The following is a 57,671-nucleotide window of genomic DNA, read 5'->3' on the forward strand; positions in this document are numbered from 1 at the left end:
TCTCCGCCTCCCTGAGAAGTCATGGAACTGTGAGCCAGACACTGAGTTGAAATAGATTCTTTAGACTACGTTTAATCTAAACATTCTACTCAATCCATTCATCAATGGTTAATCAACTCATCATTTGGCTGTTGAATGCATCCACCAGCATTTCGGTTCTGGTCATCACTTCCCTAGGCATTGCCATCACCTTTGGGCTGATGGGCATCATCAACTTTGCCCACGGAGAATTGGTCATGATTGGTGCCTATACGGTACTAGTGTTGACGCAGGCAAAGGTTCCGCTCGTTTGGGCAATTCTGATGGCACCAATCGCTTCCGGTGTGGTCGGACTGCTGATTGAGAGACTAGTGATTCGTCACCTCTATGGGCGGACGATCGAGATTCTGCTAGCGACGGCTGGCATTGGTATGGTTCTAAGCCAACTGGTCACGATTCTGTTTGGGGCACAAAGTTATAGCATCCCCATTCCCACGGCTACTGTGACTTTAGGCGATCAAGCGATCTCTATTTACCGATTATGGATGGTTCTATCTGCCGTTTGCCTGGTTGGACTGACTTATCTAATGTTCGCTCGAACTCGATTTGGCTTAGAAGCCAGAGCTACAGCACTAAATCCTGAAATGGCTTCAGCTAGGGGCATCAATATTGTTCAAGTACACCGACGGTCATTTGTGTTGAGTGCAGCCCTGGCTGGTGTCGCTGGGGCAATTTTAGCCCCCTTCACAAGTGTTAGCCCTAGCATTTATACGCTGCTAGTGACGAGAGCCTTTATAACGGTACTGGTGGGAGGACCCGCCGTAGTTTCAGGTACAGCAGTTTCGGCGGTAACGCTGGGTTCAGTTGAAAGCGCGATCGCCATCTCTACCACGCCCGCCTTTGGTCAAATTGCCATGCTGGTGTGTGCGATTGTCTTGTTGCGTCTATTTCCCAGAGGGATTTCTGGTGCTTGGGGCAAATACTTATGAGCGTGAAGGGTCATAAGTATCAGATTTGGCAAGATGTTGTGCAAACATTGCCGGGACTCGTTCTGCTCGTGATATTACTGTGTCTACCGATCGTTCTGAATGATTTTGCGCTGTTAGAGGTCACCCAATGGCTAATTGATGGACTGCTAGCACTCAGCCTGACGCTCGTTTGGGGCGTGGGTGGTGTTTTTAGCTTTGGTCAAACCGTTTTTTTCGGATTGGCTGGCTACAGCTACGGAATTGTTAGTCTGAATCTATCTGGATGGTTGGGTACTCTACTGGGATTGCTATGCGGTATTGTGGTTGCCCTTCTAGTTGCCAGTTTTCTGGGATACTTCATGTTCTATGGTCGGATTAGCAACCTGGCTGTTGGCATCATTACACTGGCAACCACCTTGATTTTCTATGACCTGTTTAACAGCATGGCAGGCGACCAGTATCGTATTGGTGCAGCCGCGATCGGTGGATTCAATGGCATGCAGCGCGTACCCACCCTACTCAATTTGGAGATCATTCCCCACTACCTGTTGGTTGTAATTGTTTCTGCTCTGGTACTGGCTGGGCTAATTGGCTTCAGGCATTGCAGGCTTGGTCGCGTTCTGAACGCAATTCGGCTCAATGAAGTTCGCACTGAATTACTCGGTTATGATACACGGGCAGTGAAGCTGATTGGCTTTGGAATAGGGGGCGCGATCGCAGGACTTGCAGGTGTTTTGCATACATCCTGGGGCAATACAATCAACCCAACCGTTTTTGGTTCAGGACAAGCCATTCTGGTGATCATCCTGGTGTTGGTGGGTGGAAAAAATCACCTTTGGGGAGCTTTTCTAGGGGCAACCCTGCTTCAATCTCTTTCAGGTTTTCTTGGGACATTTGCCCAGCAAGCAACGCCGATAATCCTGGGAACTACGTTAGTTACGATCGTGTTGCTGTTGCCAGGTGGAATTGCTCCTACTCTCCAGCAGTTCTGGCTTCGGCTCTCACGATGGCAGTATTACCCTGAACTGCCCACACTTAAAGCAAAGGTAGGAGGGATTGAGAACAAGCAAGATAGGAAAGTTGGATCAGGAACTGCCCCCAATCTCCTGGAAGTTTGGCAACTAAAGCGTCGATTTGGTTCTCTGTTAGCGGTAAACAATGTCAACTTAACCTTTCAACCAGGACAGGCTTACTCAATCATTGGTCCCAATGGAGCTGGTAAATCCACCTTTTTCAACTTATTAATCGGACATCTCACCACGACAACGGGAGCCATCCTATATAAAGGGACTGACATTACTCACTTGATACCCCACGAGCGAACTAAACGTGGCATCAGTGCTAAACTTCAGCACCCGAATGTGTTTCTGGAGTTGAGTGTTTATGAGAATCTTTGGTTAGCGGTTGCCGTCCATTACCAGGATGCAGCGACTCAATCAATTCTCATCGTTGAAATGCTGCATGAAATTGCGCTCTATGATCGCCTGACTCAGCAAGCAGACACACTATCTCATGGAGAAAAACAATGGTTAGAAATCGGTATGGCAGCGATCGCCCAGCCAACCTTACTGTTGTTGGATGAGCCAACGGCTGGAATGAGCCGTGGCGAGATGTTGCAAACAGTGGCACTGGTCAAACGGCTCGCTCAAAGATCAACTGTCATCGTTGTTGAACATGACATGGAGTTTGTCCGCCAGTTAGGCGCAACGGTAATTGTATTCTCGCAAGGTGAAGTGTTGACAACCGGATCGGTAGAAACCGTTCAGCAAGATGCCCGCGTGCTCGAAATTTATCTAGGACAGTATGCTAAGCCTGACTAAACTCTACTCTGGATATGCGTCAACACCTGTACTACGAAACATTACCCTTTCCCTTGCAGCAGGCGAGATAATTGCGATTGTGGGGCGTAACGGTGCAGGGAAGACAACCCTTCTCAAAACAATCATGGGGTTATTGCCCGTCCAAGCAGGCAAAATCATGCTTGATGGTAAAGATATTACGCTCCTACCAGCCCACCAACGAGTAAATTGTGGCTTCGGCTATGTCCCTCAGGGACATCAGGTCTTTCCGACCCTCTCCGTTCGGGAACATCTACTGATTGGTCAACATTCTAAAGTGGCTCGCACCAGGCAAATTGAATGGCTATTTGACCTTTTTCCCATGTTGTATGAGAAGCAAAACGATCGCGCAGATCAACTCTCAGGGGGACAACAGCAGCAGCTTGCGATCGCCTGTGCCTTGATTTCTAATCCTCGTATCCTTCTGTTGGATGAGCCTTTAAACGGAATTCAGCTATCTCTACTGCCCAAATTGGTTGAAACACTTAAGCAAGTGAATCAAAACTTTTGCACAGCAATAATTTTGGTAGAACAAGATTTAGACCTGGTTCTAGCCCTAACTCAGCAAACTTACATCCTGGTCAAAGGAGAATTAGTTGACCGTTTCGATACCAAATCAATTCAATTGAATAATACTTTATTGCATAAATATCTCAGCCTCTAGGGTTATTGTCGCAAAAATAGTAAGGGGAGATCCTTGGTTCTAACACTAGCCTGAGCACTCCTCTTCTCAGCCACTTCACCGATCTCCCGAAGATACGCCTCTGCTGCCACCTGTTTAAACACCCCCTCGGTGTAGAGCTGAAACACCCGGTCACTCTTGATCCCCATCAACTCCCTGAACAGTGGATCAACCCCTCTCCGGGTCACCTCCGTACCAAACGTATGCCGAAATCGGTGAGGATGAATCCCTTCCACCCCCGCAATCGCGCCTAGTTTCTTCACCATCCGGTGTAAGACCTTGATACCCCAACTGTTTCCCTGCACTTTTGGGGTCCTGTGCCAGAAACATTGGGCTGTCCATCCCCGGCTCAAACACCCCACCCTGCTGCCGTCGCCACTCCAGATAAGCCTCCAAATGCTGTTGTGCCTTCCGGCTCAATGGCACCTCAGACACCGTCTGTCCCTTCGAGCGCTGCACTTTAAGCATCTTGCCATTCCAGTGCTCCACATTGAGCGCAGACACCTCTGATGCCCGGAGACCATAACTGAGTACTGCAACGATTGCCCGATCGCGCATCGCTGTCTGCTCGTCTAATTCCAGCACCTGCCAGATCTGAGCCAGATCCTCCCCATCAATATGGTTCGTCTCCGGTTCCGGTTGCCGCTCCAAGTCGATCGCGTCAGTCGGCAACGGCTTGTTCATGGGATAACCACTACTTCGTCACAGCCATCCATAAAACCCCTTGAGTGTATTGAGCGCATGATTAACAGAAGTCGCCTTCAACCCCTTGAGCTTCAGCTCGCGTCGATACTTGCTGATATCACTGGGTGCCACCTCCAGCCAGGACTTGCCACACCAGGCAGCAAATCGCACCAACTGACTTCGATAAACCCGCTGAGTATTATCTGACTATCCGGCCACTCTACAGGAATGGCTCAAATACTACCGCGAAGGAGTCCTCGATGAGTTGCTCAAGAGCCGACTGCGTTCAGGTCGTCCCCAGACGGTGCCTCCGTAGGCAGTAACTGCTTTACAAAAACGCTTGCAAGAACCGCAAGGATTTGATGAGTATCAAGCGATCTGTGATTGGTTGGAGAGCCAGTTAGGGGTGAAGGCAAACTACAAAACCGTGCATCAATTGGTGCATTACTGGCTGCAAGCAGCACCCCAAGTGCCGCGCCCTGTCAGTATTGAGCAACCAGCAGAGCAAATGGAGACATATAAAAAAACTTCGCTCAGAACCTAGCCATGCTGGTGTGGGTAGCGCTCACCGTTCTGGGTTGGAGTGGCAAGATTCGCTTTGCCTATGCCTTTAGTCCCGCTTGTAAGCAATATCCTCTTGTCAGATAACTTACTGGCCTTAGTTCGGGTCGTTGCCATTAGCCTAAGATGCTCATTTAGATAACAGATTATGAAGTGTCTGCGTTTGATGTTTGCTTACAACTTTGAAAACAGTAGATTTAACCCTTCGGTCATCGTGGGATGCGTCAGAACTCCATCGCGTAGAACGGTATAGGGCATCTGAGCTTGCATTACTATCTGTACGGTTGAAATCATCTCACCTGCTTCATTACACAAGAGTGAACAACCGAGAATTCTACCTGTCTCAGTGTCTACGATCGCCTTCAGCAGTCCATCAGTTTGCCCCAATGTTCGTGCTCTAGGAATTGCTGAAGCATCCAGTTTTGCCACGCGAGGGGCATAGCCTTGTTGCCTTGCTTCAGTTTCAGTCAAGCCCACATGAGCTAATTCTGGATCGATAAAAAGACAGGATGGAATCAAGCGATCGCGTGTACTGCGGTTGCCACCATCAATCAGATTTGCTTTGATGATGCGGTAATCGTCGAGTGATACATGAGTATATTGTGGTCCTCCATTGATATCGCCTAAAGCCCAGATTCCGGGTATGTTGGTTTCCAGATGGTCGTTGACTGGAATAAACCCACGAGCATCAGTTGCTACACCAGTCGCCGCTAGATTGAGCGTATCAGTGGTAGGCACACGCCCAACGGCAACGAGCAGATGTGAACCCTGAAGAGTTATTGTCTGATCAGCGACTTGAATTTGTAGCTTAGTCACATTACCAGCGCGATCAACTCTTAACACCTTTGCCTTCAGTAAGAATTCAATCCCGTCTTGTTCTAAAAGTGCTTGAACGGCGATCGCAATATCGGGGTCTTGCTGTGAGAGGATTTGCTCACTTTGTCCAATGACGGTGACGCGAGAGCCAAAGCGCCGGAACATTTGAGCAAATTCCAGCCCAATATAGCCGCTACCCAGCACAATCAAATGTTCGGGTAAGTGTTCTAGCTCCATGATTGACTCACTCGTCAAAAAACCAGCTTCTTTGAGTCCAGGCACTGATGGAATTGATGGTCTTGTGCCTGTATTGATAAAGAAACGTTCTGCGGTGAGGTGCCGAGTAGTGTCTTTAGCCGTTGTCACTTCGATGGTTTTGGGTGCAACAAATCGTGCCGTTCCAATAATCAGTTCATGCCCCAAAGCAGTTTCTAGATTGTGCAAATTTATGTCACGCATGGATTGCACAACTGTTCGTTTGCGTTGAATCACTGCTGCTAAATCAACAGTAAGCGCATTAGCGTTAACTCCATAAGCCACACTATTTCGCACTGTATTCGCAACGTAAGCGCTCGCAACCATTGTTTTGGTGGGAATGCAGGCGAGATTGATGCACCCACCACCAATCATGGTTAAGCTACGTTCAACCAGAGCTGTTTTTCGTCCATCAGCAACTAGCGCTGGTGCAAGTGTTTTACCTGCTTTGCCGCCCCCGATGATAATGTCGTCGTAGTATTCAGTGTTCATGACCTCTTCCCTGTGTTGGGTATTACGCCATTGCTGCTATAACGTCGTCTGTAGACAAAACGGCATTGGCAATGTACCCAAAGTTGATCAGTGCCGCTTTGTAGCCGTCGCCCAGCTCTGGATGCCGAGGTGCAGCCGTGGCATCTTTGACGACGAGCACCTCGAAGCCTTGCTCGATTAAGTCGCGCAGGTGAGCTTCAACACAGATGTTGGCTAGCATTCCAAGCAAAATAACTTTACTGATATTGCGCTTACGCAGTTGCAAAACGAGGTCGTTGCTTTGTGGTCCATAGGCTTTATGGGGGCTGACCACGATCGTCTTACCGTCTTCAATGAAGGGCTTATAGCGATCGAGCCAGTCAGCACCAGACCCTAAGAAACCATCAAGGCTCAATGCACCCCTGCGATCGAACTCTTTAGACTCCAGCATCATCCGCTCCACCGTTCCGGCAAAGTTCCAGCCATAGTCGGTAGGGTAGTAATAGTGGGGGGAGATAAAAACCTCAAAGCCAGTCTGCTTCGCGGTTTTGAAGACTCGCTCGATATTCTCAACGGTCTTGTTTTCCTTAACGCTGTCGCTCACCAAAGCCCAGGAAACGCCTGTTTCATTCAGGACATCATTTTGCGGATCGATAACGACTACAGCGGTGTCATTCTTGTTGATGTTCATTGTTTTTCTTGCCTATTTGTTATGTTCACGCTTCTGCTTGTTAAAACGACCTAACACGTGCAGCATTTCTTCAGTGATCCAGTCTGAATTGAAGGACGCAAAGAAACTAGCCGCTCTCCAATGGGATGCAAAACAGTTGCGAAAAGACGAGTTCCATACATCTGCGCTGCGTTTATGCTTTTCTAATTAGGAGCGGCGGCATGTTCAATGACCTTAACAACGGCATCTGGATGGGAAATCATCACTACATGGGACGCGCCATTTACGACGATCGTCTCCTTTGAGTTAGCACGCTTCGCCATGAAAGATTGCACCGCTGCTGGAATGTTTAAGTCGCGACTGCCATAGATAAACCAGGACGGGGTAGACTTCCATGCAGGCGCACCGGAGGCTTCATTTAGCGCAGCTTCTGTGATCGGTCGCTGAGTGCTAGCCATCAGCTTTGTGTCTGCAACGGGCACATCCGCCGCAAACTGCGCGTGGAACTTGTCCTGCTGAATGTAGAGATCTTTGCCGCCATCAGTCAAGGCGACCGGCGGTGCGAGTGTCGGACCAAGCGTGCTACCCGGATAACGCCCTGAGAGTTCAGCGGCAGTTTCGCCCGTATCAGGAGCAAAACCAGCAACGTAAACCAATGCCTTCACGTTCTTATTGTCATTGACCGCATTGGTAATCACTGCACCGCCATAGGAGTGCCCAACTAGCACGATGGAACCCTTGATACCATTAAGTACGCTGGAAACATAGTTCGCGTCGCTCTCGACTCCGCGCAGGGGATTGGCTACAGCAGTTGTTGGATAACCTTTGGCGATCAGCTTTGTCAAGACACTGTTCCAACTGGAAGACTCGGCGAATGCGCCGTGGACAAGGACAATAGTGGGCTTGCTATCTTGTGCGTTTGCAGTGTTCAGGGTAACCCCCAAAGAAGTGATGATAGTGGTTCCTAAAAAGAGTGCGACGATCAAAAGCAGGCGAATACCCTTTCTGAAGGTGAGCATGTTCATGTTGTGGTCTCCTTATATGTTTGTTTATCTCGTTGAACAGGGAAAGGGCAGTTTCCACACCGATTCAATTGGATACAATACTCTTCGCCCAGCCGTCGCTCCATTAAGCAGAAACCTTTCCCTACCTGAGGTGCAACTGGAAGAAGTCGGCGGTTCGACTATTGGACAGGGCGGCTGCATCCTTGTCGTAGTGGATGCCACGATGTCGAGCAAAAGCGTGTTTGCAACCTGGGTAGGTAAACACCTGAGCAATTGCATTGTCCTTTAGCGCTTCGATGATATCTTTTTGCGCTTCTTTGGAGATGTACTCATCTTCCTCGCCCAGATGAACCAGCAGCGGATTTTTGATGTTGTTTGCTTCGTCCAGATGCTCCTCCATACTGCCGCCGTAGTAAACGACAGAGGCATCAGCACCCTTGCGCGCCGTTGTGATAAAGCTCAGCAGTCCGCCCAGACAGTAGCCCATCAAACCAACTTTTCCATTTGCACCGGGCAGCGATCGCGCCATCTCCATCGTGGCAGCGATGTCTGCGATACCAGCGTTATAATCAAAGGCTGTGTAGAAGGCAAAGCCCTTTTTCCATTCAGCCTCGGATTGATCTGACATATCAACACCTGGCTCCATCCGCCAGAACAAGTCTGGACTCACTGCGATATATCCCTGCAAAGCGAGTTCGTCACAAGTGTCTCGGATGTCAGCATTGACCCCAAAAATTTCCTGAATGACGACGATCGCTGGTGCTGGTAGGACATCCGGACGCGCCACATAAGACTGAAAAATTCCGTCATGGGTATCCACGGTGATGTATTTGCTCATGCGTTTCCCCTTGTGATGATCCTTTTCGCGCCGACCGAATTGTCTCAAAAGCGGTTTGATCCAAATCAACGCAGACCACCTGTGATGTACAGCGTTTCGCCAGTGATCCAGGCTGAGTCGGAAGACGCGAAGAAGACAGCCGCAGGTGCAATGTCCTGCGGCTGTCCGATGCGACCCAGCGGAGTTTGCGCTTCAACCTGTCCGCGAAAATTACCAAGAGAGATTCCCGCTGTGTGCGTACCTTCCGTTTCCACCACGCCGGGATTGATGGAGTTGACACGGATGTTACGTGAACCGAGCTCTTTGGCTAATGACTTCGTTACGGCATCGACAGCCGCTTTGGTTGCACTATAGACCGAGCTGGTAGCAGGCGCGAGGGTACTAACGAGCGAACTAATATTGATAATGCTGCCACCCTCCGAACCGAAGTACTTTACACCTTGTTGGGAAGTGAGGATTAATCCCAGCACATTGAGATCAAAGTGCTTGTGGAAGTGCTCTTCCGTGATGTCTTCAAGTGGGACATTTTCATACATTCCGGCATTGTTAACTAGGATATCGAGACTGCCGAATACCTGTTGCGTCTTGGCAAAAAGCTGTTCGACCTCTGCTCTTTTGGAAACATCTGCCTGGACGGCGATTGCCTTCCCACCTGCGCTGTTAATTTCATCAACCACGCGATCGGCTCCTTCTGTACTCGATGCATAGTTAACGACTACGGCTGCGCCTTCGGCTGCCAGATGTAGGGCGATCGCAGCACCGATTCCTTTGGATGCACCTGTCACAACTGCAATTTTTCCGTCTAGTTTATTCATGGTTGCGAATTCTATGGTGGTTGGGGTTAAAGCAGTCAACCGTAACGGGTGTGATTAGATTTGCGTACCATCTTTGGTCGTGATGTGTTTATGGGACTCCTAAGTTGAATGGGTTGATCATTTTCTAGTCCGTATCCGGTTTGGACAATACAGCAACCACATCCTCAGTCGGCGATTGATAATCATTAAATACTAGTGATTAATCAATCACCTTCTTTGAGGATCTGCCTTGTTTACAACGATGGATCGCCCTATCTAGCAACAGCCATCTGGAGCGTTCTCAACCGCTTTCAGAGCGCTTCAAACCTGAGCCATACCGCCATCGACAAACAGCTCAATACCGTTGACAAAGCTGCTGTCATCTGAGGCAAGAAAGACAACGGCTTTGGCAATTTCATCGGTCGTGCCGACTCGTCCCAGAGGGATAGTGGCGGCTTGGCCGTCCACGAATTCCTGCACCTGCTCATCGCTCAGTCCTATGAGATTGTAGCCAGGAGTCGGAACCACGCCAGGACTAATGGCGTTAACCCGGATCTTGCGATCCTTGAGGTCGAGTATCCAATTCCGGGCAAACGATCGCACAGCGGCTTTGGTAGCACTGTAAACGCTAAAGGCTGGGGTACCCATAGTAGTAGTAGTCGAGGCGTTTAGAATAATGGAAGCGCCCTCTGGTAAAAGCGGCAGTGCCTTTTGGACGGTGAACAGTAGACCTTTGACATTCGTGTTGAACGTTTTATCAAAGTGTTCTTCAGTGATTGAGCCGAGTGGGGCGAGTTCTCCACCGCCAGCATTGGCGAAGATGACATCGAGGTGTCCTTGCTCTTGCTTAATCGTGGCGAATAGGCGATCGAGGTCTTCCATCTTGGAGGCATCACTCTGCACACCCGTAACGTTTTTACTGATCTCTTTTACAGCAACATCCAGTTCAGGTTGGCGACGACCCGTGATGAAGACATAGGCACCTTCAGCAACAAAGTGCTTAGCAGTGGCAAGACCGATGCCGCTAGTTCCGCCGGTGACAAGAGCGACTTTTCCTTCTAGTTTGTTCATGATAAGTCCTGTAGTTGTTTGTGATGGTTGCTAATTCACAGCCCCGTTTAAGCATGGCTGTGGTCATGATGAGGATGAGCTATTGGATGTTCGGGATAGCTTATCCTTCCATTGATCAGGCAGGAACAGGTTGCAGTCGTGATGTGAGAAATTGACGAATGTGGTTGGCGATCGTCTCTCCTTCCTCTTCCAAAGCAAAATGTCCGGTGTCAAGTAGATGAAACTCAACGTCATTCAGGTCACGCTGATAGGGATAAGCACCGTCGGCGGGGAAGATGTAGTCGTTCTTGCCCCAAACAATTAAAGCCGGTGGCTGATATTTGCGGAAATACTCTTGCCACTGTGGATATAACGGTGGGTTCGTACCATAGCTATAAAGCAACGCCAATTGAATCTCATCATTTCCGGGGCGATCGAGAAAGTGTTGATCCATGTTCCAAGTATCCGGGCTAATCGTTTCAAGATTGCGAACGCCGTTGGTATACTGCCACTTTGTTGCTTCCAGGGTGACAAGGTATTTGAGCTTGTCTGCATTCTCAGGCGATCGCTCTTGCCAGTACGCCTTAATCGGTTCCCAAAATTCGCGTAGACCTTCCTCATAAGCATTTCCATTTTGGACAATCAAGGCTTGCACCCTCTCTGGATACTTAGCAGCAAGGCGATAGCCAATCGGAGCACCATAATCCATCACATAAAGGCTGTATTTTTTAAGATCGATCGCAGCAATAAACTTCTCCATGATCTCAGCCAGGTGATCAAAGGTGTAATCAAACGTATCCGCACTTGGCATCGAACTGTTGCCGTAGCCAGGATAATCAGGGGCAACCAGATGGAATTTATCGGCAATTGCAGGAATCAGGTTACGGAACATGTGAGAGGAGGTTGGAAAACCGTGCAGCAGCAGAATTGTTGGATTACTGCGAGAACCAGCTTCCCGATAAAAAATATCTAAACCATCGATCGAAACGGTGCGAAACGTAGTCATACTGCTACTCCTTGCGACTGTATAAGTGGTGAAATTGTGGTGTAAAAGCGAAACACCTACCGCTGAAAGTAATCGCGCCAACTTTTAGGTAAAGCTTCCAGTTGAGCAGCGCGGTGAAGTAACTCTTGATTGCCTTCTGCATTAATATAAAGTTGAGTGATATCGGCAACAGTGATATTGTTTTCATCCCGGTTCACTAACTCTAAAGTGTCCCCCGCCCCGACTTCGCCCTCTTGTAACACACGGAAGTAAAAGCCAGTGCGGCGACTGGCGAGAAAGCGTTTCACCATATCCGGTCGTCCAAACCGAATACCAAGTTTGTAACAGGGCATACGCGGCTGGCTCACCATTAATTCCACATCACCGATCTGGAAACGATCGCCAATGTTCAGGTCTTCTTCTCGTAGCCCAGTGGTTGTGAAATTTTCACCAAAGATGCCCGGTGTTAACTCTGTATGGGGTAACTCATCCTGCCAGTAATCGTAATGCTCGAACGGATAAACATAGACTGCTTTGTCTGCTCCGCCATGAACAGTAAGATCAGCCTGTCCATCGCCGTCTAAATTAAGCGAGCGCACCATCACGCGATCGCTAACTGGCGCTTTGAAAATTCCGGTGCTAACGGTTTTCCCTTTCCAGGTCACTTCATGCGGTAGCCCGACATTAACAGAGACAATTTTCATCTCTAGCTCCAAAGTCTTAGATGACATTTCTTGTCATCGATTTGTTGTTTTCTGCAGAAGGATGGCAGATCATAACTCCTTCTTTCTAAACGTTGGCATTGGGATCACTGCCCATTGCTCAAACCATGACCGTGGAGGGTAGATCTCCGGGCGCACCCAAAATTTCATCGCCAATCTCAGCAGAAAGACGCTCAAACAGCGCCATGTCCGCTGGTTCTGCTTCATCCAGCGTCCCCACTGCTGCAATCAATCGAGCAAAGGCACTGGGCGCAGCGACGACTAATCCGCGGGCTGGTTTATCGCCGAGCGCAGCAACAACGTGAGGAATACAGGGAGCAATCAGAAAACTTTCACCTGCATTCAGCACAACCTTGTTCTCACCCGCCCAAACCGTGAACTCCCCATCCAATACATAAAGTTGTTCAGAATAGCGTGTGTGGCGGTGAGGAGGCGTTTGTGAGCCAGGTGGAAAGTAGCCTTCGATCAGATCATACTGCCCTCCAGTTGTGGTGTGATCGGCAACAATGTTAAGGCGAGAGCCAAAGAGCCAGAGAGTTTGTGTCACGAGATTACTCCTGTTGATAAACAATTTGTGGAATCAAGAGTTAGTTTGTAATTGCTGAAGCTATTTGCTGTGAAACGCGACCTGTAGCTTTAACTAAATCCGCTGCTTTTTCACCGATCATGATGGTTGGTGCATTGGTATTTCCTGTCGTGATTGTTGGCATGATGGAGGCATCCACAACCCGCAATCCCTCAATTCCATGTACTCGCAGTTCAGGATCGACCACTGCCATTGGGTCAGTGCCCATTTTGCAGGTACCGACGGGATGATACACCGTATCGCAAACTTCCCGAACGTAAGCTTCGAGTGCTGCATCGCTCTGCTTGTCGGCACCGGGAGCGACTTCCTCACCGCGAAACTCATCAAAATTGCTTGCATGAAACAAATCACGGAGTAATTTAATCCCGGTAACGAGCTTTTGTACATCGGCTTCGCTTTTAAGGTAGTTCAGCCGAATTATTGGTGCACATTGGGGATCGGGAGAGCGCAAACTGACACTGCCAATGTTTTGCGGATGGGTCAAACAGACTAAACTCGTGAATCCTGCACCAGCGTAAGCATAAGCAGGTGGTGCTAACACCACGGGACCGAAGAGAAACTGTAAATCTGGCGTAGCATTCACGTTGCCTTGAGTATGCAACAACAAACCAGCTTCAGCGATACTACTGGTGCTTGCCGCGTGTAAAGCTTGAGTTGCCTGATATACCACATGCACAATCGGGTGATCTTGCAGGTTTTGACCCACACCTGGCAAATCAACCACGACCGGAATTCCCATTGCTTGCAGGTGTTCTGCATTCCCAATACCAGAGAGCATAAGCAGTTTAGGCGAATCGAACGCGCCAGTACTTAAAATCACTTCGGAGTTGACCCTGACCTGTTGCAATGCGCCCTCGTGCAGATATTCCACTCCAACAGCGCGGTTACCCTCAAACAACAAGCGAGTGACCAGCGCTCCTGTTGTTACAGTCAAATTGCGACGCTCGAGAATGGGCAGCAGGAAGGCAGCAGCAGCACTGTGTCGTTTTCCCTCCTTGATGGTTAACTGATAAAGTCCCACCCCTTCCTGTTGCTTGCCATTAACATCAGGGTTGTGGTCATAGCCCAACGCGATCGCTGCATCTACAAAGCGTTGGGATACTACAGCAGGCGCAATGTGATCGGTGACGCTTAACTCTCCATTAACCCCGTGAAATTCGGACGCGCCTCGCTGTTGATGCTCCGATTTCTTGAAGTATGGCAAAACATCCTGGTAACTCCAACCAAGATTCCCCAACGCCTGCCAATGGTCATAATCATGAGGGTTACCCCGCATATAAATCATGAAATTAATCGCACTGCTACCCCCCAGAACTTTGCCACGGGGACAAAAGATTTTGCGGTTATTCAAGTAGGGTTCTGGTTCTGAGAAATAAGCCCAGTCCACTTCAGAACCTAATAAACTAAGACATTCTGCCGGGATGTGGATTTCTGGTTTCGTATCTGGGTTGCCCGCTTCGAGTAACAACACAGTTGTTTCACTATCCTCGGTCAAACGGTTAGCGATCACGCAACCTGCTGAACCTGCACCAATGACAACGTAGTCGTATTGAGTCATGACAAGGTTATATCCTCTGTTTTGATCAGCTAGATCGGACTACCCAGTTCAATTAAAATGCCGTCTAAATCACGTATATAGCCAACTGTTTGCCCCCACGGCTTGACTTGAGGAGCGGCAACCTCTACAGCACCTGCTGCTACAGCCTGTTCAAAGGCGGCGGCTACATCCTCTGTGACAAAACCAATCTCAATGCCAGCAGGCAACTTCGACAAGCTATTTTCTTGAAATCCCTGTGGTAGGTTAGCGTTCGCAAATTCATTAGTAGCAAAAGCAAGGGCGGTTCCACCGGTATCCATTTCAGCGTATTGCTTGCTTTCATCAATGAACCGTTGCTTTAGACCAAAGGCACGTTCATAAAACGCGATCGCTTGGGTAACGTCTTTGACATAGAGAATTGTGTAGGAAAATTTCAATGTTTTTTGCTCCTTTTCAGAGAACCAAACTTTATAGAGAAATCAATGACTTGCAGCAATAATGGCTGCTATCAATTGCTCCTTGCTCCAGGACTTGCGATAGCGAATGCCATTAATAAACAGTGCTGGCGCTGATGTAACTCCACTGTTTAATCCACTTTCGGTGTCTTGATTAATGCGATCAACGTGTACTCGATGAGATAAATCTTGGAGAAATTGAGAAATATCGAGACCTAAAATATCGGCATACTCAACGAGATAGCCGTCTCCCAATGCTTGTGAATGGGTAAATAGCATGTCGTGCATCTGCCAAAACCGACCTTGTGCTGCTGCTGCTGCTGCTGCTTGTGCTGCCTTTTGTGCTTGAGGATAAGTTGAATTCTGGACAAAGTGACGGAACACGACACAGATCCAATTTTTCTTAGGAAAGCCGACATCGAAATGTTGCTGAATTGCCTGAATCAACTGATGCACTTTCTTACATTGGGGACATGAGTAATTCCCATATTCCACAAGCATGACTGGGGCATTGAGCATCCCCTGATAGTGATCGCGTTGAGAAGGCGGAGCAAAGAGTTGCTTAGGATGGTTCTCTTGATTCATCGGACACTCTGGCAAAAAGGGATTTCTCATAGCATCAAGGGATTGCCATGACTCCTATCCGTAATTCCTCCCGATTCCGCTATTTGTATGACTTCAGCCTATGAAATTAACGCGGTTTTGTCGTCAACCTGGAGTTCAGTGGTTAGAGGGCTAAAACGACAGTTTTTAACTATCTTTTGAATGCACCTTCAACCAAACTTAAGTTCAGTTCTCATCATTTGTCACAACTTGGCGATTCCTCGCTTCAACGCGGTAATCACCGCCTGAGTGCGATCGCTCACGCCTAATTTACTTAGAATGCGGTTGATGTGAAATTTGACCGTACTTTCAGTAATATTGAGGGTCGCGCCAATATCGTGATTGCTTAAGCCGCGTGCCATCTGCCGCACAACCTCTTGTTCTCGATCGCTCAACTCTGGAATGTTCATCCGTTGCACTAATTTCGCAGCCACTTCAGAAGGGATATATTGTTGCCCGCTGTGGACAATCTGAAGGGCATTAAGAAGCGCCTCTGGTTCGGCATCTTTGAGCAAATAACCTTTGGCTCCGGCACGTAGGGCGCGATAAATATCCTCATCCCCGTCATACGTGGTCAGTATAATGATGCGGGCACGGGTGAACTCAGCACAGATGGCGACTGTCGCATCAGCGCCGCTCATCTGCGGCATTTGTAAATCCATTAAGGTGACATCAGGCTGAAGTTGTCGATATTGGGCGATCGCTTCCAGCCCATCTCCTGCTTGCCCCACCACCGTCATATCCGGCTCGTTCTCAATCAGCGCCGCTAGTCCCTGCCGAACAATCGCGTGATCATCAACAATCAAAACGCGGATTGCTGCGAACTGACTCATGCTGATGCCTCCTGATGTATAGCTACAATTACTTCTGTTCCCTGCCCCAGCCGGCTCTTAATTGAGAGTTGTGCCCCAATGCGTTCGGCTCGTTCGGTAATACCCAGTAAGCCAAACCCTCGGCTTAGAGTTGTGTTGTTGACTTCAAACCCTCGCCCATTATCTTTCACGCGTAATGAGCATGATGTTAGCTCATAGACTAATTCAATCCGAATTTCACTTGCTTGAGCGTACTTAACTGAATTCGTAAATGCTTCCTGGGCAATTCTCAAAAGATTATTCTCAGTTTCAGGAAGTAATGCATAGGGCGTGCCGACAATCTCACAGATTAAGCTGGTTTCGGTTGAAGACTGCAAAGTGGCTACAAATCGCTCTAGCGCTGTCCAGAGATTGCCATCTTCTAGCAATTGGGGACGTAGTGCCGCAACCGATCGCCGAGCTTCTGTCAGCCCACTGCGAGCCAGATCTCGTACAGTATTAATATGGGTTTGAATGGCTTCTGGGCTGGTTGTCGTTAATCGGGAAGCGGCTCCCATGTGAACTAGTATTCCTGTAAAGGCTTGCGCTAGGGTGTCATGAATTTCGCGTGCCATGCGGTTACGTTCCTCCAAAATCGAGGCTTCTTCGGCACGCTTACGATCGCTGATGTCTGTGTTGAGAGCATAGAATCCAATGACTTGAGCGTTCGCATCAACGTTAGGGATTAAGGTTGTACTGATATATTTGAGACCTGATGGTAAAAGCATTTCGGCTTCAAAGGTAGTCGTTTGTCCTGCCAATACCTGATTCATATAGGGTTCAACCTCTGAATACATTGCATCGCCTATAAACTCACGAATAGACTTGCCCAAAATTTCGTTTCGGCTACAGCAACACCAAATCTCGTAGGTATAGTTGACAAGACGATAACGCTGTTTAGCATCGATATAAGCAATACAAACAGGCAGAGCATCTGTAACGAGCCGCAATTCCTGTTCACGAGCGCGCAGTTCTGCTTCGCTTTGCTGTAAAGCCGTTGTTCGTTCCTCAACCTGCTGTTCTAAAGTGCGGTTGTAATTAGCTAATAGTTGCTCTGCTTGTTTTTGCTGGGTGATATCCTGAAAGGCTGCGATCGCATATACCACTTTACCCTGTTCGTCAAAAATAGGAGTTCCCCATACTTCAACTGGAATAGTTGCGTTGTTCTGGTGGATGTCTATATCATTAACAGAAGTACGCTCACCGCTCAACGCTCGGATAATTGGCATTTTCTCAGTTGGATATTTTTGATCCGTTCCCGCCAGATAAGTTTGATAAACTTCTGCTAGTTGATTGGGTGCCAGAGAAGGATCAATCCCTTTACCCAGTAGCTGAGTTGCTCGTTGGTTGAAATAGTAAGGGCAACCCGCCGCATCCACTATGCTAATCCCCACCGGGATTGCTTCAAGGAATTGAGCCATCCGACTTTCGCTAGCTTGTAGCTTTGAGTAGAGCTTTGCATTTTCAATCGCGATCGCAGCTTGAGTAGAGAGTAAATTCAAAACTTGCAATCGCTCTGGTGTAAATACTCCAGTTGCCAATTGATTTTCTAGATACAACACACCGACAAGCTTACTTTGATTCAACAGCGGCAAACAAAGAAGTGATTGAGTTTGGTTGTGTTGAATATACGGCTCATTGGTAAAATTACCTTCACGAATTGCATTATTTAAAAGGACAGTTTCATGAGTCCGGATCACATACTGGATAATTGATTCGGGTAAGCAATTTGTTGTCGGAATTGATTGCAGCACTCGTGTAGCACAACCATTCTTACCCTCTTCGAGTTCACAAGCAGCCTCAATTACCCATCCTCCAGCGTTCTCTAAAAGCAAACATCCGGTTTGTGCGCCAGCATTCTCGATTAAGATTTGCATCAAGGAATGCAGCAACTGATCCAGTTCAATTTCGCTCGAAATCGCCTGTGATGCTTTCATCACTGCCGTTAAATCGAAAGCAATATGTGAGGTGTCAGAGGTAGTGGTTCCAGCAGTAGTTCGGATTGGCGTGTAAGCCACATCTAACGATTGAGGAAAGAATTGCGGATAGCGAGTTTCTAAATCTTTGACCTTTGCCGTTGCTCCCCAACGTTCGTAGCAGTAGCGAGCTTCTTTCATGTATGTTTGAGCAAACTTTTCTCTGCCACGAGACAAGTAAAATTTGGCAGCTAATTCGTAGGCCAAGGCTTCTTCTTGCAAATACTCATTGTCTCTAGCGCCGTGAATAGCTTGTTCATAAAACTCTTCCGCCTCAAACAACTGACCCAAAACTCGCGCTTTCTCTGCCTCAGCTAGATAATATTTATGCAAATAATTCATAGGCGCATAATGTGCCCAGTGTTTCATTGTCTCCTGATTAACCGCAACTTTTTTCAGGATTTCTGACTGCACTTGATCGCTGCTTTCAGGGTATGTTGCTAGCCTTGCTAAAGAATCGTAAAAATAGTACAAAGCTTTAGCAAATGTGGCTGTCATCTGGATCAAATAATTTTCTGCTAAATCTGAGTTTTCAACTGCCTGAGCATACTCGTAAAATAGATAGCAGAGAGACAGCTTGTTGAAATAGAGATTAAAGATTGCGAATCCATCATTTGCTATTTGATGTTGTGGCAGTCCAATCTCCTCATTGTAAGCTTCTCCAATTAGATGGGATGGATTGACTGAACGTCCCAGCAAATTTAAGACAGCCTGCTGATAGATTTGATTCCAGGTGAGTGCTATTTCCTGTTTGATTTGACGGATTGCTTCACCATGTGTTGTCATTTTGCGTTCAAGTTCTGCAAGTTCTTTGCCAACAGCATAGGATTGAAAGCAATAACAATGAGCGCAATAGCCAGCAAACTCCAAATCCCCAGTTTCTAGCCCACTTTGATAGCCTTCTAGAAATGACTGCAATAGTTTCCTGGCATGTTCTTTCCAGTGGATGATAAAGTTATTTACAATGGTTACAGTTCGAGCTTTAAGCGCATGGGTATGTGGCTGTGACAATAGTCTTAGGGCAAGCTGTCCAAACTCGTAGCCAGACTCGATGTTGTCAACCATTCCACACAAAACTAGTCCAAAGTTGGCATAAGCAACGGGAGATGAAAACGCATTACCATACTGAATTGACAAGCTGACCTGCTTAGATGCAAATAGAGGCATCAAATTAGGAGCTGCAATTTGGGCAACAGTTGTTATCCTTGATAGGATTCTCACTGCCTCCAATTTGTCTGGCTCAATCATTTCCGGCAAATTGCTTAAGTCCCTAATCGGTTTCTCGCCCAAGCGTGATGCGATCGCGTCTAGTTCAAGCTCAACATCTGACTGACTGGGTGTTTCAGGAAAATTAATCCCTAGCTGGCGCAAAATTTGCAATGCTGTATTAATTGCTTCTAATAGCTGGCTCTGCGCGATACTAGTTTGAATTTTAACTTCATAAACTTTTACGGTATCTAGAACTGTCAGGGCTGCTCGTAAAACAGCTTCTGCCCACTGTTCTACATCTTCAAACTCTCCACACAAATAAGCAATTTCCGCTGTTTCTGAGTATAAGTTTAATGTTAATTCATAGTTTGTTTGCCAGCTAGACGCTGCCAGCCATGCTTTCCCTGCGGTCAAATAGTTTTTTGCCACCTTATAAGCGATCGCTGCCTTCGCTTTCTGACCTGCTAATAGATTTAGTTTGGCAATTTCATCTCGCTTTGCTTGATCGGTGACCAACTCGATTCCATAATTTAGGTGATCAACAATCTCAAATAACCTTTCTGATAGTTGCTCTGACAAGGTCTTTTCGAGTAAATTGCGACCGATTTGTAAATGAACAACTTGTTTCTGTGCCTCATCGATTAAGGCATAAGCGGCTTGTTGCACACGATCGTGCAAGAACTTATACTCCTGAACTAACAAATCTTTGTCTAGTTCAGACAGAGGCTGAATTAATTCAGCTTGGATCACTGCCAGTAAATCCTGAAACACTGTTTTGGGGGATTGCTGACATACGATCGCTAACGTTTCCAAATTAAATTCAGCCCCAATGCAGGCGGCTAATTGAAGCATTTGCTGTGTTACTTTCGGCAGTTTCCTCAACCTGCTCAGCAGTAACTCCACCACATTATCGGTAATATTTAGAGCTTGAATTTGATTAATGTTCCACTGCCAGCTTAAGCATTCTGTATTAAAACTTAAAAGGTTCTCACCGTACAGCAATCGCAAGAATTCACCAATAAAAAAGGGATTGCCCTCAGTTTTACGCAACACTAATTCAGCCAAGGGGCGAGCACTATCAGCATCTTGATGTAGTGTCTCAGCGACCAGATGAGCTAACGGCTCCAGGGTTAAGGGTGCTAGAACAAGCTCTTGAAGCACTGCCCCTTGTTGTCGCAACCTCTCTAGAGTTAGCACGAGTGGATGAGTTGAAGTTACTTCATGCTTTCGATACGCTCCTATCAGAAATAGAAAATGAGTTTGCTTATCAAGCAGCATGAGTTCGATTAACCTCAGCGTGGCTGAATCAATCCACTGCAAATCATCTAAGAAGATCACTAACGGATGTTCTTTAGAACAAAACACTCGAATGAACTGCTGGAAAACTCGATTAAAGCGGTTTTGAGCTTCTATTGCTCCAACTTCCGGTACAGGTGGTTGCTTGCCAATAATCAGTTCTACTTCGGGAATCACATCAACAATCAGCTGACCGTTGATTCCCAATGTAGCGAGAAGAGACGATCGCCACTGTTGCAGTTGCTCCTCTGGTTCACCTAGCAGTTGCTGCACCAATTTTTGCAGGGCATGGGTGATCGCGCTATAGGGGATATTGCGCTGAAGCTGGTCAAACTTACCAGAGACAAAATAACCATGTTTAACAGTAATCGGTTTGTGAAGCTCTTGTACGAGTGCTGATTTGCCAACACCCGAATAGCCAGAAACCAACATCATCGTGCTAGATGAGGGATTAGGGAGTTCTTCCCCATTCCCCGCTACCTTCTCAAAGGTTGCTAATAACGCTGCAATTTCTGCTTCGCGTCCATACAGTTTTTGGGGAATATGGAGCTGTTCCGATACATCTTGCAGCCCTAGTTGAATATTGTCAATTTTTCCTGTTTCTGTAACCTGGCGAAGACAGATTTCTAAATCCGCTTTAATACCCCAAGCATTCTGATAGCGATCCTCGGCATTCTTCGCTATCAGTTTTAGAATAATGTCTGAGATAGCTTTAGGAATTGCTGCGTTCAACTCACATGGAGGAACAGGTGGTTTGGCAATATGACAATGAACTAGTTCTAGAATGTCTGTTGTTGTAAACGGTAATTGACCAGTGAGAAGCTCGTAGAATGTCACACCGAGTGAGTAAAAATCGGTGCGGTAATCGAGCAAACGGTTCATCCGTCCAGTTTGCTCAGGAGAGAGGTAAGCAAGAGTGCCCTCTAATGCATGGAGACTTTTGAACGTTGGATTCGTGCGATTAAATCGGGTAGCAATGCCGAAGTCAATGATTTTAACAACGCCAGTATCCGGATTGAGAACAATGTTGCCAGGATTGATGTCTTTATGAATGATCCCAGCCGCGTGAATTCCACCCAAAATATTTGTGATATCGATTGCCAGCCGTAAAAAAGTGGCTAAGTGCATGGGGCGAAAATCTGACCGTCGCTGCATCCATTGCTCTAAGGACTCGCCCCCAAAGTCTTCTAAGAGAATCACCAGCGTGCGTTGATACTCCTGCTGGCTGTATGCCTTAACCACGCCTTCCACATTCAGCGCGCGGGTAATGGCATATTCCTGCGTATAGCGAGTTAATTCTTGAGGAGACGGATAGTTTTGCTTGAGCAGTTTAATGACGATCGCCTGCTCATCTTGCATTCTGATTCCCCGGTACACCAGAGAATTTGAGCTTTCATAAATTTTGCTGTGGATGGCGATTCCAGATAAAGCAATCATAGAACGCCCTCCAAAGGATGTTATAAGTTATGTCGCCAATTATATCGGTCTTAACAGGATTCCGAGAAATTGAGACAGTTGGTTGAGCGCCAGAAAATGGTGGGATAAGCAATGCAAGCTGTATAACGCCATCCGTGACACGCCTTTGTCTCACTGTCATTTACTTTGGCACTGTTGTACCTTAGGGGCTGGCAGTTTGACAGTACTGTAACGTCGGTACTGCTTGTTTCACGGCATAGGTGGCTCCAGGCACTAAAATAAACTCACTTGCACCGACCTGACTGATTGGACTACCCCAATCATAGGTGTAACCCAGTCCCGTCCAGGGTTGGAGCGCTGCCCGAATGCTGCGAAAGTACAACGTTTGATAAAAGGACTGGTAGTCTTGAATCCCAGTACCCTGAGTGTGCCCAGTCACTGTAGGCACAACCCCAGTAAAATTCAGTGGGCATTGTCGCTGTGTAATGTCCGGGTTGACGCAGGGTCGAAACAGATCCTGGGGACGCACCCAGAGTTCAACGAACTGGTCGTACTCCCAAGTGGGATCGAGTCCTAGATACTGCTTTAAGCGGAGCGTTAACTCAGCGGCTGTGGCGTTGGGATGTTGTTGCAAATAGCGTTGGCAAAAGGCTTTGACTTGGGGTGCCACCGTCACCCAGAGCAGCTGGTCTTCCCGCTTAGAACTCTGCGTGTAGGGCTGGATGAACTGCTCATACACCCGTTGGCTTTTCCAGGTCACGACTAACACTTGCGTCCTGGTGGGATTCCACACCAGAAAGGGATTTGCTGCTGTAATGGGAATGAGCGTATCGACCGCTTTTTCAGGCTCGACAAAGGCAGCCTCTTGAATGGCAGCGCGGTATCTTACCTGCAACGAGTCTGCCACGGAGTGGGTCAGCCCTGGTGATAGCAAAACACCGGGCGTGAAGCCAGCCGCCAGCAGGCAGATAAAGAAGGTTTGACTACGGCTCCAAAGTTTCATACGGTTGTTCATCGTGGCGACGGGTATTGAGGCGGTCACCTCTCATCAGGATGCCCGGATTGAGTCGCCCCCACACCCCTGACCAACGCGCTTATCGTCACTACTTCTCAAAGGAGGCTAAACCAGACAGAGAAGGGATACCGCCTTAACGATGCGCTGAACGTGGCTCAGGGCGATGGTGGCTGACAACTGCCACCGCCTTTTTGCTTAAGACTCCTTGCAAGACCAACCTGTGCACAGCGCTAAAAAAGTGCAAACACTGAGCTACTATAACAGTCTCTTAGAGGAAAAACCTTTTTCGGACAAGGTTGATTATGGTCACCCCATTTGCCTCATCGCGATCGCCCCTAGCTTTCATCGCCATCCTTAGATGGATCAAACGTATAGTTGCCTCGCCGCTGACCTCGATGTTGAATGGCTGTCTTTCAGCATTCATCAACCGCGCAACGCTTTTGATCTGCACTTGGTTCAGCCCAACAAGTGACTTTAGTCGTGGAGCGATGACTTTAACAAAGAGCGACAGCCATCAAGGCAATGGCGTAAGCGCTGTGGATTATCGTACAGGCGACCGAGAAGTAAGGCACCTTCGATCGCGCTTAAAAGCTGCTGTGCTAATCTGTCTGGATCGATCTCTGGTTTGAGTTGGGCGCGTCCAGCCTGGAGTAACGTTGCAATTTCTTGCTGCCACTCGTCAAACACCTGAATGAGATGCTGACGAAACGAGGGATTATGCTCCACCAGTTCCACAATTAAATTGCCGAGAAAGCAGCCTGCACAGGGATCTTCTGCCTGATGGATCGCTTCTAATTGGTCAATCATTTGAAATAGTTGGGCGATCGCATCCAGTTGCCTTACGCTAAAGAGCAGCAACTTCAGCTTGCTCCACTTAAAGTCAATCAAGGCATGACCCAGTTCATCCTTCGAGGCAAAGTAGTTGTAGAAACTGCCTGAAGAAACACCGCTGCTGCTGAGTAGCTCTTTCAACCCCGTGGAGTGAAACCCCTGCCGATGAATCAAATCTAAAACGGCAAGCAGCACATCGTCACGAGTACGTTTGAGATTGACCATGATGCGTCCATTGCTGGTGAGCGAAGCGCAGAGAGCTATCCAAACCATAGCCGATCGCGCCGATGATGAGAATCACCGCCATCAGTTCAGAATAGGCGAGGCGATCGCGAGTATCGAGAATGTAATAGCCCAAACCTGCACTCACACCTAACATCTCAGCGGGCACCAGCACCAGCCAGATAATGCCGATCGCTAACCTTAGCCCGGTCAACACATGAGCCGTGATTGCAGGAATAATTACCCGCCAAGTCGTCTCCCATTGCGTGGCACACAGGCTACGCGCCAGTAACAACCAGCGGTGATCGACGGCATGAACCCCCGCCGTTGTATTCAGCAAAATGGGAAATACTGCCGCAACGGTCAGCAAGAAATAAACGGGTAAATCGCCAATGCCCAGCGCCATGACCGCGATCGGCATCCAGGAGAGGGGCGAAATCATTCGGATGAATTGAAACAGGGCAGAGGTGGATCGCTCTAACCGGCGCGACAAGCCCACGAACAACCCTAGCGGCACTCCAATGGCGATCGCTGCTACCAGCCCAATCAGCACTCGCCGTAAGCTGGTCTGGATGTGGGGAATGATGGTGCCAGTGCTAACAAGTTGCACCAGAGCGGCGATCGTCCGTTCAGGGGAAAAATCAGCCACGATCAGATCGCTGTGCCAAAGGGGTGTGGTGAACAGCCACCAGAGGACGATGCCTCCTGCTAAGCCAAACAGTGGCAGTGGTAGCTTCAAGCGAAACGCAGCAGTTGATGGTGTAAATGTGGATGTCATGCGTAATAATCCTGTCGAATCCATCGATAAGTCAAAGATGCCCGACTTCTTCAGCGCTTCATGCTTGGATGGAACCGAACACAGAAGTCGGGCATCTAAGGGACACTAAACCGCGATCGTCTCTGCCCGTGAGAAGTTATCCTTCAGACCAAAGGTTTGCAGTCCACCAACCTGCTGCAATGCCGTTTTCACAAAGGAATCATCCACCAGATCGGTGGCAACCTGTTTAGGATTAAGCGCCTTTAAGAATGCTGTATCGCCCTCAACCTGAGTTTCCTTCAGTAAGCGCACCAGTTCTTCGGTGTAGGACGGGAAGGGATAAGGTTGGAAATCAATCCGGTTAATGCCCCAATCGGGATGTTGAATCGCGCCCTGCTTCCCATAGAACTCTTTGTCGTAGTAGGTGAGGGTGCGCTGGAGAGCCGGTAGGGGATGGGGCGTGTACTTGCCACTGCCATCCTTCGATAAGAGCTGGGCAGTTTCTTCGCGATTGTCTCGAATCCACGCCTGTGCTTTGACAATGGCATTGACCACCCCTTGCGTCCATGCTTTGCGCTGGGTCGTATCGTCTTCGTGCATAAAAACCACACAGCAGGCATGATCTTTCCACACATCGCCCGTAAACCGCAGAATTTTGCCCCGCTTCAGGTTTTCTGCCGCTGCGTTAAAGGGTTCTGCCACGATGTAACCACCGATCGACTGATTCGCCAGCGCCGACATCATATCCGGCGGTGGTAGTACCACTAAATTGACTTCATTAGCAGCGATCGCCGCATCTTTGGGCTTGCGGGTCACGGTTAACCCTTCTTTTTTCAACACCTGTTGCAGCACAATATTGTGGATGGAATACCAGAAGGGCACGGCGATCGTCTTACCCCCCAGGTCTTTCGGGGTTTCAATATCAGGTAACACCGTGAGCGCCGAGCCATTGGTATGGTTCCATGCCACCACCTTGGCAGGAAACTTACGCCCATACCGCAGCGAGACGGTGATGGGGGACAGCACATGAACAACATTCACCTGACGCGCCAAGAATGCCTCAGTCACCTGTGCCCACGATCGAAACAGGCGTGGGGGTTCCGCCGTTAACCCTTCTGCCTCATAAAACTTTTTGGCGTGGGCAATCAGCAAGGGGGCGGCATCCGTAATGGGCAAATAGCCGATTTTGACGGGCTGATCGGCACCCACGCTGCTGGGACTGGCGCTAGGACTGGCGCTGGCATTGGGGTTAGTGCTTGCCTGGGGTGTGGTTGGCTGACAGCCTGTTGCCAGGGTCACGCCTAAAGAAGTCGAAAAAAGACCCGTCAGCTTCAAAAAATCGCGCCGACTCATACCGCAGCAGGCGCACATATTAGACCAAGCCATGAACTGTCTCCTAAACGAAAGAATTGAGCAGGGTTAAGGGCTTGCCATCACAGTGGCTAGTGCCTCCAGGATGGTAAAGCGGATATCTGCCAGGGCATGAGCCTGCTGGAAGCGGGGTTTGGGCTGAGCGATCGCCCATTCCCGCTCAATGCGACCTGGACGGCGTGCCATCAACACCACGCGATCGCCCAGCAACAGTGCTTCGTCCAGGTCGTGCGTCACCATCAAGACGGTGGTTTGCTGCTGGGCAATGATGTTGAGCAGCAGGGTCTGCATATCTAGGCGCGTGATAGCATCCAACGCGCTGAAGGGTTCATCTAACAGCAGCAGTTGGGGGCGACGTGCCAGGGTTCTTGCCAGGGCAACCCGCTGTGCCATGCCACCCGAAAGCTGATGGGGATAGCTGCGCTCAAAGCCCTGTAAGCCCACCTGCGCGATCGCTTCGGTAATGCGCGATCGCAGTTCCGTTCTGCTGAGCGACGGCACCTGTTTGAGCGTTAGCCCCCAGGCAATATTCTGTGCGACCGTCTGCCAGGGCAACAGGCACGGGTCTTGAAACACCACGCCCACGCGGGGATGGCTTCTTCGCAGTGGATTCCCGTTCAGGTAAAGCTCCCCGCGATCAGCACTCTGCAAACCGGCGATTGTTGCCAGCAGCGAAGACTTACCACAGCCACTTGCACCGAGCAAACAAACCACCTCACCCAACCGCACCTCTAAATCAATGCCCTCAAAGGCAGTGAGAGTGCCCTGGCGACCGGCATACTGCTTTTGCAACTGCCGCACGGTTAGCAGGGAAACCGCCTGTTCGCGCAGCGGGGCATCTGGCAACGAAGCAATGGATTCACTCATAAGGCATCATGTACCGCTATGCGGCACTCAAAACTTTCTAGCAACACAGCACACCTACGAGGTAGCGCTTAAACAGCGACTCAAAATTCAAAACTCTATCAACTTGCCCTTACCATCAGCTTTGCTCCAGATGATGCAGCATCTTTTTGAGTTGCTTTAGAGCCGGCGTGACGATCGCCACAAAGTACGCTTCTCGCAACCGTCGAGCGGGTTCAGATCCCTGCAAATAGGCGCGGGCACCCGCGTGGAGCATGGCAGCATTGGCAGCCTTCAGCGATAGCTCAGATGCTGTAATCCGGGCTTGAATTACCGCTTTGAGCAGGTCAGGCGTGATGTGGACATCGGGCTGACTCAACTGGTCTGCCAGAGTGTAGGTTTTGAGACGAGCGCTCGCCAGTGCTGCTGCCAGATCCTCTGCCTGATCATCCAGAAAGCTGTTGACGTGACCCAACCGGGGACGGTAACGCTCAATGAGATCGATGCAACCCGTCACCAATCCCAAGCCCATGCCCACTTGCGTGAGTATGAACCCTGGGCGAATCCGCTCCACGTAGTCATCACAGGGCGCAGCCAGAATCCACTCATCCGGCACAAAGACATCTTTGAACACACAGCTATAGGTGCCGCTGCCTTCTAACGCAATAAAGTGGGCATTCTGTCGCAGCGACAAACCCGCAAACGCATCGGAGACGATCGCCATCAGGTAGTCATCACCATCGGCAAGTTTGGCAGCAATCCCAAATGGGTGTCCCGCTCCCAGATTAGACACCCAAGGCAGCAGACCATTCAGTACATAACCACCGGGTCGTTTCTCTGCCGTGAGCGCAATCTTTTCAATGCTGGCAAAATGCTTCATCGGGTTCGACAAACCAGTTCCGCCCAGGACTGTTCCTGTTGCCACCTGAGGTAAAAGATGCGTCTTGAGATACTCATTGTCACTGTTTTGCAGGTACCAGGTGCAGGCAATCTGGCACCAGACCATAAACCCCGTACACAAGCATTCTGCCGAAACCGCCTCAATCACCTGAACTGCTGATCGTACTCCCTGCCCAGCACCCCCACATTCTGGTGCTACTGCTTGCCCAAAGCCACCTAACGCGCCCACCTGATGCATAAACTCACGTGGGTAAAAGCCCTCTTGATCAATGCGCTGCACTTGCGGCGCTAGATTTTCGGCGATCGCCACCTTTAACGCTGGAATCAACGGCGCGATTGATGGTTGTTTGCTGGTATCAGATAGCACTTGGAAAAGGGGAGTAGCCGTTAGCGTTGGAGCAATTTGCATAGGTCAATAGTTTAGGAAGGGGTATGGGGTGTGAGGGGGACGAGTAACGCCTGTAACGACGCTAAAAATGATCGTCCCCATGCCACACCCGCAACGTTGAAAAATGAGCGTCAGGCGATCGACACGTCCACATTTACCGGATTGCGGAGTGTATTTGCCACGGGCGACCAGACATTCGCATGAGCTACCAAGTCAGCTAGTGCTTCCCGACTAGCATCACCGTCCACATCTACCTTGACCCGGACATCAGTAAACCCCAACCGTTTTTCAGACAGGTCGCCAATGCCCCAAACTCCGGTAATGTTGATGTCGCCTTCTAGCTCCAGTTCCAGCTTGGTCAGGGTAATGCCTCGCATGATCGCGTTGGCATGAATGCCTACGGACAAACAAGAGCCGAGCGCTGCCAACAATGCTTCAGAAGGATTTGGCGCAGTGTCCTGCCCCAGCAAACCAGGCGGCTCGTCAATGACGTGTTCTGGCAGATCTCGCACGTAGTTTAAGTTGCGAAATTGCCCTTCGCAAACCGTTTTGATTTTCAGCGACTTGACCACGTTAGGGTTGGCTTTTGCCGTTGCCGCCAGGTTTTCTAGCCCTGCTTTACTAACTGGGCGAAGTGATGTTTGGGGTGAGGTCATTATTTCAGTCATGATCATATAAATAGAACAATCTATCCAATTAAAACAGCAGCTAAGATTTTCACCACGGTAATTATGGGAAAACATTCTTTCCAGGTTTAAACCCTATAAGTTTAGTCCTGTGACTCTATCGACTTACCGGGCTTTATAGAACTCATCTTGACATAGATTACAAAGAAGATCAACTTGCTTGTATGCATTCACATGTAGTCATGACTGGATCACCCTGTACTTTAAGAGTGGCTGTGCGATGATGGCTACATGTGAATGCATTGTGATTACGACCAGGCAAGCCACGCGTGTTCAGTCAGAACTTGCACTGAAGAAGCGCTTGCGGGGAATAGGGTGGCATGAGAAGTCAAGCAGAAAACGCGTTAAGAGCTGTACTAGTCGCTCTAGACTGTTTGCAGCGGCTGAAAGTGCGATGAAGGCATCGGACTTCTACTCCCTTGGGCAAGAGGCCAACCCGATCACCTTATCGAACCTTCCTCCGGTTTGCACAATTTCGCTCCACGCTTTTGCCGGAGGCGCAGAAGTTTTAATTCTGCACCTCGCTTCGCTCGGTTCTCTGAAACTCAAACCGAATACAGCTTTCCAGCCCATCTTGCACTTTTTTGGTCATATGCCGTCTCAACCTCGATTAGGGTTCAGCCTGGGTTTGCTCAGTGCTCCCCCTCTCGATTGACCTACTCCGACACCACATCAATGTCCTGCACCTAGAGGCACTTGATTTGCCTTTGAATAAAGCTCAAAAGCTCCTCCTTGTGGCTAAGAAGTCACTCAGGGTTGTTGCCGGAGTAGAGGCAGATTTCCCAAATCAGGTAGTACCTGCCGTTCCTTCGGTCATTGGTATTGATTCTGTAAACGGCTTTGCAGTGGTAGAAGAAGTTCACAATGCGAGTGACGACTTGCGGGGCATCTTGGACTCTGGGTGGAAGGGTTAGTTCGATGTTTTTTAGTTGGGGTAGCAGGGTTTGATTGAACCGAAAGTTGAGTGCGTTGATATCTTTGTCGCTGTTACAACTGATCAATTAGCGCGTTGTCTCATCAAGCGGTTGGCAGGTGGCATGCTCGACAAACTGCCGTCCACAGCCCTGGCACCGGAAGCGTGGTTTGCCGTAATGAGTCTGTCCGTATTTAATAATTTGAGTGGATTGGCACTTAGGACAGTTCCTTGAGGCGACTGCAATTATGAAGGTGCTTGGTCTACAGCCTACCATTACCATGCATGACTACCAACTATAAAAGGGAGAATCTGGCGTTATTACATCAGCATTGCTACGACCAAGTTCATTCAGGTGTGCATGACAAACACCCAGTTGTTGAGAAGCCGTGTGAGGCAACAAGTCTCATGCACGGTTTTGCAGACCAGCGGAGTGGGTGACTGCTCCGCTGAGTTTAACCCGACCCAAGTAACGGTGAGTCCAGTCCTGAAGGTGGGTTTTCCGCCGTAGGGAACTGGCAAACCCGAAGGGCATACCCACTATGCATAGCTCCTACCCATCTGCTCTCCTACCCAACCTGTTAGCATCTCACTGGAATATGTTTAGCAATGGGCTGCACAAAGTCTTGAAGCGCTGCAAACCCCTCCTTCACCCAACTCTGCAATCGAATGAAAAACGGCACCAAGCTATTCTAATGCTGAGGCGGAGGCTCAAAAGCTTGCCATTGACTAGTTTTTGCGAGCTACCATTTTCGGGCTGCTCAAAATTCTGGATCACCGAAACCTGGAAAGAACCGTTGATTCGATAATCGACACTAGATTCAGGACTACCCATTTCTGTGCATCACATATTCTAGGATTGTTGCTTCACGAGCTAGAATGCTCGCTTTTACCTTCATGCCTGCTCGGATTGGACAAGCGCGACTAGCACCTTGCGTGGCTTCGAGTGAACTGCGCCGCGTCAAAGAAGTCGTTGTCGGTTGAATCGTGACTTCAAAATAACTAGGTTGAGCAGTTTCTTCAGCATTGCGCAGTGCGATCGAAACTTCATCAGATGATAGCGATTGAACTGTTCCTTGTAGCATGCCATAGTTGGAGTAAGGACAGGCATTCACCCGCAATTGCACCGCCTGACCCACCGCCACGCTATAGCGATCTTGGGCTGCAATATAAGCTTTGATTCTTAAAGAAGAAGGCATCTGACCTGCGCTACGCGTTTTCTGCTGCACAACTTCTCCCTCAGCTTTGATCGCGACGCTGTACTTAACGGTTGCCGCTAGAGTGATCCCAACACTTAACATTCCCAGCAATATGAATGCACCGAACTTCAGCGATCGCGCAATGGGAGGAAGGAATTCGTCACTGTAAGCAGGTTGTAACCCATTGTATTTTTCATTTAATTGCTCTTGGGTCATCGGAGGACTCCGCTCATCAATTCAATACTTTTTTCGGCAGGAGACAGAAATTCTAAATGTCCGCCTGGTGTAGATCGCAAGCGATTGAGTGAGCCTTGCAGTTTGGCCTTACCTTGCTCTAGAAACACAACCCAGGTTGAGCGATCGATGACCTTGGAACGATGGCTAATTAAGATAGTCGTCTTGCCAGCTCGATGTAACAGGAGACGATCTAGTATTTGCGATTCACTAACTGGATCGAGTCCAGAGGTTGATTCATCTAGAATCAAAATCGGCGGATCACTTAACAAGGCACGTGCGATCGCGAGTCGTTGCCGTTGCCCTCCAGAAAGATTGGCACCAAACTCACCCAACACCGTTTGGTATTTATCTGGAAGTAGACTGATAAATTGATCGGCTTCGGTAATGCTGCAAGCTTGCACAATCTGCTCAAAGGTTGCCTGGGGAGACGCAAGGCGAAAGTTCTCTAAGATGGAGCGACTCCAGAAATGGGCATCCTGGGATACTAAGACAACCTGTTGCCGCACACATGAGAGCGGTAGATCTTGCAGATTGTATAAGCCAATCCGTAAGTTGCCCGATTCCACTGGGTAGAGCCCGGCAATCAGTTTTGCAAGCGTACTCTTGCCGCAGCCTGATTTGCCGATGAGCGCGATCGTTTGCCCGCCTGGGATGGTTAATGAGAAATCTTCTAATAGCTCTAGCCGACCTGGATAGTTAAATGTGAGATGGTTACAAACAATATCTGCTGTGGACGAGAGTGTTGCAAAAGGTTTTTTAGAGGCATTGAAATCTTCAGGAGTGGCTGCAATGACTTCGCTTAAACGCTGCACTCCTGTTTGTGCCTGAACCAAAGCATGAATGACTCCAAGCAATGCAGCAATAAAGGCGAGAAAATTGGTATTCACGCTATTAAAAGCGATGAGTTGCCCAATTGTTAGTTCATTTGCAATTACAAATGAACTGCCAAACCAGAGTAAGATGATGCTACTCACAGCAGAGACGAAACCAGAGAGTGTGCGATTAATTATTCCAATTTGAAGCGTTCGAAATGTTAGATGTGCGAGTCGTCCAAATCGGCTTTGCAATTCATCCCAAAATTGAGGAGCAGCATTGAGTGTTCTCAGGGTCAGTGCCCCTTTGAACGTTTCGACAAGAACCCCTTGATTTTCTGCTTCTAGCACTAATAGGCTGCGTGTTTTCTCCTGTAACAGTGGAACTAGCATCACCGTTGAAAGAATCATGACCACTGCAAGACCCAAGGCAACTGCTGTCAGTTGTGCACTATAGAGCAACATTAAGCCCAGAGAGACGATCGCAATAAATAACTGGCTTGGCAACCCCACTACAATTTGACCAACGAGTTGATTAATTTCCTGAATATCGCGCAAGCGGCTCACAATTTCTCCACTGCGCCGAGTTTCAAAATACTGCAAAGGTAACCGCAATAGTTGCCGACTAAAATCTAGCACTAGCCCCAGTTCTAGACGCTGAGTAAAGTGGGCAATGAGCAAGGACTGAATGTATCCTAAACTGCTGCTAATGCAGTTCAAAACAATAACCGCGATTGCGACGATCGCGAGCAGCTTCAAGTCTCCTCGCAGCAACACATCATCGGTGAGAATCTGCACTAGGAACGGAGCCGATAGCGAGAGAATGCCTAAAAAGAGATTCATCACTAGCACTGTTGCAATCAACTGGCGATGTTCCCAAGTATTTTTAAGAAAACGATTCCAGCCCCCTGTTGCATCATCGGACTGCGCCAAGAAAAGTTTTAGATCTGGCTCTAGCAGTAACATTACTCCATCAGTCCAGCCAGATCTGAGTTCGGGTTGGGAAAGATGGCGAATGCCCACCGCAGGATCGCCAATGACAAATCGCCTGCCGCGCTGCTGGTACAGCACTACCCAATGGCACCCTTTCCAATGCACGATCGCAGGCAATGGAAATGTTCCGATCGAGCGGAGCGATTCGGGTTGGACTTGAACAGCTCGTGCTTTGAATCCTAGCGTTTCAGCGCCTCGTTTTAAACCCAAGAGCGTTGTTCCCAACTGTCCTGTCCCAACCACTTCCCGCACATGTGCCAGGGTGAAAGTTTTGCCGTAAGCTTTGGCGATCGAGGCAAGACAAGCGGCTCCACAGTCTTCCTGGCTATGCTGACGAACGTTGTAGTATTTCATAGGTTGAAGCTCAGGCGGAAAGGGGGACGTTAGCATCGAACCAATTGTGACCAAAAGCAAGATATGCCTTGGCATCTATCGGATGCTCGGGGTGATAGCTCAGTTTAATGTGACTAACGCTTCGCCAGAAAATGCTGTGTGCTTTACCCCGCAAGAATAAATCTCCCCACATAAGGTTGTTGGGTGCAGCATCGTTCTGAGGAATGTTTTGAGAGAAACCAGACCATTGTGCGATCGCAGCTTGCTTCTCCGAGGTGCATAATCCTTGTCCAACAAGATAGTTCAAAAACTGCGGCTGTCTGGGTTGCGGCGAAGGTTGACGATTAAAACACTCAATGCCAATTTTGGGCAAGATTTGCTCACTGACATCAAGATCAAGAATTGCAACAGAATCAACTCGTTCCGATAGATTAGAAATTAATCCTGTAAGACAGTTTGTGGAATCATGCCAGCCAATCTTGTTGAGATACTCTGGGATTTGCTGAAGCCGAATTCCGCTTACAACAACGCGAATTGCCTGATTGGGGCGAGATAACATCGCTCCTAAATGTTCAATCCGGGCATTAGTGGGCAAGGCGTGGGCGCATTGGGTGAGATTTCTAGCAATGCTATCGGAAATGGTGTGTTCTGGAAGGCGATGAGCTAACTTAACGAGCGATCGCGCATCTTGAACAGTATCGCTGAAAGAGAGAAATAAGCAGGGAATGGGGACTGGTGCCGGAGGGCGATCGAGGTCAAATTCTAACCAAATGTGTTGCAGTTGATCGTAGAGTTCGGAGGTGGGTTCCACCCAGTCTTGACAGAGATTGTGCAGCGATCGCCAAGCAGAATGGGCTAGAAACGCTTGCGGTAGTGGCAACTTCGATCGAGGAAATCTGACCAATAGATCCACAACAGGTTGGGCAGTTCCTAAGCGTGACTCAAATCCTGCCAGAGAAAAGGGGGGTAGTACTTTGGATAATGCTCGAATATTAGAGAGTGCTGAAGCAGAAACCAACTCCGACGGGAGATAGGGAACAACAACATTCAAATAGTCTTCCATAGAGCAGGGCATAGGTCAGATTCCCTTCGATTAAGTGTCCAATAGATAGGCAGGTTTCTTAAAAAGGAGAGATCGAGGGGTATCTACTCCTCAATCTCCGCTCAACTAGTTTTCGCGGCACGGTCCAATCACGGTCGTCCAACCCCAGATGGTTATTCCGGCATATGCAGCTTGCGCTCCTCCCGCAACTGCTTCTAGCTCCTCGTCGCAAAGATCTCGCACTTCGACCGCTTGACCCACAGAAAGCTGCTCTTCTACATCAGCAGTGGTGAAGCTGTATCCCTTTTCTGCTCCTAGCTCAACCATGAGTTTTGCAAACCCTACCTGGTCAGTCGAAACCTTGAGTTGCTCTTGAATCGTCGAATCGCGCAGAATGACCTGATTGAATTGTTCTAGGGTCTTTGCCATGATGAAACTCCTTGTGTGTAAGTTTGTGTAAGTTAATGAGACAGGCAAGTTTCTTGGAAAGAAAGGAGCGATCGAGGAGTAAATACCCCTCGATCGTCGATTAGTTAGTTTTCGCTGCACCGACCAAAGATGGTTGTCCAGCCCCGAGCGCCACAGCCGTCGGTATATCCAACTTGTGCACCGCCCGCAACTGCTTCTAGCTCCTCGTCGCAAAGATCTCGCACTTCGACCGCTTGACCCACAGAAAGCTGCTCTTCTACATCAGCAGTGGTGAAGCTGTATCCCTTTTCTGCTCCTAGCTCAACCATGAGTTTTGCAAACCCTACCTGGTCAGTCGAAACCTTGAGTTGCTCTTGAATCGTCGAATCGCGCAGAATGACCTGATTGAATTGTTCTAGGCTCTTTGCCATGATGAAACTCCTTGTACAGAATGTGTGTAAGTGAATATCGAAACGTTTGAGTTGCAAATGGTTTTTGTCTGTTGCATAACCTCTTGGCTTCGATGCTTTTAACAATAGAGAAGGAAAGGGAAGAACTAGAGGAGATAATTCAGTTAAAAAGAGTAGTTCTAGGGGGAGGCAATAGGCTACAAAAGTGCTGCTGCAATAGAAAACCCGAATAGCAATGCTACTCGGGTCATTTAAGGAAATGCTATCTTGATTGAGTTCACTGCCACAGTAGCACTGATGGTAATGCTTCTGGATTTACTAAGCGCAACATCTGGTAGCCAATCCCAGCCGTTCCCTGGAAGAAGCCAGGATTAAACATCGTTGGCAAATCTAAGAATAGTTGATATCCACCAGCTTGCTCTGATTTTGAGATTGTCCAAGCTGCCTGCTGCTCAGCTTTTTCTTTCCAGCCCGATCGAGCATCGAGTTGTTCAGCTAGCAATAGTGCTTCAATTCGACCAAAATTGCCACAGCAAAGGTGATCAATTTCCTGTAAATAGTTCATTGTCGTTTCTAGTGCAATGCTAATCTCTTGCTGTGCCTCATCCCGTCCTGAATCGGTTTCTAGCATCAATAAGCTTCCCATTCGAGCCAATCCAATTCCAGGAGCGCCATGACACCAACTCGTCATGAAGCTGGGCTGACTATGCCGTAGATCTGCCCAGTTTCCTACCTCTGCGGAGAAGTGATGCCGCTCGTATGCTATCCCTTCTTGGGCAGCCTCGAAATAGCAGCGATTTTGGGTCACGCGATACAGCCTTAGCAGAGCATAGGCGATGCCTGCGGCTCCATGAGAAAAGCCAGTCAACGGTGTTTCACTAATTGTTTTCCAACTTTTAGGTAAACCATTGATGCTAACTTGATGCGTGAGGAGATGATGACCGCAGCATTCTGCTACTGCTAGGACTTTCGGATTGCTATTGACCTCGTATAGTGTGAGCAATCCCAGAATCGCACCAGCCGCACCTCCAAGGATGTCTAGTTGATGATCCGTTGCGATTAGTTCTGGAGTGATATAGCCCGCAATCCGCTCTGCATCTTCTAATAGCGTCGGTTCTTGCAAGAATTGGCTGATCCGAACCAAGGCGTAAATCAAAGACCCTAAACCCGTTGCGCCGCCTATCCCTAAGCTGTTTGCGACTCTTTGAGAAAGCTCAATATCGGAATGATGCACCCACGATCGCAAAGATCCTAGTGCGCCGAGTGCCAAAGAACGATACTGGGACCGTCCTGTGATTAAACTCATTGCCGCCAAAAATAGGGCAATTCCGCTCCTGCCATCGTACAGCGTGTCCCCTAGGGGACGGAACTGAAATCGCTCGACTTCAGGCAAATAGGTCAGAGCAATCCAACCTGCACTGCCATCCGGTTCGAGCAGAGCTGCGTTCTCGATTTTCGCTGCGATCGCTTCTGCCTCACGTAAAAACAATTCAGCCGTAGGCGGTGCGATAGTGTCGATCGTCTGGATTGGGGACGTGGAAGCGCGATTCGCAACACGGGCAATTCGTGCACAAAAGGTACCCTGAATCAATGTCATTTGTCGCGCCAGATCAATCTCACTAAGTTGCTGAAACTGCGCTTCTACCCCGCTAAAGCTGGAATGCTGAAAGTAGCGTTCCACAATGGTTTGCGAACCCGATATTAACGCAATGTCTGCTGCTTCTACTTCAAAATGAGGAATATCAAGCTGTTCTAATGATTGTCTTTCTGCCTGTAGAATTGCCCATGCTTTTGGCTTAGTCGGTGATACTAGAAAAGCACGGCTAAGAACATCTAGAGCAATACTGCGATCGATGCCGTTACGGAGAAACTGAGGAGACAGCGACTTTTGCTTAATTGCATCGTAGATTTGAGTCGCACGGAAGACAAATCTTACCCGCTGGCGCTTTAAGTTGATCAAAGGCGAACCACTATCCAGCAGTGCAGCTTGATGCCGTAGCAAGAAACGATACATTTCCTCAAACCCTTCGAGCAATTGGGGAAGATAATCGTTAGGGGAGAGCGGTGTCCCATTTAAGACTGGCACATTTGCTTCTAGCGGCAAGGTAACAGATTCATGCACTAGCCGCATATCATCGGTATTAATTGCCTTCCAGCAAGGCATCTTTCGCGGTGCCTGTTGGGGGTCAACGCTTCCCAAACCGCTAATATCAAAAGCAACTCGATTTTGCTTATTGAGTTCCCATTGAGGCAGGAGTCCTGTTCGCAGCACCGAATCCCAAAACTGTTGATGACTAGCATTCTGAACATTAGTTGAGTCCCAGCCTTCAACTAAGGGATCGGCAGTAGGATGCATCAATGCTTCCATATCAACTAAAACGAGATGCTCTCCACTCGCGATCAAGTTGCCGTAATGACAATCGGTCGTTCGTAAGATATAGAGCAAACAGAGCAACATTCCTGATCGCTGATAAAACCGCTCGGCAGCAAATTCGTCCTGGCACGGTAACTGCTCTACATATTCGACCCAACCATGAGTGTTGCGATCAAGAACGCGCAGCACTTTAAACGGAAGCAATTCGCTCTGTTCATTACACCAAATGAGAAGGTGTTGATAGGCAACTTCCAATCCTAAATCTCTCGGTTTATAGATTAGTTTTAATCCTGAATCAAACGTTAGTGCGATCACTGTTCGCATTTGATGGTGGGCATCAGAAAGCGACAGTTCCACTTGCGTCACTTGTTTAAGGGGTACCGAATCTGCAAAGGTATGTTGCAAATCAGCCAGATCGGTATTGAGATGCTGAAGAAAATCCGCGATCGCACCCACCCAAAAATCAACTGTCGTCGCAACCAATCTTCCTAGGACTGGGTAGGTTTGGAACAGGGTAAACAGTCCATCCGATAACTGTTTTTCAATGAAGGCGCGGTAATAAGTTGTACTGGGTTGTTCTGGAAGGGTGATGAATCGATTTAGTAAGGTCTGTCCGAGTGGGCGAAAGCGAGAAAACTCGGCATCCAAGGTAGGAGTGCAAAGTGCGATCAGTTGTTGCAAAAATTGGCGTTCTATCTGGAGATAAGCATTTTCAGATAAGACCTGCACATCGGTTGGGTTCAACTGTGCCCATAGCTTTTGACGAGCAACTAAAAGAACAGGTAGCAAAAGATCTTCAAACGGGAGCGGTTTTTCTGGCTCTAGAGGAAGTGCAACGGTTTTACGATCGTTCAAGCTTTGTTCTAAAGCCATTTGGATGATTGCTTGGAATGTTTCTATCCAAGCCGGAAGGCACTCAGGTAATAGGCTTACTGGATCACCCGTTGGAGTGCTTGTGAATGCTGCCAAAACAGCCTTTACAGTTGCACTGTCTAAGCCATCCCATGCTAACCGTTTCTCAAATTTTTCCCAGTTTCCTTGAGCGGCGGTTTCACACCACCGTTGTAAAATTGCATTGGACTGCTGAGCATGATGTTCTAGGGGAGGCTGCCCCCAAGAATGATTGAGTTGCTCCCATAAAGAACTTGCCTGAAACGCAATTTGCATTAAGTCAGCATGATTCACTACGGTACTCCTTAGAGAAAATGAATGCTGACAGATTAGCGCTAGATCAGGGAGAAGTCGGGGTGATTGATTAGGGTGGAATCAGAGTTTAAATGTCACTCAATGTCTCGCCAGCAGGAAAAAACTTGGAAAGAGCCATTACTTTTCGTTTTCTCAAATTAATTTTCGTGCTATTTGAGAAGCTAAAAGCTGCGTTATTCTTTAGGTAAAAGTGATACAGATGGATTCAGCAGATCTAAAGGTCTCAAATTAGCTTCCGTAAATTTTCAGTTATTTGTCTCAAATATCGCTTTAAAGGGGCGATGATCGTTCCGCTCAAACTACTTAATGCCAAGTCAAAGCATCAATAATCTGTTGGGCAAGGGTAAGCGGACGAAAGGGTTTCGTGAAAACTGCTGCAACGTCTAAATCATGAAAATTGTACTGCTCTGACGCTTGCACTTTAGCAGTCATCAGAATTACGGGAATCGATCGAGTTTCAGGTTGTTGCTTGAGATGTTGTAAAGTAGCGCGACCATCCATGTTCGGCATCATTAGATCGAGCAGAATCGCATCGGGGTGATGTTGAACTGCGAGCGCAATTCCTTCCGCTCCAGAACTAGCCGTAAGAACTTCCCAACCCGCTCCCATCTGTAGACCGAGCGTTGCGATCGCTCGTACATCTTCTTCGTCATCCACAATCAAAATTTGCTTCAGCATCGCAATTCGCTTAAGACCTAATAAGTAGGAAGCCCTAATCTCATGTCAGCAGGAGTCGGAGGCGTCACCTTCAGGCAAGGGTTACCTTTTTCACCCCCAGGCAACTATCTTCAGTTTAATTCAGTTCCTCTCCTTAACTGACAGGGTAGCGTTGAATCGGGGAGAAGTTGGGGAAACACTGTTGAGTGCATCAAGTGTTAAGCGGCAATTCAATATAGAATGTGCTGCCCTGCTTGACGGTACTTTCTACCCAAATTCTGCCACCATGTTGTTCAATAATGTTACGACAAATGCTCAGTCCCAATCCGGTTCCGCCTTTTTGGCGGGCATCAGAGGTATCTACCTGCTGAAATCGCTCAAAGATAGTCTGGATCTGATGAGAGGGAATACCTCGCCCTTGGTCGCACACACTAATACAGACACTTGGAGTGTGACCTGAACTGCAAGCCTGCATCTGAACGGTTGTTTGAGCGGGTGAGAACTTAATGGCATTACTTAGAAGATTCGTCAAGGCTTGCACAATGCGATCGGGATCAGCATTGAGCAAAATTGATACTGGTTCTGTACTCAATTGAATTTTGGAGCGATCAGCCATTGCTTGCATTTCTTCAGTTGCCTGAATCATCAAGTCAGCAAGATTGCACGATCGCCGATTCATCGTAATTTTGCCAGAGCGAATCCGTTCGAGGTCGAGAATGTCATTGATTAAACGGATCAAGCGTTCTGCATTTTTTACGCCGATACTAAGAACTTGTTGCCCTTGCTCCGTCAAGCCGCCTAACTGCCCACTGCTGAGTAAATCAAGCGATCCCATCATTGAAGTTAAAGGAGTGCGTAGCTCATGACTGACTAAGGAAATAAATTCGTTCTCAAGACGTTTACGCTCAGTGATGTCGTTTGCAATTAGTAAAGCGTAAGTTGTTCCGTTCAGTTCAATACGATCGAAGGAGAGCAAAATACTTTTGACACTGCCGGAGTGGGTGAGCAGTTCAAATTCTAAGTTATGGAAGGTTTCAGTTGTTTGAAGACGACGCAGAAAAGTTGTTGAATCGTGACCCAGATGTAGCTGTGTAATGGAATTGCCGATAACTTGATCTCGTGTGTAACCACTAATGCTGAGAAAACTAGGATTGACTTCCATTAGTTGCCCTTCAGAAACGGTCACGATCGCAATGGGATTAGGGCTGTGTTGAAAAATGGTTGCAAATTTCTCCTCTGCATGTTTGCGTTCACGAATTTCTTGCTGAAGTTGTTCGTTTTGCAATTGCAGTTGGCTCTGGAGCCGTCTCAACGTGAGATGGGTTTCAATTCGAGCCAGAACCTCTTCGATCTGAAATGGCTTTGTAATGTAATCGACACCGCCTGCTTGAAATGCCTTTACTTTGTCGCTCACTGCTTCTAAAGCACTGATAAAAATGATGGGAATCTCACGGGTGCGATCATCGGCTTTAAGGTGGTGGCAAACCTCGTAGCCGCTCATCTGCGGCATATTGACATCGAGCAGGATTAAATCCGGCGGCATCACTTGGGCACCTCGAATGCCCGTCGAACCCTTCGTAACGCTGCGAACCTTGTAGCCGTGTTTAATGAGCAGGACCGATAGTAGATTGAGATTTTCTGGCGTATCGTCAATGACCAGAATGTCAGCTTTTGGTGTAGGCTCAGGCATTGCAGAATTTCATGGGAACTCTCACCAGATTTTAAGACGATATCACCAGTATTTAAAGTAGCCTCAGCAAAAAAAGGATTTCCCCGATTTATGAGCGAAACGGGTTTGGAACTCCCCGACTTCTCCTCGATCGTTGCCTACTGTAAGGGACATCAGTCAACCAGGAACGAAAGTTACTATGTTTCATCACATTTCAGTCGCCGTGGATCACCCGCTGCATGTTGCTAATGTTCTGGCAGAAGTGTTGCAGGGCTGTTGCTTTCCCTTTCCTCCCCACGAAGGAAGTTATATTGTCATCGTTGATGATGGCTTTGGAACCGGGATCGAGCTTTATCCGGCTGATACTCAGTTGACTCCAGAGCTAGATCAAGTTGGTTTTTCTTCAGGAAATACTCCAACGTTTACGTCTGTTCATGCTGCGCTTTCGGTCGCAGTCACGCAAGAACAAATTGTACAAATTGCTGACCGTGAGGGATGGCTGGTGCGATTGTGCGATCGCGGTCCCTTTAAAGTGATCGAATTTTGGGTGGAAAACAAATTCATGCTCGAATTGCTCACCCCTGCTATGGCAAAGGAATACCTACAATTCGCTCAGCCTGGTAGCTATGAAGCGTTCCTGAATCAGGCTGTTCCCCAACTTGTTGAAGCTTAAAAATAACTGGAGAAAAAATCATGATGACGATAGAAAGAGTAGAAGTTGCTCCCCAAGAGACGATGCTGAGTCTGATTGGTGGCTTTTGGATTGCTCGATCAATTTATCTGGCAGCTCAGTTAGGCGTTGCTGATTTGTTTGACGAGCAACCGAAAACAATTGCCCAACTTGCAAGCGAAACCAACACCGATCCGCGATCGCTCTATCGGCTCCTACGCGCCTTGGGCAGTGTCGGCATCTTTACGGAAGTCTCAGATCAATATTTTGCCCTGACTCCGTTGGGTGCAACGCTTAAGAGCGATAGTCCTGGTTCAATGCGCTATGCGGCGATGGCGCAAATCGGAGACGACCATTCGCTGGGTTGGAGCAACGGGTTGCACAGCCTGAAAACTGGTGAAATTGCGTTTGATACCGCAGCAGGAATGCCACTTTGGGATTACTATGCTCAACATCCTGAAGCGGGGAAGGTGTTCTCACAATCGATGACCAGTATGGGAACTGCGATCGCACAAGCAGTCGCTGCGAGCTATGACTTTTCTGAGTTTAATACGATCGTGGATGTGGGTGGAGCGCAAGGAAGCTTAATTTCTACAATTTTGCAGGCAAATCCCCATCTCAACGGCATTTTGTTTGACTTACCTGAAATCATTGCCAATGTCCAGGTCGATCAAAAGATTCAACCTGTTGCCGGAAACTTCTTTGAGTCTGTGCCAACGGGCGGCGATGCTTACTTGATGCGATGGATTATTCATGATTGGGATGATGAAAAGTCCTCGATCATACTAAAAAATTGCCATCAAGCAATGCCTGAGCATGGCAAGCTGCTGTTGGTCGAAAGCATTATTCCACCCGGAAATGAACCCTCTCCAGCAAAGTTCATTGATGTTATTATGCTATTGATGACAGGCGGACGAGAACGCACTGAGGAAGAGTACCGATCGTTATTGCGATCGAATGGGTTTAAACTGACGCGCGTGGTTTCGACACCGTCCATGCTCAGCGTTATTGAAGCTGTAAAACTCTAATCTTTTGCATTCATCTGAAAAAAGAGCTATGAACTTGTATCGCTCTCTGATGTTATTGACTGTCACACTCGGTTTAGGACTGAGTGTGTCTCCAACCATTCCTGTTTCCGCCCAATCTTCTCAAGGCGAAGCACAAAAGATTGAGCAATCTGTGGAACCCCTGCCAAATGTAGGTAAGATTCGTTTTCGCAACTTAACTTTCAAACGCTCAGAAACGCGATCGCTGCTGTCGTTAGCAGCAGCGATTCGTCGAGAGTTTCCAACAGGTAAGATCCGCTATCTATACAATCGGATTGATTTAGATGGCGATGGACGCGAGGAAGTAGTTGCCTATCTCACTTCCTCATGTGGCACAGGTGGCTGTTCGATGCTCATTCTGAGAGCGATGGGCAATGGTTACAGTTTGATTTCGCGACATACAATCGTCAATAACTCAGTCGTCGTTAGCACCACTAAAACAAATGGTTGGCGAGACATTGTTCTATATGTTGCGGGTGGAGGTACGAAGCCCAGTTACAACATTCTAAAATTTGATGGCTCTGCCTATCCGCCCAATCCTTCAACGGCTCCAGAATTACCGTCTGGAACAATCGTGAGCGGAACTGCGATCGTCGCCGATAAAATCTCTCCAGAAGTCGGCATTGTGCTTGATGCGTCTACTAAAAACCAGACTGGCGGTTTAAGTCCAAGCCAGCAAGCGACGCTGAAATCTTTGGGAATTGCTATCGCAGTTCCAACCGTTCCAGTCGGTTACACGGTCAGCAAAGTCGAGGTGAAGCCTTGTCCTGCGAACGCACCTCGATCAGAAAAAGGCGTCTGTCGATTTGGTCCACAATATGGCATTGTTTATCGCGATGTTAAGCAAGATCGTTGTTTTGCGATCGAGGCGACGGGCGGCGGTGTGGGTGGAGTCCCAGCCGAGTATGAATCGAAAATTAACATTCCTCTACTTGGTGAAACGTCGATGCTGTTTGGTTCACAGAATGGCGAATTCAAAACACCTTCTGCCCAGCAGCTTAACTCGCCCCAACGGAATTTAATTTCAGATTGGGCAGGAGCCAGCCCGTTTTATCACATCGTTGGAGCAGATTTCGTGCGGCAGACTTACTATAAAGGCAACCCAAACTACTGCCTCAATACCATTACGCCAAATCAAGCTATCCAGATTGTACAATCCCTTTCCTGGCTCCAATAGAGGCTGGTAAAAGGGTTGAGCATATCAATCTGAATAGGAAAGCTCTGCAATTTCGTCAAAACAGAATCTATGAACTAAGTCTGTCAAAGCTGTTGCTAGATTCGCATCCGGAATCTGTTGAATCAATTGCAAGATACGATCGCGATCAACCGCAAGTGAAGCTTGATGCAATTCTGCAATCCACTCTAACGGCATTGTTTCTAAACTAGAGCGACTTAGCTCAAGGGGTGAATCATTCTGCTGTTCGATCGCTTCTTCATAGAGATAGTTCACCCCAAGATGCTCAGCAAGTTTCTCAAATAAGTGAGACTCTCGAAAGGGTTTTGCCAAAAAATCATCGCAGCCCGCTGCCAGAATTGAAGCGCGTTGTTCGTCAAAGGCACTGGCGGTTAATGCCAAAATTTTTGATCGAGTCTGTTCCGATTCCATTGCTCGAATTTGCCGAGTTGCCTCATAGCCGTTCATCACAGGCATTCGCATATCCATTAAAATGAGGTGTGGTTGCCATTGCCGCCACTGCGCGATCGCATCTGCTCCATCCACGGCTGATTGCGTTTCAAATCCCACCATTGTTAACAATTGCTCTATAAAACCTCGATTCTCAACGCGATCGTCAACGACTAAAATTCGATAGGTCGGCTGCTGCGGTGTTAGTTGCAACACTCGTTTTGCAGGTGAGGTGGGTGCGACCTCTGCTGGATTTGCGATCGCAATTTGAATCTCAAAGGAAAACGTTGACCCTTGTCCCACAGTGGATTCAATGTGCATCTCTCCACCCATCAAGCGCACAAAACGGCGACTAATGGTTAAACCCAACCCTGTGCCTTCTCGCAGTTGAGAACCGCTACTGGTTTGGATAAACGGGCGAAATAGCTGCTCAAATTCTTCTGGAGCAATGCCCTGTCCCGTATCTTGAACTTTGAATTGCAGCATTAATCCTGACTTCACCATTGCTTCTAGCGTGATGCTGCCACTGTCTGTAAATTTCATGGCATTGCTCAGCAAATTAATCAAGACTTGGCGTAGCTTGTTTTCATCAGTTTGAATGTACTGAGGCAGATTGGGTGCAATTTCAAAGTTCAACGCGAGTTGCTTTGCATTTGCTCGAATCAAGAACATCTCTTGTAGCGTTTGTAAAAGATGATGCAGATCAAAAGAAACCACATTCAAGGTCGTTCGTCCTGCTTCAATCTTTGACATCTCTAACACATCATTAATTAAATTCAGCAAGTGTTCACCGCTACGATTGATAATGGCAAGGGAGTCTCGTTGGCGATCAGGAAGGGCAGCATCACGTTCTATCAATTGCGAAAAGCCTAAGATCGCATTCAAGGGGGTGCGTAACTCATGGCTCATGTTGGCGAGAAATGTACTCTTGGCTAGATTTGCTGCCTCAGCCGCTTCTTTGGCAATGCGTAAGTCGGCTTCGGCTTTATGTCTTGCTCGTCCGATTGCAATCAGTTCGCTCACTAGCTTGAGACAGTTAACATCTTCTTGGCTCCAGTCTTTCTGAAAATGAACCGTGTCTAGGCTCAAAAATCCAGTCACTTGCCCTTGATAGATTACTGGAACACCGAGTACCGATTGAATTGACTGACGGGTAAATAGCTGGCGCTCGGGACCTTCTGGCATCGTCTGAACATCAACCGTTTGCAGGGCTTGTCTTGATAAAAACTGTTGATGCAAATGGGGATGCTCAAAAACGCTTGCCCCTCGTGCTTCAGGTGTGAGAGAGGCAATGCCATCACCACACCATTCATAAACTAATTGGCATCTTGTTCGGTCAGCATCATACTCGAAGATTGTGCCTCGTTCTGCGCCAATATGATGGGCGATCGATTCTAGAGCACTATGAATTGCAGTTTCTGCATCCTGGTCAATAAATTGCCGAGACAGAGAGCTGAGTAAATGATCTAACCTGGCTCGACGTTGCAGAACTTTTTCGGCTGCTTTGCGATCGCTAATATCTCGCACCATCGCCAAAACATGCGGCTTGCCGTTGTAAAAACAGGTGGTTCCTTTGACTTCAACATCAACCAAGCTGCCATCCTTACGAACATCAACCGCTTCACCACAGAACGGCTGTTTGAAGGTCATGGCTTCGACAAAGCTATGAAACACCGATATGCTGTCCGGATGAATATACTTCGATGGATGTAAAGTTAAAAACTCCTCGTAAGAGTACCCATGCATTTGACAAGTAGCAGGGTTCACTTCGACCACAGTGGTTGTGTCCAGATCCAGGATGAACAAGGCATCAGTAATTGCCTCAAAGATCGTGCGATACTGGGCTTCTTTTTCTTGCAAAGCTTGTTGTTGAGCTTGCAATAGTGCATTTTGATGCAGCAACATTGCTCCAGCTTGTTTTTGTTCGGTGATGTCGGTCTGGGTACCAATCCATTCTTGGATGTTGCCTTGTTCATCAAGGATGGGCACGCCACGCACTGCAAACAGCCGGTACTCGCCAGATGCCACTTGGACGCGCTGCTCTACTTCGTAGACTTTCCCAGCGTGAACCGCTTCTAACCAGACTTCTGCGGTCACAGATCGATCGTCGGGGTGAACGCTCTCAAGCCATCCCCAACCTTTGGCGCTTTCTTCGCTCCGTCCGGTTAACGCACACCAAAGTGGGATGTCTTCGACCACTTCACCCGCTGCGTTGGTCATCCAAACCGCTTGAGCCGTAGCATTCACAAAAGCCCGATAGCGTGCTTCACTCAGACGCAGTGCTTCTTCGGCTAATTTACGATCGTGGATGTCTCGCGCTACGCCAATGATTTGTAATTCTCCGTTCACCCCCAGAGTAGCCGAAACGTTAACGACTTGCCACCGAAAGCTACCGTTTTTGTAGCGCGATCGACATTCAAGTCCAGCCTGCGGTTCACGGGTCTCGACAATCCGTTGGTTTAGCTTAAAACACATCTCAGCATCGTCAGGATGTAGAAACTGAGGAAATGGTTTACCAATCATTTCTTCGGGCAGGTAACCCATGACGTTAGTGACGTTTGGCGAAACGTAGCTAAAAATCCCCTCTGGTGTATTGACAAACAAAACATCATTGGCGTTTTCTACAATGTTGCGAAAGTGTTGTTCGCTGCGTTGTAAGGCGGCCTCGGTCCGCTTGCGATCGCTAATATCTCGAAAGAATGTAATGCGCCCATAGTACTCGCCAGTAGGAGATTTGACCGCTTTACTATGACGCTCGATCGTTCGACCATCTTTCAACGAAAGCTCATCGTGAAAAACTTCGTCTAAGTTTCGATAAAGCGCTTCGATGCTTGCTAAAAAGGCTTCTGGATCTTCCAGTTGATCTGCAACCATCTCAGCAATCTGACGTGAGTTGCGTGCGGGCAGAATCTCAGGCAGTCGCCAGATATCGCAGAACTTTTGATTGTAATCCACAATATTGCGATGTTCATCTGCTACTAAGATGCCATCGATTAACGCTTCTTGTTGGGCTTTCAGTAGGGCATTACTACGACGAAGTTGCTCTTCAAAAGCCTTTTGCTCGGTAATATCTCGCATGATCGTGGAGATAAATTTGAGCGATCCATCTGGGTTTTTATGCGCGACAATAATTTGAGAAGCTGAAATTTCTCGTTTATCTCTTGTGATAACAGCCGTTTCTCCAATCCAGATTCCGTCTCGAAGCGCGATCGGAACAGCTTCTTCAAACAAAGTTTTAGCTGCTTCAGGCGGATGATATTCTGAAATGGGTTTTTGTAATAAGTCTTCAGTATCGCCAAAGCCTAAAGTTCGGCGTGTAGCCTGATTGGCATAGAGGGTTTGTCCGGTTGCATCGGCAATGCCGATTAAGTCCACAGCGGATTCTAAAACCGAAATCAAATCTTCCCGTTGCAGTTGTTGAGTTTGAGGGGTTAGTGCTTCACTCATGGATTGATCCTTCTAAGCAGAGACTTGCAGTTTGATAGAGCGATCGTAGCGTTAGTCCATCGGTTGGATAATTGACTACGGCAAAATAATAAATTAGATTTGCAGTTTCCAACTGTTGTCGTTGCAGCATATCTACTATTTCTGATAGCTGCTGCTGAAACATAGCTCTTGTTGTTTGAGAACTGGCAATGATAAACTCACCATTTCCCCAATAGCCAAGAGTTTCATTGTTAGAGAAATTAGATTGCAAACAATGTCCAGTTTGTTTGAGAATCTGATTCCCAATCAGGTGACCCTGCTGAATATTGATTTGTCTCAGCGTTGGAATGTAGAGAATTGCCAGGTCGGTTATTTGATGATTGTGGAGATGAGCTTCGATTGCTTGACTCGAATAGAACTGGTTTGCAAGTCCGGTAATTGAGTCTTTGGTGCTTAACGTTTGTAACAGTCGCAATCGCTCTAACCGTTGTGTAAGCCGTGAAAGTAATTCTTGTCCAACAATTGGTTTTACAACATAGTCATCGGCTCCGGCTGCAAAGATTTGTTGAACGGTTGCAGTATCTTGATGAGCAGTGAGAAAGACGATCGGTAGACTTTGCCAGGTTGGGTTTGCTCGAATCGCCTGACAGAGGGCAACTCCATTCATATGCGGCATTTCGACATCCAGAATCAGCAGGTCGGGATTGATCGTTGATAAAGCGGTCCAAAATTGCAGCGGATCATCGACTCCCGTTAGGCACATTCCCCAAGGTTGAAGTAGCTGTTTCAAGGTGGCAAGAATGATTGGATCATCATCGACTGCTAGCACTGTCCAAGAGCGGAGAGATTGTCTAGCATCTCTGTCCGTGTAAAGGACTTCAGATTCAGAATTCCGCATTTCTGGAAGATTTAGGGAGCTTGCGCCCGTTTCAACCGGAGTCGAAAGATTCAGAATATCGCCTAAGCGTCGAACCAGCGATCGTACTTCTTCCGCTGATAATTCGGCTTGTTCTTCAAACTGTTTTTCAAGCTGTCGAGCAATCTGTGTTCCTTCATCGCGATCGAACATACCTAGAACACCTGCTAACTTATGAGCAGCGCTTGCTGCTGCTGCTCGCAGTTCAATCGATAAGGGGTAAGTATGGGCTGCTTGTTGCAGCACCGCAAATCGTTCTTCCATTAGCCCACGATACTGTTTCCAAAGCTGTGCAAGCCGGTCGTCATAGGTCTGCATGGATTGCTCCGGATTGGCTTCAATTCCTTCGCGCAGTCGATAGCCCAACCCATACACGTTCTCAATCCAATTGGCTGCACCTCCTGCTTTTAGCTTCTGCCGCAATCCTTTGATGTGAGATTTGACGCTCTCTTCTTGGGGCGGATCGTCAAACGTCCAAAGGTGCTCGATGATGTCTCCACAACTAAAAACACGAGCTGGGTGGCGTAGAAACAATTCGAGCAAACTGTACTCTTTTGGGGTCAGCGGCAGTAGTTTCTCAGCACAGGTTACTTGGCATGATCGCGGATCAAGCCGTAATTTGCCGACCGTCAAAACTGGGCTTGCTGCTACCGTTCCCCGCCTCAACAAAGCTCTAACTCGTGCTTGAAGCTCTTCTAAGTCAAACGGCTTTGCTAAATAGTCGTCGGCTCCCGAATCTAATCCTCGAATACGATAGGTGGTGTCATCTTTAGCAGTCATTAACAAGATTGGGGTTCCACAACCGCGATCGCGAATTCTCTGGCAGAGCGTAATCCCATCCAATTTAGGTAATCCTACGTCAATCAAAATCAGGTCATAAGTTGTGCTCTCGACACATTCCCACCCGATCGCACCATCCTCTGCTGTGTCTACTGCGTAATGATTTTCGCTTAGCGACCGTGCGATCGCCTCTGTCACGATCAAATCATCTTCAACCACTAAAACCCGCATATCTATCGCTCACCTAGCCTTAAAGTGATTGTAAGATAGGTCATCCCACGTCTTGAAGCATTCATGTAGGTTTAGTGGATGCAGGAGGATGAAATCGGGGTGGAGTCGCTTCGTAGCGATCGGGACATCGTACCAGAGCAGATAATCAGCCTCTAGCTTGTCCTCCAGGGGTTGTGCCAGTCGCCGCTCCTCAGGAGCCATGCGCTAGGTACAGGTGCTAAAGGCAGGAATCAAGGTTGCCATTACTGTCTGCCAAGTCTTTGGTCTACTGTGCATATGCCCAAAGCGTACGAATGAATATAGGCAGGCAGTGACGGCAATACTTCTACGCCAGAAGCGCTCGCTACGGGTGGTTTAGATTAGAGGCAGTCTTCGTTCGTTTTATGTCAAATTTACCCTTCAATCCCACACTCTACCTGCTGTTCAACCTGCACTGTCTACTCGGCGGTATGGCAGCTGTCGTCGCTGCACGGAAGGGGTACAGTCTCGGTCGGTGGCTAATCTGGGGGTTGCTCGGTGGTACAGGGACCCTGATTGTTTCAGTGGTTATGCCGCGCCAAGCAAAGCAATGAACCAACCCCCCTACCTTTCGCAAGCTGCCAGAGTGCGATCGCTGCTTGTTCTATACCAGCGCTCCTCTGTTATGCTGTGCTGTTCACCCAGAGGGCGCTAAAGCTGATCGCTGCCTTGATTTTCGGGAAGACACGACAGCAGCGCACCGTTGGAGCCAGTTTTTGGGCTTGCAGTGGGTGAGCGGCGAGGATCTCATGGACTTTGCGCTCCCTTATGAGCATCCCTTCGATGACTGAAACTCCTGGCTCCTATGCAGGCGAAAACATTCCTCAACCGTCTCACCGTCCTAGCCGGCTGGAACAGATGTCACTGCTCATATGGCATCCATTGTTTACGGGCAAATGTCCTCGTTGCGGGGAGGCGATGCTCAGGCTAATGTCTCTCCTCAACAGCAGCATTGTAGGAGCTGTGGAACGGATGCTGCTAGATAGCCAAAGCAAGCGACGTAGGGTCAATCTCTGGGTCTACAGTGAAGTGACCCTACAAGCTGACCTCCGTCGTGTTGCGGCATCCGGCCACCGCGATCTAGATAAAGAAGCATGTCAGATTGATTCCCGCATGGCTGCTGAAGTTCAGTGACTTCAGCAGCACCTCGTTACGCAAGAGTTAGCTTGATGGTTCAGCCTCCTTCACAGCATCGCAGTGAAACTAAGTGAGCTGCTGTGCTGCCCATTGGTTGAGATCCTGACGGTTAATAGCGGCTGCCATCAGATCGGGAAAGCGATCGGGCGTACAAGCAAACGTAGGGAGACCCAGAGATGCCATGAATTGAGTGTTGCTATGGTCATAGCAGGGTGCACCATCATCATTAAGTGCCAGCAGGGTGATGAATTGAATTCCTGAAGCAACGAGGCTACTGATGCGCTTTCGCATTTCATCCTGATTACCCCCTTCATACAAATCACTAATCAACACCAGAATCGTATCCTGTGGTTGACGAATCAGCCCTTGGCAGTAAGCGAGTGCCTGATTAATGTCAGTGCCGCCTCCTAGCTGAGTTCCAAATAAAACCTCAACGGGATCTTGCAGCAAGTCAGTCAGGTCAACCACTACCGTGTCAAACACAACCATGTGGGTTTGCACTGCGGGAAGGGATGCCAAGACCGCACTAAAAATTCCGGCATAAACGACGGAGGTTGCCATTGAACCACTCTGATCCACGCAAAGAATGATGTTTCGCAGGGCAGAACGTTTGCGTCCAAAGCCGATCCGAGTTTCCGGAATGATGGTTCGGTATTGAGGCTGATAGTGCTTCAAGTTGGCGCGAATCGTCCGATGCCAATCAATTTCGTGATGGCGGGGACGACGGTTGCGAATGGAACGGTTGAGGCTACCCAGAATTGCCTGTCGAGTTGGGTTTTCGAGTTTGCGGATCAGATCTTCAACGACTCGTCTGACCACAATTCGAGCGGTTTCTTTTGTTTTACCGGGCATTACTCCACCCAGAGACAGCAGGTTGGAGACAAGATGCACATCCGGTTCTACTGCTTCTAGCAGTTCTGGTTCCAATAACATTTGACGCAGATTCAGCCGATTCAAGGCATCTTGCTGCATCACTTTTACAACCGAGGTGGGGAAGTAGGTGCGAATGTCGCCCAACCAACGCGCCACTTTGGGAGAGGAAGTTCCCAGTCCAGCTTGACGATCGCTATCGTAAAGAGCACTCAACGTCTGGTCGATCGCTTGATCTGCCCCTCCCAAACTAAAGCCGTCACCTTCCATACCATTGCCGTTGGTTGAACCGCAAATGCTATCTGCTGCACCACCACCGAGGATGAGCCGCCAGCGTCTCAATCGTTCTGTTGAAGGAGAGTCTGTCATGGTGCAATACCAAGTAATTGAGCAACAAGCGGGAGAACGGTATCGGCGCGATCGCTATCAAACGAACCCGCTTTGACGAATACAGGGGTATGACTATTTCCCTGCCGAACTCGCTCTCCCATCTGGCGACGTTCAGGCGCAGCGAAGGTAGAAAAAGTGCGACGCAACAGCGGCAAAATTGCAGTAAACGTCTCACTCGATAGCTGAGCCACCCAGTCATCTAAAACTTGCCAAAGCGTTGGGTTATGGAGCAGCAATAACCCACTGCCTGCCAAAAATCCTTCAATCCAGGCGGCGGCTTGAGCAGGTTCGCTAGCAGTTGAGAGTGCCAATCCCAGTCGTCGTGCTGTATCTTCTGGCTCAAAGACTCCGGCTTCAAAGAGTAGGCGACAGCAACGCCCTGCGACCAGTCCATGTAACCCTTGTTGGTCTGCCAGTTGAAGGAGAACCTGTTGCCACATTTCTAAAGCATTAGGTTGTTGAAGGATCGCGATCGCGCCATTCACGTCATTCACCTGCTGATACATTTGAGTGGCGGCATCATCATCCAGAGAAGCCGCAGCAATCGGTAGACCAATGCAAATGCGAGTGATCAGCCCGTTAACGACATGCCCTACCGTTGTCGTTTCAAACTGGCGCACTGTGCCGTAGCGCATCACATTGATTAGAGGAGGCAAAGCATCCATCAAATGTGCCATATCGCTTGCCAGAGCAGCTTCTGATTCTAGACATTTTATCAGGCGGACGATCGCCTGGGAAAGGTTTGCCAGCAGGGTTTGATCAATCAGCTTAGTGAGGTTGGGCAGGTTGGCTTGATTGGCACGATCGCACGTCCAGGTCGTAGCAGCCGTCTCAAGCGTATTGCCCCAGATTCCTGCTTCAATCAGGTGAATGGCAAACTCTGGCTGCCACTGGAGCCGCCAAGATTCGCGGAAGGTGCCTTTCGTGTTACCTGTATACTGTTGCCGTCCCCAAGGGATCTCCAATAGGTTGAGTCGATGTAACAGGTGCGATCGCTCTAAATCTAGAGGTTTACGAAGATCCAGATCTAGAGTTGTTTCTGTTGCTGCTGGTTTAAGCCGCAGTCGCTTTTGCTGTCGCTGTAAATCCTGTTGTAGGGGAATCATTGGGGTTTCGGCAGGAACCTTACCCAATCGTTCACCTACGATGAGCTGATGATGAATCAACTGCATTGGCAGCGAATCACCAAAACAAAGAACCGTCTGGGTCGCTTCATTTAATTCAGGCAGACCCGGAAGGGGACGATCGCGCAACGCTGCTAGTGTTTCAGCTAATCGAACCGCTTCAATGACGCTGGCGGAAGAGGCATCCAGGTCTTGTTTTCGCAGCAGTCGAGCAACTTTCGTCATCCAGCGAATCGAACTACTGGTGGTGCCAAGAGATGATTGGGTGGAATCCTCTAGAAGAGAGGCTCTGCCAACGCTCCGTTTTCCCTGTTCCCACAGATGCCGATACCAACCAGGAGATTCAATTCCTGCTCCGTAGCCACTGCTAATCGTCAATCGTCCATATGTCCAGGGAACCCAGGTCGCTTCAACCTTAAGTTTTGGAAGTCCCTTTAGCAGGGCAACATCTTCTTTGGCAGGTGGCATCGTTGCTAAAGCAGGCGCGTGCCATGCGCCACAGACAACGGCAATTCGTTGAAACCCTTGCTTTTCTGCTTCGCGGATGGTCTTCCGCATGTAGGCTTCTCGACGGGGTTCTAGTGGGGAGTGGAGGTTAGGAGGTGGGGAGTGGGGGTTGGTTTCAATGTGCGATCGCAGCACAGTCATTGCTTCTAAAATGGCAGCAAACAACTCTGTGCTATCCTGCCGTTGTTCGACTAGATGTTCCCACCAACGTTCACCGTCGCTGTATCCTGCTGCTTGGGCAAGCAGGCTCAAGGGATCATCATAGGGATTAGGAGTTAGTTGAGGGAGTGCTTCTGATGATTCTGTCTCAGCTTTCTCTTCATCCTCCGGCGGCTGTTCTTGATTCGTAAATTCCTGTTCCTTCTCTGCCATTCCCAGTGCAAACCGGTGAGTTTGGGGTAAGTCCATGAACCGGACAGGAATCTGCTGAGTCAACCCATAGTGAATGGCTTGCCACTCTGGAGAAAACACTGCAAAGGGGTAATAAGCTGCCTGCTGAGGGTTTTCGGGTGAGTAAACCAGCAATGCGACAGGTGGACGCATCTGAGAATCAATCAGCAGAGGTAAAACTGCCTCTGCATCAGGCGGTCCTTCCACCAGCACAATATCTGGCTGAAGTTGCGTTAACGCCTGACAAAGACTGCGAGCAGAGCCAGGTCCATGATGACGAATTCCAAAAATGTGAATTGACATGAGGAGTGCCCCCTAGAGCATCGCACGGCTAGCGCGATACAAATCTTTCCAACCGTCCCGTTCTTTGACAACGGTTTCCAGATACTCCTTCCAGACGACCTGATCCTGTACAGGGTCTTTCACAACAGCTCCAACTAAACCAGAAATCAGATCACTAGCCGTTAGAGAGCCATCACCAAAGTGAGCCGAGAGGGACATGCCGCTGTTCACGACTGAGATTGCTTCTGCTGGGCTGAGCGTTCCTGTTGGAGATTTGAGTTTTGTTTTGCCATCAATAGTTACTCCATCTCGCAATTCTCGAAAGATCGTCACCACTCGCTGAATTTCCTCTAGAGCTGGCACCTCGGCAGGCAGTTCTAAGGCTCGTCCCAGGCTTGTCACTCGTTGTTGCACGATGCTGACTTCTTCCTCGATCGTGTTGGGAACAGGCAGAATCACCGTATTAAACCGACGCTTGAGGGCGCTAGAGAGTTCGTTGACACCGCGATCGCGATTATTCGCTGTGGCAATCACGCTAAACCCCTTGGTCGCCTGCACTTCTGTATTCAGTTCGGGAATCGGCAATGTCTTTTCAGACAAAACAGTAATCAACGTATCCTGCACATCCGAGGGAATGCGAGTGAGTTCTTCCACACGGGCGATTTTTCCGTCTGCCATTGCCCGCATCATGGGGCTGGCAACTAACGCCTCCATTGAAGGACCGTCTGCCAGCAGTCGAGCATAGTTCCAGCCGTAACGAATGGCTTCTTCGCTCGTACCAGCGGTTCCTTGAATCAGCATGGTGGAATCACCGGAAACTGCTGCTGCCAAATGCTCAGACACCCAGGACTTGGCTGTACCGGGAACACCATACAGCAGTAAGGCGCGATCGGTGGCAAGAGTTGCGATCGCCACTTCCATCAAACGACGATTACCAATGTACTTGGGAGTTACTTCAAAACCATTGTCCAGTTTGCCTCCCAGTAAGTAGATTGCTACTGCCCAAGGGGAAAGCTTCCAGTTTGGCGGGCGTTGGCGTGTATCAGCTTTTGCCAGTTCTACGAGTTCGTGAGCAAATTGCTGTTCAGCGTGTTCACGGAGAAGAGAGGGATTAGGGGTTGGGAGTTGGGAGTTAGAGTGTTGAGTTTTGGATTTCGTGGTTGCCATAGTTGATGCTTTATTGTTGATGAGATTAATGCAGAAAAATTATCCAAACTTGTTAGCTAGTTCCTATCCCCTATCCCCCATTCCAAACGCCTGTGCCATCTCTTTGCGAAATTCTAGTAACGCTATCAAATCATTCATGCTGTTCATCCAATGAGAATCATTCGCTAGCCTTTCACGTAACCGAATAACTTCTGAAGTGAGGCTAACTGGAATAAAACGAGCAAATTCTTTGAGTGCAGATCTCAGTTCCCAATCAGAATTTGAAAAAGTTTTGGTGTGATTCAAATGTTCCTCTAATCCATCCAAAACGAGACGAGCTAAGTCAACGCTCCATAATTGGGAACTGGAACGAAGCAACCAAATTGTTAATGAATCATTGATTCTTCTATGGAAAACCTGGAACAGATCAATTAAGAGAGCATTACGTCGATCGCCAGACAACGCCTCAACCAAAGCCTCAGTACTAAGGTCAACGAGCACCACATTTCTATTAATCGATGTTTGTCCAACAAACCAGACTCTGATAACTTCCTCCAACCATTCGTGGTTTCCCTGACGCTTGGCTGCTAATGCAAATCCATCAAGCAAAACATTCTGCCATTCATGGGATTGGGCTAGCTTGATAATTTGCTGTGGTGACATCTGCCATTGCTCGGTCCAGGTGCTAAGCGGAGTTGCACTAAGCATTTGCAAAAGCCACCAACCTTTTTCGCCCACCTTACTATTTATGGAGGACAATGGTTTTAGTTCAAATCCAAGCTGAATCAGCGTTTCATCCAAATGATCGGGTAGCTGCACGTGTAAGGATGACACCTCGCGCTCAAGTGAGAGATAGCGACAAGTGTGTTCTGTTACGTGTTGGCACAGGCGCGAAGTGGGCAGACTCGCAAGTAAATCCACTGCAACTCGTCGGACTTCCTTACTGCGATCGCCCAATGCATCTTCTAAAAATGGCTCATCTGCCAGGCTGAGTCCAACGCGGAAGATTTCCAGAAATTTGGCGCGATCGCTGGCTGTTTCTTGCTTCCAGGTTGATTGCAGCAGTTCTCTAGCCTGATCAGGATTGTGCGATCGCAAATCTTGCAAATAGAGCAATCGTGCTGATGGCGTTCCTGTTTCCCAGTCTGCTTCTGTGGTTAAAGCCACTGCATAGCTCCAATCAGGATTCTGTGCGGCTAGCCAGCGTCCCCGTTGCCCTAAAACAGGTAGAATAGCTGCTCGCAATTCTCGTTGCTGTCGTCCTTTATCTAGCAGGGATGGAAGCAGTATCTCAGGCACGCGCTTTCCAGAGATCGCAGCTCTCTCTAACCACTCGCTCAACAGTTGCGGAAACTGTCCCTCAAAGATTTGTTGTAAACAACGCACAGCACGAGGACTGCACCGGAGAAGATCTTCTGATGAACAGGATTCTACTTGAGTCACCGATCGCACTTCGGGAAGCCATCCAACGCGCTGATGTAGGGACACTATCCCAACTGCCAAGAGGAGTGCCGCTTCGTTGGGGCGATCGCTTAATTGAGACAAGCAGTTTCCTAAGTTACCAGAGATGTTTGGTAGTTGAAACGGTTGTCGTTCTGTGCC

Annotated in this window: 48 protein-coding genes (1 of these 48 only partly in view); 11 read left to right on the forward strand and 37 right to left on the reverse strand. The window is 48.4% G+C overall.

The features are described from left to right. Window positions 1-104 precede the first annotated feature (104 nt). The 3 genes from H6F86_RS25055 to H6F86_RS25065 are packed head-to-tail and all read left to right on the forward strand — an operon-like array spanning window position 105 to window position 3,449. Complete coding sequence (locus H6F86_RS25055; RefSeq protein ID WP_190452446.1) at window positions 105-968, forward strand: branched-chain amino acid ABC transporter permease; 864 nt, start codon at window positions 105-107, stop codon at window positions 966-968. Beyond that, window positions 965-2,767: an ATP-binding cassette domain-containing protein gene (locus H6F86_RS25060; protein WP_190452447.1), complete on the forward strand. Its 1,803-nt coding sequence runs from the start codon at window positions 965-967 to the stop codon at window positions 2,765-2,767. Before H6F86_RS25055 ends, H6F86_RS25060 begins: the two co-directional genes overlap by 4 nt. Continuing rightward, window positions 2,751-3,449 (forward strand): ATP-binding cassette domain-containing protein, encoded by a 699-nt coding sequence (locus tag H6F86_RS25065; protein WP_190452449.1) that lies wholly within the window; start codon window positions 2,751-2,753, stop codon window positions 3,447-3,449. The genes H6F86_RS25060 and H6F86_RS25065 overlap by 17 nt, the downstream gene beginning before the upstream one ends. A gap of 186 nt (window positions 3,450-3,635) precedes the next feature. Here the strand turns inward: H6F86_RS25065 and H6F86_RS31735 are convergent, their stop codons facing one another. Then, window positions 3,636-4,151, reverse strand: a complete 516-nt coding sequence (locus tag H6F86_RS31735) for a tyrosine-type recombinase/integrase (protein WP_199305488.1) — start codon at window positions 4,149-4,151, stop codon at window positions 3,636-3,638. 340 nt (window positions 4,152-4,491) lie between these two features. Between H6F86_RS31735 and H6F86_RS25075 the strand changes: the two genes are divergently transcribed. Next, window positions 4,492-4,695 carry a hypothetical protein gene (locus H6F86_RS25075; protein ID WP_190452451.1) on the forward strand — a complete coding sequence of 68 codons (204 nt, stop codon included), beginning with the start codon at window positions 4,492-4,494 and terminating at the stop codon, window positions 4,693-4,695. A 191-nt stretch (window positions 4,696-4,886) separates the two neighbouring features. Here H6F86_RS25075 and H6F86_RS25080 read toward each other — a convergent pair whose 3' ends face one another. The 21 genes from H6F86_RS25080 to H6F86_RS25180 all read right to left on the reverse strand — a co-directional run bounded on the left by H6F86_RS25080 (window position 4,887) and on the right by H6F86_RS25180 (window position 29,241). Further along, on the reverse strand, window positions 4,887-6,275 hold the full coding sequence (locus tag H6F86_RS25080) for a mercuric reductase (RefSeq protein WP_190452453.1): 1,389 nt from the start codon (window positions 6,273-6,275) through the stop codon (window positions 4,887-4,889). A 22-nt stretch (window positions 6,276-6,297) separates the two neighbouring features. Beyond that, window positions 6,298-6,945: a cysteine hydrolase gene (locus H6F86_RS25085; protein ID WP_190452455.1), complete on the reverse strand. Its 648-nt coding sequence runs from the start codon at window positions 6,943-6,945 to the stop codon at window positions 6,298-6,300. A gap of 182 nt (window positions 6,946-7,127) precedes the next feature. Next, the gene (locus H6F86_RS25090; RefSeq protein ID WP_190452458.1) at window positions 7,128-7,949 is read right to left on the reverse strand and encodes an alpha/beta hydrolase; all 822 of its coding nucleotides are present in this window, start codon (window positions 7,947-7,949) and stop codon (window positions 7,128-7,130) included. A 121-nt stretch (window positions 7,950-8,070) separates the two neighbouring features. Then, window positions 8,071-8,766, reverse strand: a complete 696-nt coding sequence (locus tag H6F86_RS25095; protein ID WP_190452459.1) for a dienelactone hydrolase family protein — start codon at window positions 8,764-8,766, stop codon at window positions 8,071-8,073. A 65-nt stretch (window positions 8,767-8,831) separates the two neighbouring features. Beyond that, a complete protein-coding gene (locus H6F86_RS25100) occupies window positions 8,832-9,581 on the reverse strand; it encodes a glucose 1-dehydrogenase (RefSeq protein WP_190452461.1) in 750 nt (249 codons plus the stop codon). Between the two features lie 300 nt (window positions 9,582-9,881). Continuing rightward, complete coding sequence (locus tag H6F86_RS25105; protein WP_190452463.1) at window positions 9,882-10,631, reverse strand: SDR family oxidoreductase; 750 nt, start codon at window positions 10,629-10,631, stop codon at window positions 9,882-9,884. 115 nt (window positions 10,632-10,746) lie between these two features. Next, window positions 10,747-11,616, reverse strand: coding sequence for an alpha/beta hydrolase (locus H6F86_RS25110; RefSeq protein ID WP_190452465.1), 870 nt, complete (start codon window positions 11,614-11,616; stop codon window positions 10,747-10,749). 56 nt (window positions 11,617-11,672) lie between these two features. Continuing rightward, the gene (locus H6F86_RS25115; RefSeq protein WP_190452467.1) at window positions 11,673-12,299 is read right to left on the reverse strand and encodes an MOSC domain-containing protein; all 627 of its coding nucleotides are present in this window, start codon (window positions 12,297-12,299) and stop codon (window positions 11,673-11,675) included. Between the two features lie 118 nt (window positions 12,300-12,417). Continuing rightward, complete coding sequence (locus H6F86_RS25120; protein ID WP_190452469.1) at window positions 12,418-12,864, reverse strand: cupin domain-containing protein; 447 nt, start codon at window positions 12,862-12,864, stop codon at window positions 12,418-12,420. A 40-nt stretch (window positions 12,865-12,904) separates the two neighbouring features. Next, complete coding sequence (locus H6F86_RS25125) at window positions 12,905-14,461, reverse strand: GMC family oxidoreductase N-terminal domain-containing protein (protein WP_190452471.1); 1,557 nt, start codon at window positions 14,459-14,461, stop codon at window positions 12,905-12,907. A gap of 29 nt (window positions 14,462-14,490) precedes the next feature. Further along, a complete protein-coding gene (locus H6F86_RS25130; RefSeq protein ID WP_190452473.1) occupies window positions 14,491-14,877 on the reverse strand; it encodes a VOC family protein in 387 nt (128 codons plus the stop codon). Between the two features lie 42 nt (window positions 14,878-14,919). Further along, window positions 14,920-15,510 carry a DsbA family protein gene (locus tag H6F86_RS25135; protein WP_242033683.1) on the reverse strand — a complete coding sequence of 197 codons (591 nt, stop codon included), beginning with the start codon at window positions 15,508-15,510 and terminating at the stop codon, window positions 14,920-14,922. Window positions 15,511-15,701: 191 nt separating this feature from the next. Continuing rightward, window positions 15,702-16,331 carry a response regulator transcription factor gene (locus H6F86_RS25140; RefSeq protein WP_190452478.1) on the reverse strand — a complete coding sequence of 210 codons (630 nt, stop codon included), beginning with the start codon at window positions 16,329-16,331 and terminating at the stop codon, window positions 15,702-15,704. Next, on the reverse strand, window positions 16,328-22,267 hold the full coding sequence (locus H6F86_RS25145) for an AAA family ATPase (protein ID WP_190452481.1): 5,940 nt from the start codon (window positions 22,265-22,267) through the stop codon (window positions 16,328-16,330). The genes H6F86_RS25140 and H6F86_RS25145 overlap by 4 nt, the downstream gene beginning before the upstream one ends. Before the next feature lie 181 nt (window positions 22,268-22,448). Further along, the gene (locus H6F86_RS25150) at window positions 22,449-23,261 is read right to left on the reverse strand and encodes a hypothetical protein (protein WP_190452483.1); all 813 of its coding nucleotides are present in this window, start codon (window positions 23,259-23,261) and stop codon (window positions 22,449-22,451) included. A gap of 474 nt (window positions 23,262-23,735) precedes the next feature. After that, window positions 23,736-24,317, reverse strand: a complete 582-nt coding sequence (locus H6F86_RS25155) for a TetR/AcrR family transcriptional regulator (RefSeq protein WP_190452485.1) — start codon at window positions 24,315-24,317, stop codon at window positions 23,736-23,738. Then, complete coding sequence (locus tag H6F86_RS25160) at window positions 24,292-25,092, reverse strand: ABC transporter permease (RefSeq protein ID WP_190452486.1); 801 nt, start codon at window positions 25,090-25,092, stop codon at window positions 24,292-24,294. The genes H6F86_RS25155 and H6F86_RS25160 overlap by 26 nt, the downstream gene beginning before the upstream one ends. A 105-nt stretch (window positions 25,093-25,197) precedes the next feature. Continuing rightward, on the reverse strand, window positions 25,198-26,457 hold the full coding sequence (locus H6F86_RS25165; protein WP_190452488.1) for an ABC transporter substrate-binding protein: 1,260 nt from the start codon (window positions 26,455-26,457) through the stop codon (window positions 25,198-25,200). Window positions 26,458-26,490: 33 nt separating this feature from the next. Then, complete coding sequence (locus H6F86_RS25170) at window positions 26,491-27,309, reverse strand: ABC transporter ATP-binding protein (protein WP_190452490.1); 819 nt, start codon at window positions 27,307-27,309, stop codon at window positions 26,491-26,493. Window positions 27,310-27,424: 115 nt separating this feature from the next. After that, complete coding sequence (locus tag H6F86_RS25175) at window positions 27,425-28,594, reverse strand: acyl-CoA dehydrogenase family protein (protein ID WP_190452493.1); 1,170 nt, start codon at window positions 28,592-28,594, stop codon at window positions 27,425-27,427. A gap of 110 nt (window positions 28,595-28,704) precedes the next feature. Next, window positions 28,705-29,241, reverse strand: a complete 537-nt coding sequence (locus H6F86_RS25180; protein ID WP_190452495.1) for an OsmC family protein — start codon at window positions 29,239-29,241, stop codon at window positions 28,705-28,707. 752 nt (window positions 29,242-29,993) lie between these two features. Between H6F86_RS25180 and H6F86_RS25185 the strand changes: the two genes are divergently transcribed. After that, window positions 29,994-30,173 (forward strand): hypothetical protein, encoded by a 180-nt coding sequence (locus H6F86_RS25185; RefSeq protein ID WP_190452497.1) that lies wholly within the window; start codon window positions 29,994-29,996, stop codon window positions 30,171-30,173. Window positions 30,174-30,999: 826 nt separating this feature from the next. Here H6F86_RS25185 and H6F86_RS25195 read toward each other — a convergent pair. The 8 genes from H6F86_RS25195 to H6F86_RS25230 form a co-directional block, all read right to left on the reverse strand. Continuing rightward, window positions 31,000-31,587 (reverse strand): hypothetical protein, encoded by a 588-nt coding sequence (locus H6F86_RS25195; protein WP_190452499.1) that lies wholly within the window; start codon window positions 31,585-31,587, stop codon window positions 31,000-31,002. Further along, entirely contained in the window at window positions 31,584-33,767 is a 2,184-nt protein-coding gene (locus H6F86_RS25200) for a peptidase domain-containing ABC transporter (protein WP_190452501.1), read from the reverse strand. The genes H6F86_RS25195 and H6F86_RS25200 overlap by 4 nt, the downstream gene beginning before the upstream one ends. A 10-nt stretch (window positions 33,768-33,777) precedes the next feature. Beyond that, window positions 33,778-34,821 (reverse strand): hypothetical protein, encoded by a 1,044-nt coding sequence (locus H6F86_RS25205; protein ID WP_190452504.1) that lies wholly within the window; start codon window positions 34,819-34,821, stop codon window positions 33,778-33,780. Window positions 34,822-34,914: 93 nt separating this feature from the next. After that, window positions 34,915-35,217, reverse strand: a complete 303-nt coding sequence (locus tag H6F86_RS25210; protein ID WP_190452506.1) for a Nif11 family protein — start codon at window positions 35,215-35,217, stop codon at window positions 34,915-34,917. A gap of 104 nt (window positions 35,218-35,321) precedes the next feature. After that, entirely contained in the window at window positions 35,322-35,627 is a 306-nt protein-coding gene (locus H6F86_RS25215) for a Nif11 family protein (protein WP_190452508.1), read from the reverse strand. A gap of 256 nt (window positions 35,628-35,883) precedes the next feature. Further along, entirely contained in the window at window positions 35,884-39,165 is a 3,282-nt protein-coding gene (locus H6F86_RS25220; RefSeq protein ID WP_199305492.1) for a type 2 lanthipeptide synthetase LanM family protein, read from the reverse strand. A 324-nt stretch (window positions 39,166-39,489) separates the two neighbouring features. Further along, a complete protein-coding gene (locus H6F86_RS25225) occupies window positions 39,490-39,864 on the reverse strand; it encodes a response regulator (RefSeq protein WP_190452511.1) in 375 nt (124 codons plus the stop codon). 190 nt (window positions 39,865-40,054) lie between these two features. Continuing rightward, complete coding sequence (locus H6F86_RS25230; protein WP_190452514.1) at window positions 40,055-41,533, reverse strand: ATP-binding protein; 1,479 nt, start codon at window positions 41,531-41,533, stop codon at window positions 40,055-40,057. Window positions 41,534-41,711: 178 nt separating this feature from the next. On the opposite strand from H6F86_RS25230, the gene H6F86_RS25235 reads away from it, so the two are divergent. From H6F86_RS25235 to H6F86_RS25245, 3 genes are read left to right on the forward strand one after another with little or no spacing between them, the layout of a single operon-like run. Continuing rightward, complete coding sequence (locus tag H6F86_RS25235) at window positions 41,712-42,185, forward strand: hypothetical protein (protein ID WP_190452516.1); 474 nt, start codon at window positions 41,712-41,714, stop codon at window positions 42,183-42,185. Between the two features lie 20 nt (window positions 42,186-42,205). Beyond that, a complete protein-coding gene (locus tag H6F86_RS25240) occupies window positions 42,206-43,210 on the forward strand; it encodes a methyltransferase (RefSeq protein WP_199305493.1) in 1,005 nt (334 codons plus the stop codon). A 49-nt stretch (window positions 43,211-43,259) separates the two neighbouring features. Then, the gene (locus tag H6F86_RS25245) at window positions 43,260-44,405 is read left to right on the forward strand and encodes a hypothetical protein (protein WP_206756096.1); all 1,146 of its coding nucleotides are present in this window, start codon (window positions 43,260-43,262) and stop codon (window positions 44,403-44,405) included. Window positions 44,406-44,429: 24 nt separating this feature from the next. Here the strand turns inward: H6F86_RS25245 and H6F86_RS25250 are convergent, their stop codons facing one another. From H6F86_RS25250 to H6F86_RS25260, 3 genes are read right to left on the reverse strand one after another with little or no spacing between them, the layout of a single operon-like run. Next, the gene (locus tag H6F86_RS25250; RefSeq protein WP_190452520.1) at window positions 44,430-48,299 is read right to left on the reverse strand and encodes a PAS domain S-box protein; all 3,870 of its coding nucleotides are present in this window, start codon (window positions 48,297-48,299) and stop codon (window positions 44,430-44,432) included. After that, window positions 48,292-50,205: a response regulator gene (locus H6F86_RS25255; protein ID WP_190452521.1), complete on the reverse strand. Its 1,914-nt coding sequence runs from the start codon at window positions 50,203-50,205 to the stop codon at window positions 48,292-48,294. Before H6F86_RS25255 ends, H6F86_RS25250 begins: the two co-directional genes overlap by 8 nt. Before the next feature lie 9 nt (window positions 50,206-50,214). After that, window positions 50,215-50,406 (reverse strand): hypothetical protein, encoded by a 192-nt coding sequence (locus H6F86_RS25260; protein ID WP_190452522.1) that lies wholly within the window; start codon window positions 50,404-50,406, stop codon window positions 50,215-50,217. A 182-nt stretch (window positions 50,407-50,588) separates the two neighbouring features. Here H6F86_RS25260 and H6F86_RS25265 point away from each other — a divergent pair, with 182 nt between their 5' ends. From H6F86_RS25265 to H6F86_RS25275, 3 genes are read left to right on the forward strand one after another with little or no spacing between them, the layout of a single operon-like run. After that, entirely contained in the window at window positions 50,589-50,777 is a 189-nt protein-coding gene (locus H6F86_RS25265) for a hypothetical protein (protein ID WP_190452524.1), read from the forward strand. Between the two features lie 45 nt (window positions 50,778-50,822). Then, the gene (locus H6F86_RS25270) at window positions 50,823-51,014 is read left to right on the forward strand and encodes a hypothetical protein (RefSeq protein WP_190452526.1); all 192 of its coding nucleotides are present in this window, start codon (window positions 50,823-50,825) and stop codon (window positions 51,012-51,014) included. Then, complete coding sequence (locus H6F86_RS25275; protein WP_190452527.1) at window positions 51,007-51,357, forward strand: hypothetical protein; 351 nt, start codon at window positions 51,007-51,009, stop codon at window positions 51,355-51,357. The genes H6F86_RS25270 and H6F86_RS25275 overlap by 8 nt, the downstream gene beginning before the upstream one ends. Window positions 51,358-51,426: 69 nt before the next feature. Here H6F86_RS25275 and H6F86_RS25280 read toward each other — a convergent pair whose 3' ends face one another. From H6F86_RS25280 to H6F86_RS25295, 4 genes are all read right to left on the reverse strand, one after another. After that, window positions 51,427-52,599, reverse strand: a complete 1,173-nt coding sequence (locus tag H6F86_RS25280) for a VWA domain-containing protein (protein WP_190452529.1) — start codon at window positions 52,597-52,599, stop codon at window positions 51,427-51,429. Then, window positions 52,596-54,944, reverse strand: coding sequence for a DUF5682 family protein (locus tag H6F86_RS25285; RefSeq protein ID WP_190452531.1), 2,349 nt, complete (start codon window positions 54,942-54,944; stop codon window positions 52,596-52,598). The genes H6F86_RS25280 and H6F86_RS25285 overlap by 4 nt, the downstream gene beginning before the upstream one ends. A gap of 12 nt (window positions 54,945-54,956) precedes the next feature. Continuing rightward, window positions 54,957-56,090, reverse strand: a complete 1,134-nt coding sequence (locus tag H6F86_RS25290; protein ID WP_190452533.1) for an AAA family ATPase — start codon at window positions 56,088-56,090, stop codon at window positions 54,957-54,959. 63 nt (window positions 56,091-56,153) lie between these two features. Continuing rightward, a protein-coding gene (locus H6F86_RS25295) for a DUF5691 domain-containing protein (RefSeq protein WP_190452535.1) crosses the window boundary here: on the reverse strand, window positions 56,154-57,671 show its 3' portion. It continues 54 nt past the right edge of the window; 1,518 of the gene's 1,572 nt are visible here — the last part of the coding sequence; its start codon lies beyond the right edge, outside the window; its stop codon occupies window positions 56,154-56,156.

Source organism: Phormidium sp. FACHB-592 (genome assembly GCF_014695795.1).
Taxonomy (GTDB): Bacteria; Cyanobacteriota; Cyanobacteriia; order Leptolyngbyales; family Leptolyngbyaceae; genus Stenomitos.

Excerpts from the sequence above, each read along its gene's own strand:
- H6F86_RS25055 (WP_190452446.1), top strand. The coding sequence starts at position 105 with ATGGTTAATCAACTCATCATTTGGCTGTTGAATGCATCCACCAGCATT.
- H6F86_RS25060 (WP_190452447.1), top strand. The coding sequence starts at position 965 with ATGAGCGTGAAGGGTCATAAGTATCAGATTTGGCAAGATGTTGTGCAA.
- H6F86_RS25065 (WP_190452449.1), top strand. The coding sequence starts at position 2,751 with ATGCTAAGCCTGACTAAACTCTACTCTGGATATGCGTCAACACCTGTA.
- H6F86_RS31735 (WP_199305488.1), bottom strand. The coding sequence starts at position 4,151 with ATGAACAAGCCGTTGCCGACTGACGCGATCGACTTGGAGCGGCAACCG.
- H6F86_RS25080 (WP_190452453.1), bottom strand. The coding sequence starts at position 6,275 with ATGAACACTGAATACTACGACGACATTATCATCGGGGGCGGCAAAGCA.
- H6F86_RS25085 (WP_190452455.1), bottom strand. The coding sequence starts at position 6,945 with ATGAACATCAACAAGAATGACACCGCTGTAGTCGTTATCGATCCGCAA.
- H6F86_RS25090 (WP_190452458.1), bottom strand. The coding sequence starts at position 7,949 with ATGAACATGCTCACCTTCAGAAAGGGTATTCGCCTGCTTTTGATCGTC.
- H6F86_RS25095 (WP_190452459.1), bottom strand. The coding sequence starts at position 8,766 with ATGAGCAAATACATCACCGTGGATACCCATGACGGAATTTTTCAGTCT.
- H6F86_RS25100 (WP_190452461.1), bottom strand. The coding sequence starts at position 9,581 with ATGAATAAACTAGACGGAAAAATTGCAGTTGTGACAGGTGCATCCAAA.
- H6F86_RS25105 (WP_190452463.1), bottom strand. The coding sequence starts at position 10,631 with ATGAACAAACTAGAAGGAAAAGTCGCTCTTGTCACCGGCGGAACTAGC.
- H6F86_RS25110 (WP_190452465.1), bottom strand. The coding sequence starts at position 11,616 with ATGACTACGTTTCGCACCGTTTCGATCGATGGTTTAGATATTTTTTAT.
- H6F86_RS25115 (WP_190452467.1), bottom strand. The coding sequence starts at position 12,299 with ATGAAAATTGTCTCTGTTAATGTCGGGCTACCGCATGAAGTGACCTGG.
- H6F86_RS25125 (WP_190452471.1), bottom strand. The coding sequence starts at position 14,461 with ATGACTCAATACGACTACGTTGTCATTGGTGCAGGTTCAGCAGGTTGC.
- H6F86_RS25135 (WP_242033683.1), bottom strand. The coding sequence starts at position 15,510 with ATGAGAAATCCCTTTTTGCCAGAGTGTCCGATGAATCAAGAGAACCAT.
- H6F86_RS25140 (WP_190452478.1), bottom strand. The coding sequence starts at position 16,331 with ATGAGTCAGTTCGCAGCAATCCGCGTTTTGATTGTTGATGATCACGCG.
- H6F86_RS25145 (WP_190452481.1), bottom strand. The coding sequence starts at position 22,267 with ATGATTGCTTTATCTGGAATCGCCATCCACAGCAAAATTTATGAAAGC.
- H6F86_RS25150 (WP_190452483.1), bottom strand. The coding sequence starts at position 23,261 with ATGAACAACCGTATGAAACTTTGGAGCCGTAGTCAAACCTTCTTTATC.
- H6F86_RS25155 (WP_190452485.1), bottom strand. The coding sequence starts at position 24,317 with ATGGTCAATCTCAAACGTACTCGTGACGATGTGCTGCTTGCCGTTTTA.
- H6F86_RS25160 (WP_190452486.1), bottom strand. The coding sequence starts at position 25,092 with ATGACATCCACATTTACACCATCAACTGCTGCGTTTCGCTTGAAGCTA.
- H6F86_RS25165 (WP_190452488.1), bottom strand. The coding sequence starts at position 26,457 with ATGGCTTGGTCTAATATGTGCGCCTGCTGCGGTATGAGTCGGCGCGAT.
- H6F86_RS25170 (WP_190452490.1), bottom strand. The coding sequence starts at position 27,309 with ATGAGTGAATCCATTGCTTCGTTGCCAGATGCCCCGCTGCGCGAACAG.
- H6F86_RS25175 (WP_190452493.1), bottom strand. The coding sequence starts at position 28,594 with ATGCAAATTGCTCCAACGCTAACGGCTACTCCCCTTTTCCAAGTGCTA.
- H6F86_RS25180 (WP_190452495.1), bottom strand. The coding sequence starts at position 29,241 with ATGACTGAAATAATGACCTCACCCCAAACATCACTTCGCCCAGTTAGT.
- H6F86_RS25195 (WP_190452499.1), bottom strand. The coding sequence starts at position 31,587 with ATGACCCAAGAGCAATTAAATGAAAAATACAATGGGTTACAACCTGCT.
- H6F86_RS25200 (WP_190452501.1), bottom strand. The coding sequence starts at position 33,767 with ATGAAATACTACAACGTTCGTCAGCATAGCCAGGAAGACTGTGGAGCC.
- H6F86_RS25205 (WP_190452504.1), bottom strand. The coding sequence starts at position 34,821 with ATGCCCTGCTCTATGGAAGACTATTTGAATGTTGTTGTTCCCTATCTC.
- H6F86_RS25210 (WP_190452506.1), bottom strand. The coding sequence starts at position 35,217 with ATGGCAAAGACCCTAGAACAATTCAATCAGGTCATTCTGCGCGATTCG.
- H6F86_RS25215 (WP_190452508.1), bottom strand. The coding sequence starts at position 35,627 with ATGGCAAAGAGCCTAGAACAATTCAATCAGGTCATTCTGCGCGATTCG.
- H6F86_RS25225 (WP_190452511.1), bottom strand. The coding sequence starts at position 39,864 with ATGCTGAAGCAAATTTTGATTGTGGATGACGAAGAAGATGTACGAGCG.
- H6F86_RS25230 (WP_190452514.1), bottom strand. The coding sequence starts at position 41,533 with ATGCCTGAGCCTACACCAAAAGCTGACATTCTGGTCATTGACGATACG.
- H6F86_RS25235 (WP_190452516.1), top strand. The coding sequence starts at position 41,712 with ATGTTTCATCACATTTCAGTCGCCGTGGATCACCCGCTGCATGTTGCT.
- H6F86_RS25240 (WP_199305493.1), top strand. The coding sequence starts at position 42,206 with ATGATGACGATAGAAAGAGTAGAAGTTGCTCCCCAAGAGACGATGCTG.
- H6F86_RS25245 (WP_206756096.1), top strand. The coding sequence starts at position 43,260 with ATGTTATTGACTGTCACACTCGGTTTAGGACTGAGTGTGTCTCCAACC.
- H6F86_RS25250 (WP_190452520.1), bottom strand. The coding sequence starts at position 48,299 with ATGAGTGAAGCACTAACCCCTCAAACTCAACAACTGCAACGGGAAGAT.
- H6F86_RS25255 (WP_190452521.1), bottom strand. The coding sequence starts at position 50,205 with ATGCGGGTTTTAGTGGTTGAAGATGATTTGATCGTGACAGAGGCGATC.
- H6F86_RS25260 (WP_190452522.1), bottom strand. The coding sequence starts at position 50,406 with ATGGCTCCTGAGGAGCGGCGACTGGCACAACCCCTGGAGGACAAGCTA.
- H6F86_RS25265 (WP_190452524.1), top strand. The coding sequence starts at position 50,589 with ATGTCAAATTTACCCTTCAATCCCACACTCTACCTGCTGTTCAACCTG.
- H6F86_RS25275 (WP_190452527.1), top strand. The coding sequence starts at position 51,007 with ATGACTGAAACTCCTGGCTCCTATGCAGGCGAAAACATTCCTCAACCG.
- H6F86_RS25280 (WP_190452529.1), bottom strand. The coding sequence starts at position 52,599 with ATGACAGACTCTCCTTCAACAGAACGATTGAGACGCTGGCGGCTCATC.
- H6F86_RS25285 (WP_190452531.1), bottom strand. The coding sequence starts at position 54,944 with ATGTCAATTCACATTTTTGGAATTCGTCATCATGGACCTGGCTCTGCT.
- H6F86_RS25290 (WP_190452533.1), bottom strand. The coding sequence starts at position 56,090 with ATGGCAACCACGAAATCCAAAACTCAACACTCTAACTCCCAACTCCCA.